The 56,837-nt window shown below is 71.8% G+C and carries 54 protein-coding genes (2 of these 54 only partly in view); 22 read left to right on the top strand and 32 right to left on the bottom strand.

The features are described 5' to 3' along the window. Positions 1 to 339, top strand: the 3' portion of a protein-coding gene (locus tag EDF63_RS11740) for a class I SAM-dependent methyltransferase (protein WP_123313250.1). It extends 258 nt beyond the left edge of the window; 339 of the gene's 597 nt are visible here — the last part of the coding sequence; the start codon falls outside the window, past its left edge; its stop codon occupies positions 337 to 339. Positions 340 to 345: 6 nt separating this feature from the next. Here the strand turns inward: EDF63_RS11740 and EDF63_RS11735 are convergent, their stop codons facing one another. Beyond that, positions 346 to 885, bottom strand: a complete 540-nt coding sequence (locus EDF63_RS11735) for a gluconokinase (protein WP_123313249.1) — start codon at positions 883 to 885, stop codon at positions 346 to 348. A 109-nt stretch (positions 886 to 994) separates the two neighbouring features. Between EDF63_RS11735 and gndA the strand changes: the two genes are divergently transcribed. Continuing rightward, positions 995 to 2,452 carry an NADP-dependent phosphogluconate dehydrogenase gene (gene gndA, locus EDF63_RS11730; RefSeq protein WP_123313248.1) on the top strand — a complete coding sequence of 486 codons (1,458 nt, stop codon included), beginning with the start codon at positions 995 to 997 and terminating at the stop codon, positions 2,450 to 2,452. A gap of 78 nt (positions 2,453 to 2,530) precedes the next feature. Here gndA and EDF63_RS11725 read toward each other — a convergent pair whose 3' ends face one another. After that, positions 2,531 to 3,238 (bottom strand): hypothetical protein, encoded by a 708-nt coding sequence (locus EDF63_RS11725; protein ID WP_148061771.1) that lies wholly within the window; start codon positions 3,236 to 3,238, stop codon positions 2,531 to 2,533. A gap of 107 nt (positions 3,239 to 3,345) precedes the next feature. Between EDF63_RS11725 and EDF63_RS11720 the strand changes: the two genes are divergently transcribed. Continuing rightward, complete coding sequence (locus EDF63_RS11720) at positions 3,346 to 4,971, top strand: molybdopterin-dependent oxidoreductase (protein WP_123313246.1); 1,626 nt, start codon at positions 3,346 to 3,348, stop codon at positions 4,969 to 4,971. Positions 4,972 to 5,132: 161 nt separating this feature from the next. Here EDF63_RS11720 and EDF63_RS11715 read toward each other — a convergent pair whose 3' ends face one another. From EDF63_RS11715 to EDF63_RS11670, 10 genes are all read right to left on the bottom strand, one after another. Continuing rightward, positions 5,133 to 5,912: a putative protein N(5)-glutamine methyltransferase gene (locus tag EDF63_RS11715; protein ID WP_123313245.1), complete on the bottom strand. Its 780-nt coding sequence runs from the start codon at positions 5,910 to 5,912 to the stop codon at positions 5,133 to 5,135. Beyond that, positions 5,909 to 6,886, bottom strand: coding sequence for a ribose-phosphate diphosphokinase (locus EDF63_RS11710; RefSeq protein ID WP_123313244.1), 978 nt, complete (start codon positions 6,884 to 6,886; stop codon positions 5,909 to 5,911). The genes EDF63_RS11715 and EDF63_RS11710 overlap by 4 nt, the downstream gene beginning before the upstream one ends. A 61-nt stretch (positions 6,887 to 6,947) precedes the next feature. Then, positions 6,948 to 8,375, bottom strand: coding sequence for a bifunctional UDP-N-acetylglucosamine diphosphorylase/glucosamine-1-phosphate N-acetyltransferase GlmU (gene glmU, locus EDF63_RS11705; RefSeq protein WP_123313243.1), 1,428 nt, complete (start codon positions 8,373 to 8,375; stop codon positions 6,948 to 6,950). A gap of 298 nt (positions 8,376 to 8,673) precedes the next feature. Then, positions 8,674 to 10,056, bottom strand: a complete 1,383-nt coding sequence (locus EDF63_RS11700; RefSeq protein WP_123313242.1) for an MFS transporter — start codon at positions 10,054 to 10,056, stop codon at positions 8,674 to 8,676. A gap of 234 nt (positions 10,057 to 10,290) precedes the next feature. Next, positions 10,291 to 11,328: an NAD(P)-dependent alcohol dehydrogenase gene (locus EDF63_RS11695; RefSeq protein WP_123313241.1), complete on the bottom strand. Its 1,038-nt coding sequence runs from the start codon at positions 11,326 to 11,328 to the stop codon at positions 10,291 to 10,293. Next, positions 11,325 to 12,629 (bottom strand): ROK family transcriptional regulator, encoded by a 1,305-nt coding sequence (locus tag EDF63_RS11690; protein ID WP_123313240.1) that lies wholly within the window; start codon positions 12,627 to 12,629, stop codon positions 11,325 to 11,327. The genes EDF63_RS11695 and EDF63_RS11690 overlap by 4 nt, the downstream gene beginning before the upstream one ends. 124 nt (positions 12,630 to 12,753) lie before the next feature. Further along, positions 12,754 to 13,806: a sugar phosphate isomerase/epimerase gene (locus EDF63_RS11685; RefSeq protein ID WP_123313239.1), complete on the bottom strand. Its 1,053-nt coding sequence runs from the start codon at positions 13,804 to 13,806 to the stop codon at positions 12,754 to 12,756. A 34-nt stretch (positions 13,807 to 13,840) separates the two neighbouring features. Continuing rightward, a complete protein-coding gene (locus EDF63_RS11680; RefSeq protein ID WP_123313610.1) occupies positions 13,841 to 14,941 on the bottom strand; it encodes a Gfo/Idh/MocA family protein in 1,101 nt (366 codons plus the stop codon). Next, positions 14,938 to 15,645 (bottom strand): ThuA domain-containing protein, encoded by a 708-nt coding sequence (locus EDF63_RS11675; RefSeq protein ID WP_123313238.1) that lies wholly within the window; start codon positions 15,643 to 15,645, stop codon positions 14,938 to 14,940. Before EDF63_RS11675 ends, EDF63_RS11680 begins: the two co-directional genes overlap by 4 nt. Next, a complete protein-coding gene (locus tag EDF63_RS11670) occupies positions 15,642 to 16,823 on the bottom strand; it encodes a Gfo/Idh/MocA family protein (protein ID WP_123313237.1) in 1,182 nt (393 codons plus the stop codon). Before EDF63_RS11670 ends, EDF63_RS11675 begins: the two co-directional genes overlap by 4 nt. A 97-nt stretch (positions 16,824 to 16,920) precedes the next feature. On the opposite strand from EDF63_RS11670, the gene xylA reads away from it, so the two are divergent. From xylA to EDF63_RS11655, 3 genes are read left to right on the top strand one after another with little or no spacing between them, the layout of a single operon-like run. Next, complete coding sequence (gene xylA, locus EDF63_RS11665; RefSeq protein WP_123313236.1) at positions 16,921 to 18,111, top strand: xylose isomerase; 1,191 nt, start codon at positions 16,921 to 16,923, stop codon at positions 18,109 to 18,111. A gap of 12 nt (positions 18,112 to 18,123) precedes the next feature. Then, on the top strand, positions 18,124 to 19,593 hold the full coding sequence (locus EDF63_RS11660) for a xylulokinase (RefSeq protein WP_123313235.1): 1,470 nt from the start codon (positions 18,124 to 18,126) through the stop codon (positions 19,591 to 19,593). A gap of 12 nt (positions 19,594 to 19,605) precedes the next feature. Then, positions 19,606 to 20,610 carry an acetylxylan esterase gene (locus EDF63_RS11655; RefSeq protein WP_123313234.1) on the top strand — a complete coding sequence of 335 codons (1,005 nt, stop codon included), beginning with the start codon at positions 19,606 to 19,608 and terminating at the stop codon, positions 20,608 to 20,610. Between the two features lie 78 nt (positions 20,611 to 20,688). On the opposite strand, the gene EDF63_RS11650 is transcribed toward EDF63_RS11655, so the two are convergent. Both EDF63_RS11650 and EDF63_RS11645 read right to left on the bottom strand, forming a co-directional pair. Continuing rightward, on the bottom strand, positions 20,689 to 21,603 hold the full coding sequence (locus tag EDF63_RS11650; protein ID WP_123313233.1) for a phosphotransferase: 915 nt from the start codon (positions 21,601 to 21,603) through the stop codon (positions 20,689 to 20,691). 24 nt (positions 21,604 to 21,627) lie between these two features. Continuing rightward, positions 21,628 to 22,578, bottom strand: a complete 951-nt coding sequence (locus EDF63_RS11645) for an AraC family transcriptional regulator (protein WP_148061770.1) — start codon at positions 22,576 to 22,578, stop codon at positions 21,628 to 21,630. 254 nt (positions 22,579 to 22,832) lie between these two features. Here EDF63_RS11645 and EDF63_RS11640 point away from each other — a divergent pair, with 254 nt between their 5' ends. The 8 genes from EDF63_RS11640 (at position 22,833) to EDF63_RS11605 (ending at position 30,320) form a co-directional block, all read left to right on the top strand. Then, complete coding sequence (locus EDF63_RS11640; protein ID WP_123313231.1) at positions 22,833 to 23,054, top strand: hypothetical protein; 222 nt, start codon at positions 22,833 to 22,835, stop codon at positions 23,052 to 23,054. Between the two features lie 85 nt (positions 23,055 to 23,139). Further along, positions 23,140 to 23,736 (top strand): TetR/AcrR family transcriptional regulator, encoded by a 597-nt coding sequence (locus tag EDF63_RS11635; protein ID WP_123313230.1) that lies wholly within the window; start codon positions 23,140 to 23,142, stop codon positions 23,734 to 23,736. Positions 23,737 to 23,785: 49 nt separating this feature from the next. Then, positions 23,786 to 25,408, top strand: coding sequence for a long-chain fatty acid--CoA ligase (locus EDF63_RS11630; protein ID WP_123313229.1), 1,623 nt, complete (start codon positions 23,786 to 23,788; stop codon positions 25,406 to 25,408). A gap of 12 nt (positions 25,409 to 25,420) precedes the next feature. After that, entirely contained in the window at positions 25,421 to 26,434 is a 1,014-nt protein-coding gene (locus EDF63_RS11625) for a glycosyl hydrolase family 18 protein (RefSeq protein ID WP_123313228.1), read from the top strand. 44 nt (positions 26,435 to 26,478) lie between these two features. Continuing rightward, complete coding sequence (locus EDF63_RS11620) at positions 26,479 to 27,342, top strand: alpha/beta fold hydrolase (protein WP_260233082.1); 864 nt, start codon at positions 26,479 to 26,481, stop codon at positions 27,340 to 27,342. Beyond that, entirely contained in the window at positions 27,335 to 27,940 is a 606-nt protein-coding gene (locus EDF63_RS11615; RefSeq protein WP_123313609.1) for a TetR/AcrR family transcriptional regulator, read from the top strand. The genes EDF63_RS11620 and EDF63_RS11615 overlap by 8 nt, the downstream gene beginning before the upstream one ends. Positions 27,941 to 28,033: 93 nt before the next feature. Then, a complete protein-coding gene (locus EDF63_RS11610; protein ID WP_123313226.1) occupies positions 28,034 to 29,701 on the top strand; it encodes a putative Ig domain-containing protein in 1,668 nt (555 codons plus the stop codon). 127 nt (positions 29,702 to 29,828) lie between these two features. Further along, positions 29,829 to 30,320: a VanZ family protein gene (locus EDF63_RS11605; RefSeq protein WP_123313225.1), complete on the top strand. Its 492-nt coding sequence runs from the start codon at positions 29,829 to 29,831 to the stop codon at positions 30,318 to 30,320. A gap of 13 nt (positions 30,321 to 30,333) precedes the next feature. Here the strand turns inward: EDF63_RS11605 and EDF63_RS11600 are convergent, their stop codons facing one another. Further along, positions 30,334 to 31,137: an SGNH/GDSL hydrolase family protein gene (locus tag EDF63_RS11600; RefSeq protein WP_123313224.1), complete on the bottom strand. Its 804-nt coding sequence runs from the start codon at positions 31,135 to 31,137 to the stop codon at positions 30,334 to 30,336. A gap of 141 nt (positions 31,138 to 31,278) precedes the next feature. On the opposite strand from EDF63_RS11600, the gene EDF63_RS11595 reads away from it, so the two are divergent. Beyond that, positions 31,279 to 32,202 (top strand): PD40 domain-containing protein, encoded by a 924-nt coding sequence (locus EDF63_RS11595; protein ID WP_123313223.1) that lies wholly within the window; start codon positions 31,279 to 31,281, stop codon positions 32,200 to 32,202. Positions 32,203 to 32,413: 211 nt separating this feature from the next. Here the strand turns inward: EDF63_RS11595 and EDF63_RS11590 are convergent, their stop codons facing one another. The 3 genes from EDF63_RS11590 to EDF63_RS11580 all read right to left on the bottom strand — a co-directional run bounded on the left by EDF63_RS11590 (position 32,414) and on the right by EDF63_RS11580 (position 35,054). Then, the gene (locus EDF63_RS11590; RefSeq protein WP_123313222.1) at positions 32,414 to 32,878 is read right to left on the bottom strand and encodes a heme-degrading domain-containing protein; all 465 of its coding nucleotides are present in this window, start codon (positions 32,876 to 32,878) and stop codon (positions 32,414 to 32,416) included. A gap of 13 nt (positions 32,879 to 32,891) precedes the next feature. After that, positions 32,892 to 33,923 (bottom strand): Gfo/Idh/MocA family protein, encoded by a 1,032-nt coding sequence (locus EDF63_RS11585; protein ID WP_123313221.1) that lies wholly within the window; start codon positions 33,921 to 33,923, stop codon positions 32,892 to 32,894. Positions 33,924 to 34,013: 90 nt separating this feature from the next. Beyond that, positions 34,014 to 35,054: a LacI family DNA-binding transcriptional regulator gene (locus EDF63_RS11580; protein ID WP_221180560.1), complete on the bottom strand. Its 1,041-nt coding sequence runs from the start codon at positions 35,052 to 35,054 to the stop codon at positions 34,014 to 34,016. Between the two features lie 52 nt (positions 35,055 to 35,106). Between EDF63_RS11580 and EDF63_RS11575 the strand changes: the two genes are divergently transcribed. Beyond that, positions 35,107 to 35,493, top strand: coding sequence for a VOC family protein (locus EDF63_RS11575; RefSeq protein ID WP_123313220.1), 387 nt, complete (start codon positions 35,107 to 35,109; stop codon positions 35,491 to 35,493). Positions 35,494 to 35,520: 27 nt separating this feature from the next. Here EDF63_RS11575 and EDF63_RS11570 read toward each other — a convergent pair whose 3' ends face one another. After that, a complete protein-coding gene (locus EDF63_RS11570) occupies positions 35,521 to 36,012 on the bottom strand; it encodes a MarR family winged helix-turn-helix transcriptional regulator (RefSeq protein ID WP_123313219.1) in 492 nt (163 codons plus the stop codon). 38 nt (positions 36,013 to 36,050) lie between these two features. On the opposite strand from EDF63_RS11570, the gene EDF63_RS11565 reads away from it, so the two are divergent. Continuing rightward, on the top strand, positions 36,051 to 37,265 hold the full coding sequence (locus EDF63_RS11565) for an FAD-dependent monooxygenase (protein ID WP_123313218.1): 1,215 nt from the start codon (positions 36,051 to 36,053) through the stop codon (positions 37,263 to 37,265). A gap of 73 nt (positions 37,266 to 37,338) precedes the next feature. Here the strand turns inward: EDF63_RS11565 and EDF63_RS11560 are convergent, their stop codons facing one another. Genes EDF63_RS11560 through EDF63_RS11545 form a run of 4 tightly spaced genes read right to left on the bottom strand, consistent with a single transcriptional unit; the run spans position 37,339 to position 43,053 of the window. Beyond that, entirely contained in the window at positions 37,339 to 39,852 is a 2,514-nt protein-coding gene (locus EDF63_RS11560; protein WP_395871890.1) for a glycoside hydrolase family 3 N-terminal domain-containing protein, read from the bottom strand. After that, on the bottom strand, positions 39,849 to 40,730 hold the full coding sequence (locus EDF63_RS11555; protein ID WP_123313217.1) for a carbohydrate ABC transporter permease: 882 nt from the start codon (positions 40,728 to 40,730) through the stop codon (positions 39,849 to 39,851). Before EDF63_RS11555 ends, EDF63_RS11560 begins: the two co-directional genes overlap by 4 nt. After that, positions 40,730 to 41,752, bottom strand: coding sequence for a carbohydrate ABC transporter permease (locus EDF63_RS11550; protein ID WP_123313216.1), 1,023 nt, complete (start codon positions 41,750 to 41,752; stop codon positions 40,730 to 40,732). Before EDF63_RS11550 ends, EDF63_RS11555 begins: the two co-directional genes overlap by 1 nt. A 2-nt stretch (positions 41,753 to 41,754) precedes the next feature. Then, positions 41,755 to 43,053, bottom strand: a complete 1,299-nt coding sequence (locus tag EDF63_RS11545; RefSeq protein ID WP_123313215.1) for an ABC transporter substrate-binding protein — start codon at positions 43,051 to 43,053, stop codon at positions 41,755 to 41,757. A gap of 145 nt (positions 43,054 to 43,198) precedes the next feature. On the opposite strand from EDF63_RS11545, the gene EDF63_RS11540 reads away from it, so the two are divergent. Beyond that, positions 43,199 to 44,230, top strand: coding sequence for a LacI family DNA-binding transcriptional regulator (locus EDF63_RS11540; RefSeq protein WP_123313214.1), 1,032 nt, complete (start codon positions 43,199 to 43,201; stop codon positions 44,228 to 44,230). A gap of 7 nt (positions 44,231 to 44,237) precedes the next feature. On the opposite strand, the gene EDF63_RS11535 is transcribed toward EDF63_RS11540, so the two are convergent. Next, entirely contained in the window at positions 44,238 to 45,221 is a 984-nt protein-coding gene (locus tag EDF63_RS11535; protein ID WP_123313213.1) for an AraC family transcriptional regulator, read from the bottom strand. A gap of 121 nt (positions 45,222 to 45,342) precedes the next feature. Here EDF63_RS11535 and EDF63_RS11530 point away from each other — a divergent pair, with 121 nt between their 5' ends. Continuing rightward, positions 45,343 to 45,789: a MarR family winged helix-turn-helix transcriptional regulator gene (locus EDF63_RS11530; protein WP_123313212.1), complete on the top strand. Its 447-nt coding sequence runs from the start codon at positions 45,343 to 45,345 to the stop codon at positions 45,787 to 45,789. 67 nt (positions 45,790 to 45,856) lie between these two features. Here EDF63_RS11530 and EDF63_RS11525 read toward each other — a convergent pair whose 3' ends face one another. From EDF63_RS11525 to EDF63_RS11490, 8 genes are all read right to left on the bottom strand, one after another. Then, a complete protein-coding gene (locus EDF63_RS11525) occupies positions 45,857 to 47,704 on the bottom strand; it encodes a choice-of-anchor G family protein (protein ID WP_123313211.1) in 1,848 nt (615 codons plus the stop codon). Beyond that, positions 47,701 to 48,420 (bottom strand): hypothetical protein, encoded by a 720-nt coding sequence (locus EDF63_RS11520; RefSeq protein WP_123313210.1) that lies wholly within the window; start codon positions 48,418 to 48,420, stop codon positions 47,701 to 47,703. The genes EDF63_RS11525 and EDF63_RS11520 overlap by 4 nt, the downstream gene beginning before the upstream one ends. After that, positions 48,417 to 48,968: a signal peptidase I gene (locus EDF63_RS11515; RefSeq protein WP_185021405.1), complete on the bottom strand. Its 552-nt coding sequence runs from the start codon at positions 48,966 to 48,968 to the stop codon at positions 48,417 to 48,419. The genes EDF63_RS11520 and EDF63_RS11515 overlap by 4 nt, the downstream gene beginning before the upstream one ends. Before the next feature lie 8 nt (positions 48,969 to 48,976). After that, positions 48,977 to 49,714, bottom strand: a complete 738-nt coding sequence (locus EDF63_RS11510; RefSeq protein WP_260233081.1) for an acyl-CoA dehydrogenase — start codon at positions 49,712 to 49,714, stop codon at positions 48,977 to 48,979. A gap of 123 nt (positions 49,715 to 49,837) precedes the next feature. Beyond that, a complete protein-coding gene (locus EDF63_RS11505; protein ID WP_260233080.1) occupies positions 49,838 to 50,686 on the bottom strand; it encodes a carbohydrate ABC transporter permease in 849 nt (282 codons plus the stop codon). Continuing rightward, positions 50,686 to 51,657, bottom strand: coding sequence for a carbohydrate ABC transporter permease (locus EDF63_RS11500; protein ID WP_185021404.1), 972 nt, complete (start codon positions 51,655 to 51,657; stop codon positions 50,686 to 50,688). Before EDF63_RS11500 ends, EDF63_RS11505 begins: the two co-directional genes overlap by 1 nt. Beyond that, on the bottom strand, positions 51,654 to 52,973 hold the full coding sequence (locus EDF63_RS11495) for an ABC transporter substrate-binding protein (protein ID WP_123313207.1): 1,320 nt from the start codon (positions 52,971 to 52,973) through the stop codon (positions 51,654 to 51,656). The genes EDF63_RS11500 and EDF63_RS11495 overlap by 4 nt, the downstream gene beginning before the upstream one ends. A 415-nt stretch (positions 52,974 to 53,388) precedes the next feature. Then, positions 53,389 to 54,405 carry a LacI family DNA-binding transcriptional regulator gene (locus EDF63_RS11490; protein WP_185021403.1) on the bottom strand — a complete coding sequence of 339 codons (1,017 nt, stop codon included), beginning with the start codon at positions 54,403 to 54,405 and terminating at the stop codon, positions 53,389 to 53,391. A 153-nt stretch (positions 54,406 to 54,558) separates the two neighbouring features. On the opposite strand from EDF63_RS11490, the gene EDF63_RS11485 reads away from it, so the two are divergent. From EDF63_RS11485 to EDF63_RS11475, 3 genes are all read left to right on the top strand, one after another. Then, positions 54,559 to 55,791 carry a sugar ABC transporter substrate-binding protein gene (locus EDF63_RS11485; protein WP_123313206.1) on the top strand — a complete coding sequence of 411 codons (1,233 nt, stop codon included), beginning with the start codon at positions 54,559 to 54,561 and terminating at the stop codon, positions 55,789 to 55,791. A 159-nt stretch (positions 55,792 to 55,950) separates the two neighbouring features. Then, the gene (locus tag EDF63_RS11480) at positions 55,951 to 56,811 is read left to right on the top strand and encodes a carbohydrate ABC transporter permease (RefSeq protein ID WP_185021402.1); all 861 of its coding nucleotides are present in this window, start codon (positions 55,951 to 55,953) and stop codon (positions 56,809 to 56,811) included. Next, positions 56,808 to 56,837 carry the 5' portion of a carbohydrate ABC transporter permease gene (locus tag EDF63_RS11475; RefSeq protein ID WP_123313204.1) on the top strand. 861 nt of this gene lie beyond the right edge of the window, so only the first 30 of its 891 coding nucleotides appear in the window; it begins with the start codon at positions 56,808 to 56,810; the stop codon falls past the right edge of the window. The genes EDF63_RS11480 and EDF63_RS11475 overlap by 4 nt, the downstream gene beginning before the upstream one ends.

Below are 56,837 nucleotides of genomic sequence, written 5' to 3'. Positions count from 1 at the left end.
GACTTCCGCCTGGGCGCGATCGAGTCCACCGGTCTCGACGACGGCAGCGTCGACGGGGTGCTCGCCTGGTACTCCGTGATCCACCACGATCCGTCCTGCGTCGGCGAGGTCTTCGCCGAGTTCCGCAGGGTGCTCCGGCCGGGCGGCGGACTGCTGGTCGGGTTCTTCGATGGGCCCGCGATCGAGTCCTTCGACCACGCGGTCGTCACGGCGTACCGGTGGCCGACGAGCGCGCTGGCGGAGGTCCTCGACGACCACGGATTCGACGTGGTGGACGTCCGGTTTCGGGTCGATCCGGGACAGCGGCCGCACGCTGCCATCCGCGCGACGCGGCGGTGAGGCGCCTCAGCCGGAAGTGACCAACAGCGCCGCAAGGATCGTCGTCACCGTGGCGTCGACCGAACCATCGATGGAGACGTCGACGGCGGCCTCGTCGGGCTGCGGCCGTTCGAGCGTCGCGAACTGGGAGTCGAGCAGCGACGACGGCATGTACTCGTGCTGCCGGTGCGCCTGCCGCTCGGCGATGAGGTCGTGCGAGCCGTCCAGGAACGCGATGACGAGGCCGGGCGCCGACTGCCGGAGCCGGTCGCGGTAGACGCGCTTGAGTGCCGAGTTGGCCATCACGCAGCGGCTCCTGGACGCCTCGACGGCCGCGATCTTCGCGGCGCAGGCGTCGAGCCAGGGCCAGCGGTCGTCGTCGGTCAACGGGATGCCCTGCCGCATCTTCTCCTTGTTCGCGGCCGGGTGCAGGTCGTCGGCGTCGACGAACACGGTCGGTTGGCCCTGCTCGGCGAGCGCGTCGGCGAGCGCCTGCCCGATCGTGGACTTGCCGGAACCGGAGACGCCCATGACGAGGACGGGTGGGAGGACAGCGGTGTCGGTCATCCCTCCACAGTATTGACGGGGTGAACAGTGGTCCCCAGTTGCCGTAACACCCGTGCGGTCCCAGGGCGCCGACCGTAGGTTGGTCTCACGTCCGGACGAAGGAGACGACGTGGCAGACAGCACTGGTCAGGCGAACATCGGGGTCATCGGCCTCGCCGTCATGGGGTCGAACCTCGCACGCAACCTCGCGTCGCGTGAGGGCAACACGGTCGCGGTGTACAACCGCACCTACGCCCGCACCGAAGAACTCATCAAGGAGCACGGCGATGCCGGCTTCATCGCGTCCGAGGACATCGACGGCTTCGTGGCCTCGCTCTCGAAGCCGCGCACGGCGATCATCATGGTGCAGGCCGGCAAGGGCACCGACGCGGTGATCTCGCAGCTCGCCGAGAAGTTCGAGGAAGGCGACATCATCGTCGACGGCGGCAACGCCAACTTCCACGACACGATCCGGCGTGAGCACGACCTGCGCGAGAAGGGTCTCAACTTCGTCGGCACGGGCATCTCCGGTGGTGAAGAGGGCGCGCTCAAGGGTCCGTCGATCATGCCCGGCGGCTCGAAGGAAGCCTGGGAGACCCTCGGGCCGATCCTGAAGTCGATCGCGGCGGTCGCCGAGGGCGAGCCCTGTGTGACCCACATCGGCACCGACGGCGCCGGGCACTTCGTGAAGATGGTGCACAACGGCATCGAGTACGCCGACATGCAGCTCATCGCCGAGTCCTACGACCTGCTCCGCCGCGTCGGGGGGCTCTCCGTCGAGGACCTGGTCAAGGTGTTCCAGGAGTGGAACGGCGGCGACCTCGAGTCCTACCTCATCGAGATCACCGTCGAGGTCCTGAAGCAGCGCGACGCCGACTCGGGCAAGCCGCTCGTCGACGTCATCCGCGACGAAGCGGGTTCCAAGGGCACCGGCGTGTGGACCGTGCAGAACGCGGTCGGTCTCGGCATCCCGGTCTCCGGCATCGGCGAAGCGGTGTTCGCCCGCGCGGTGTCGTCGAAGCCGTCGCAGCGTGCCGCCGTGCGGCAGGCGTTCCCGGACCGGCCCGACATCGCCGAGGTCCCCGACGGCTTCGAGGACGACGTCCGTGCGGCGCTCTACGCCTCCAAGGTCGTCGCCTACGCGCAGGGCTTCGACCTGATCATCGCCGGGGCCAAGGAGTACGGCTGGGACATCAACCTCGGCAACGTGGCGAAGATCTGGCGCGGTGGCTGCATCATCCGCGCGCAGTTCCTCAACCGCATCGTCGAGGCGTACGACAAGAACCCGGAGCTCGAGTCGCTGCTGGTGGACCCGTACTTCGCGAACGCCGTGCAGGAGGGCGAAGCCGCCTGGCGTCGCATCGTCGGGATCGCCGCCGCGTCGGGGATCCCCGCTCCGGGCTTCTCGTCAGCGCTGTCGTACTTCGACTCGCTCGCGTCCGAGCGGCTGCCCGCCTCGCTGATCCAGGGGCAGCGCGACTTCTTCGGGGCGCACACGTACCAGCGCATCGACAAGGACGGCACCTTCCACACGCTGTGGTCCGACGACGACCGCCGTGAGGTCGACCAGGAACCGTCCACCCACTAGACCGCGGCACGACCGCACCCTCGAAGGGCCCCGCCGATCGTCGGGGCCCTTCCCACGTCCGACCGCGATCGGCTCGGTTCAGGCGACGATGCGCTCGCGCGCGAGGTCGGCGACGAGCCGGTCCAACCGCGGTCCGCGGCCGAGCAGTCGACGGGCGCCGGGAGCGGTCCGCACGAAGAAGGTCGCGACCGCGGGGGTGTCGTCCGGCCGGACGTAGTGGATCGCGACCGCGCACGCCCGTCGACCGTCGGCGCGGTCGCCGTCTCCGTGGACGTCCTCGATCCCGACGTGCACGACCCGGCTCCACCGGATCACGAGCAACCGTGTGGCCTTGCGGTCCTCGAGTTCCCACAGCGACGCCTCGGTCGCCCCGAACGCCCAGGTCACCCTTGGTCCGAGGCTCGCCTCCGGCCGGACCTCGGCGATCGCGTCACGCAGTTCGGTCGTCGGAGCCGCCGGAACGAGCCAGACAGTGGGGTCGATGCGGCGGATTGCGAGAGCGAGGGCCTCGTCGGCGTGTCGGCGTCGCACCGCAGCGGCGCGGACGACCGCGACCACGATGACCGTGACGCCCAGCGCGATCGCGCCGAACTCGACGATCCCGAACCACGACAGATCGACCTCGGGCGCCGTGGAGACGACGACGACCCGTGCGGTGACGAGCGCCGCCCAGATGCCGACGATCACCCACCGCAACGTGGACAGCCGCTGCGCGGCCGACATCGGCGTGCGCTCGGGGCGGCGGGCGCGACCGGGGCGCGGAACGGGATCTGGACGCCTCGGCACACCCCGATCCTCGCACGGCCCGATCGGCAGGTGCTGGCCGGGGTCGGTGAACGCCCGGGGAACCGCACGCACAGGCCACGAGCGGGCGGGCGACCTACGCTCGGGCGGTGACCACCGAACGCACCACGGACGTCCCGACGCCGGGCGACCCATCGACGGACCAGCACACGGCCGGTGTCCCGCTGCGCCGGCCCGCGGTCCTCGCTGCGGCCGTCGGACTCGTGGCTGCCGCGGCCTTCCTCGGGATCGCCGAGTTCGGCGCGCTGCTCCTCGGTGGTGCCGGCAGCCCGCTGGTGGCCGTCGGTTCGGCCGTGATCGACCTCGCACCCGCGGGCGCCAAGAACCTGATGGTCGCCCTGTTCGGCACCGGCGACAAGGTCGCGCTCTTCGTGCTCATGACCGTCCTGGTCGCCGCGATCAGCGCCGGCGCCGGGGTCCTCGAGCGCGCTCGTCCGCCCTTCGGAGCACTCGTCTTCGCCGTCGGCGGGGTGCTCGCATTGATCGCGGTCAGCACCCGTTCCGGCAGCGGCACGTTCGACGGCGCCCCGACCGTCTTCGGCGTCGCCGCCGCCGTGATCACCCTGCGGCTGCTGCTGCGTCGGCTCCGGCGCTGGGAGGCCGCCGCAGCCGTCCCGTCGGCGTCACCGCGACCTGCCTCGGCCGAGCGCCGCGCGTTCCTGGTCTGGGGCGTCGCGACCGCAGCGGTGGCGGTCGTGGTGGGCACTGCCTCCAGGGTGGGGTCGTCCGCGATGCAGGCGGTCGCCGCTGCTCGACGAGCCGTCCGCTTGCCCGCGGCGGCGACGCCCGCACCGGCGGTGCCGGGCGGTGCCTCGCTCGACGTCGACGGGATCACGCCGTACGTCACGCCGAACGCCGACTTCTACCGGATCGACACCGCGCTGCGCGTCCCCTCGATCGACCCGGCCGACTGGAGCCTGCGCATCCACGGCGCCGTCGAGCACGAGGTGACGCTGACGTGGGACGAACTGCTGGCACTGCCGCTCGAAGAGCACATGGCCACCCTGAGCTGCGTGTCGAACGAGGTCGGTGGTGACCTGATCGGCAACGCGCTCTGGCTCGGGTACCCGATCCGGGAGCTCCTGGCCCGCGCGAAGCCGACCGGGGACGCTGACATGGTGCTGTCCCGCAGCATCGACGGGTTCACCGCCGGGACGCCGCTCGACGTGCTGCAGGACGAGGGCACGGATGCTCTGCTCGCCATCGGGATGAACGGGGAACCACTGCCGACCGAGCACGGGTTCCCCGCGCGGATGGTCGTGCCCGGGCTGTTCGGCTACGTGTCGGCGACGAAGTGGGTCACCGAGATGGAGGTCACGCGCTTCGCCGACGCGCAGGGCTACTGGACGCCGCGCGGCTGGTCGGAACGCGGGCCCGTGAAGCTCGAGTCCCGCATCGACACCCCGCGGAACGGGACGACCGTCACGGTCGGCGAGCAGGTCGCCATCGCGGGGGTCGCCTGGCAGCCGCACACCGGGGTGAAGGCCGTGCAGGTCCGCGTCGGTTCAGGAGCGTGGCAGCAGGCGGAGCTCGCCGAGTCGGTGTCGGCGGACACCTGGCGCCAGTGGGTGCTGCGGTGGACACCGACCGCCGGGTCGCACCGGATCGAGGTCCGCGCGGTGAGCGCCGACGGCGAGGTCCAGACGAGCGTCGAGCGGCCGCCAGCGCCGAACGGTGCGACGGGGTGGGCCACGGTGACGGTGGACGCGAAGTAGGTCGGGGCGGGGGGCGTGCGACCCGGCGTCTGCGTGTTGCCGAGGTTCCGAAATCTCGGCATGTCGAGCGTTCGAACGGCCATCTGTGCGACCTCGGCGAACCTGAGCGGCGTGTCGCGGCCCCTGAGCGAGCGAGCCGGCAGCGCGGATCGCTCGTCGGGTCAGGCGGGGAGCGTCGCGACGACGCAGGTGCCGTCGACCTGGTCGTCCCGCTCGACCACGGCCGTGAACCCTGCGGCCACGAACGCCGTGACCGACGCATCTGCCTGCGCCACGGACACCTCGATCACGACGGAGCCACCGGTGCGCAACCACTCCCCCGCTCCCGCGGCGATCCGCCGGTGCAGGTCCAGGCCGTCCGCCCCACCGTCGAGCGCGACACGGTGCTCGTGCTCCCGCGCTTCGACCGGCATCATCGCGATCGATGCCGTCGGGACGTAGGGGGCGTTCACCGCGACGACGTCGACCGCGCCACGGAACCGATCCGGCAGCGGCGCGAACAGGTCACCGGCGACGACGATCCCACGGTCGCCGATGTTCTCGGCCGCGACGTCGACGGCGTCCGGGTCGATGTCCGTGGCCACGAGGTCGAGTGCGCCGACCCGGCCGAACAACGCCACCGAGATCGCGCCGGCGCCGCAGCACAGATCGACCACGCGGTCGTAGCGCTGCAGCCGACGCGCGGCCTGCTCGACGACGACGGCCGTGCGGGCACGCGGCACGAAGACCCCGGGGGTCACCCGGATGCGGTGTCCGTCGAAGGCGGCCCACCCGAGCACGTACTCGAGCGGCTCACCGGCCAGGCGACGCTGGACGAGCGAGCGCAGCCGGACGGGTTCACCGGCTCCGGACTCGAGCAGCAGGTCGGCTTCGTCCTCGGCGAAGACGCTCCCCGCGGCCCGGAGTCGGGCCGCGAGGGCGTCACGCGCGGGATGGGTCAAGCGGCGCCGTCGAACATCGACGTGACGGAACCGTCGTCGAAGACCTCGTGGATGGCGCGGGCCAGGAGCGGGGCGATCGGCAGGATCTCGAGACGGTCCCAACGCTTCTCGACCGGCACCGGCAGGGTGTCGGTCACGACGACGCGGTCGATGAACTCGCTCTGCAGCAGCTCGGTGGCCGGGTCGGAGAACACGGCGTGCGTCGCGGCGACGACGACGCCGATCGCGCCGGCCTCCTTCAGCGCCTCGGCAGCCTTGGCGATCGTGCGCCCGGTGTCGATCAGGTCGTCGACGAGCAGGCACCAGCGGCCGGAGACGTCGCCGACGATCTCGTGCACCGTGACCTGGTTCGGGACCAGCGGGTCGCGGCGCTTGTGGATGATGGCGAGGGGCGCACCGAGCTTCTCGGACCAGATGTCGGCGACGCGGACGCGGCCCATGTCCGGGGACACGACCGTCAGGATCGACGGGTCGAGGATCTCCTTGAAGTGCTCGAGCAGCACCGGCATGGCGAAGAGGTGGTCCACCGGGCCGTCGAAGAAGCCCTGGATCTGAGCGGCGTGCAGGTCGACGCTCATGATCCGGTGCGCGCCGGCGGCCTTGAACAGGTCGGCGACGAGGCGGGCCGAGATCGGCTCGCGACCGCGGCCCTTCTTGTCCTGACGGGCGTACGGGTAGAAGGGCGCGACGACGGTGATGCGCTTGGCCGAGGCCCGCTTCAGCGCGTCGACGATGATGAGCTGCTCCATGAGCCACTCGTTGATCGGTGCCGTGTGCGACTGGATGACGAACGCGTCGCATCCGCGGACCGACTCGTCGAACCGGACGTACAACTCACCGTTCGCGAAGGTCCGGGCGTCGGTGGGGACCAGGTCGACGCCGAGTTCCTCTGCGATCTCGGCGGAGAGCGCCGGGTGTGCTCGCCCCGAGACGAGGACGAGTCGTTTCTGGCCGGTTGTCTTGATTCCGGACAAGTGCGGTGCTCACTCCCTGACCCGTGTGGGGTCGATGTCGACGACCGGTGGTCGCCAGGATCTATTCGCCGTTCGCGTGCCGAGCAGCCTCGGCCGCCGGTGTGCCGGGTCGGTGTTCCTCGACCCATCCGTCGGTGTTGCGCTGTGGGGCGTAGCTGATCGCGAGCGATCCGGCCGGGACGTCCTTGCGGACCGTCGTTCCGGCACCCGTGTACGCGCCGTCACCAATCCTAACCGGGGCGACGAAGACGTTGTGCGAGCCGGTGCGGACGTTCGAGCCGACCTCGGTGCGGTGCTTGTGCACGCCGTCGTAGTTCGCGGTGATCGTGTTCGCGCCGATGTTCGAGTCCTCGCCCACCTCGGCGTCGCCGATGTAGGACAGGTGCGGGACCTTGCTGCCACGGCCGATCTTCGCGTTCTTCGTCTCCACGAAGGTGCCGATCTTGCCCTGATCGCCGAGGATCGTGCCCGGACGCAGGTACGCGAACGGCCCCACCGAGGCGCCGTCGCCGATGACCGCGAGGGTGGCGTCGACCCGGTTCACCGTCGCCCCGGCACCGACCTCGGTGTCGCGCAGCGTGGTGTCCGGCCCGACCACGGCACCGGTAGCGATCGCGGTCGCACCGAGGAGCTGGGTGCCGGGCAGGATCTCGGCGTCCGCCTCGATCGAGACGTCGAGGTCGATCCAGGTGGTCGCCGGGTCCTGCACGGTGACGCCGGCGAGCTGGTGCCGGCGGACGATGCGGGCGTTGAGCTCGCGTGCGGCATCGGAGAGCTGCGCGCGGTCGTTGATGCCGGCGACGAGCCACGAGTCCGTCAGGGTGACCACGTCGATGCGCCCACCTCGGTCGCTGATCAGCGCGGGAGCGTCGGTGATGTACTTCTCGCCCTGCGCGTTCGCCGTGGTGAGCGACGGCAGGACCGCGCGGAGGTGCGTCACGTCGAACGCGTAGATGCCCGCGTTCGCCTCGGCGATGGCCAGCTGTTCGGCCGTCGCGTCCTTGTGCTCGACGACCCCGATGAACGCGCCGTCGGCGTCACGCACGATCCGTCCGAGGCCGGTCGGGTCCGGGGCGATCGCACTGACGAAGGTCGCCCCGTTGCCGCCGCGGGCGTGCGCGTCGGCGAGCAGGCGGAGCGACGCCGCGTCGAGCAACGGGACGTCGCCGGAGAGCACCACGACGGCACCGTCGAAGTCGGCTGGGAGCGCCTGGACCGCGACCTCGACCGCGCGACCGGTACCGGGGACGTCGTCCTGGTCGACGACGATGGCGTCGGGCGCGCGCTCGGTGATCTCCGCCGCGACGAGGTCACGCTCGTGCCGGACGACCACCGCGACGTGTTCCGGCCCGAGGGACGACGCCGTCCGCAGGACGTGGGCGATGAGCGGCAGCCCGGCGAGCCGGTGCAGCACCTTGGGGGTGGACGACTTCATGCGCGTGCCCTGCCCGGCGGCGAGGACGACGACGGCGATGCGCTGGTCGGTCATGGGTCCATCCTGGCGCACCCGCGCTGTGGAGTCCGGTGGAACCTCGGCGCTGTGCACAACGATGCGCACAACCGCAGCGGTGCAGGGAGAGGCACCGAGCCTCCTGGCCGCACCGGTGCAGGGAGAGGCACCGAGCCTCCTGGCCGCCCCGAACGCGAGCCGACCCGAGCCGAGCCGACGTTCCTTCCCAGAACGGCCGCGATGGAAAACGGAAACGGGCGTACCGGGTCGAAAGAACTGACCAGGTACGCCCGAATACACCAGCGACGCCCGAAACGCCCAGCCCAGCCCAACCCACCTACGCGCGCAGCGTCCGGGGCTCGGGCTTCACGAACGCCATGAGCACCAGCCCCGCGACGAGCACCACCACGATCCCGAGGATGCCGAAGCGCGTCGAGCCGCCGATCGTCACGGCGACGCCGAACAGCGCCGGCGCCAGGAACGACGCCGCCCGGCCGGTGGTGGCGTAGAGGCCGAAGAGCTCGCCTTCGCGGCCGGGGGTCGCCAGCCGCGCCAGGTACGCCCGCGACGACGACTGCACGGGTCCGACGAAGAGCGCCAGGGTGAGCCCGAGCACCCAGAACCACTCGGTTCGCGTGCCCGCGGCGAGCACGCCGAGTCCGCAGGCGGCGAGGCCGATCAGCGACACCATGATGAGCGCACGCGAGCCGAACCGGTCGTCGAGCCGTCCGGACACGAAGGTGGCGACGCCCGCGACGACGTTCGCGGCGATGGCGAACACGATGACCTGCGATGCGCTGAAGCCGAACACCTGCGCGGCGATGATGCCGCCGAACGTGAAGACCGCGCCGACACCGTCGCGGAAGACCGCGCTGGCGAGCAGGAACGCCAGCACGTTGCGCCGTTCGCGCCAGAGCCGGGCGATGTCACGCCCCAGGTCGCGGTAGGCGCCGAGCACGCCACCGGTCCCGCGCGGATCGGGCGCGGCCTCTGGCACCACGATGAAGAGCGGGATCGAGCTGACCGCGAGCCACACGGCGGCGATGCCGATCGCGACGCGGACGTCCCACTGCCCGGTCGCGACGGTTGCGGGCAGCTGCAGGAGCCCGCCGACGACACCGTCGCCCCGGAAGTCCTGGATGCAGAGGACGAGCAGCACCACGAGCAGCACGATGCCGCCGAAGTAGCCGGCGGCCCACCCGATCGCGGAGACCCGTCCGGTCCGTTCCCCCGACGCGATCTGCCCGATCATGGCGTTGTAGCCGACGCTCGCGATCTCGTACGCGACCGTGCCGATGCCGAGCAACGCGGCGCCGAGCACCAGGTACGGCTGGCTCGGCGCGACGAACACCATGCCGCCGATGGACAGGACGATGCCGATCGTGGCGATGAGGACGGACCGGCGCCGGTGCCCGGACGAGTCCGCCAGACGCCCGATCGCCGGGGCGACGAGCGCGACGACGATGCCGGCGATCGTCAGCGCCGTGGAGACCACGGCGGCGTTGTGGGCGAGCTCGCGCTCCACGAAGGCCTTGCCGGTGGCGGAGGTGTCGGCCACCCGCGCCGGGTCGACGAACGCCCGGCTCGCCAGGTACGTGCTGAACACGAAGGTGGTGACGACCGCGTTGAACGCGGCGGAACCCCAGTCCCAGAGCGCCCAGGAGACGAGCGCGCGCCGGTCGGTGCGCTGCGGCACGACGGCGGCCGGTGAAGCGGTCATGCGCGAACCGTAGCGCGTCCCGGTGACGCGGCGGTGGCCCCGTTCCGGGTCACGTGCCGGACGGGAGGCGCGGGGCGGCCTGGCCACGCGCCTCCCGGCGGCACCGTGCCCGCGTCCGCACCCCGCGTGCACCTCCGCGGGGTCGCTCGCTCTGGTGCGAGGTTCCGCGCTCCGTGCGAGGTCTGCGCGCCGTCACGGAGTACGGAACCTCGCACCGGACGACGCGCAGCCTGCTCAGGCGGGCACGCCGCCGGGGTAGACGACGGACTTGAGGGACTCCGGGTCGGTGTCGCTCTCGAGGGCTTCGCGGACCTCGTCGAGCCCGAACCGACCGGTGACGAGCGAGTCCAGGTCGACCTGCCCGGACGCGACCAGGCCGATCGCGACCGGCCACGTGCCGGTGTAGCGGAAGATCCCGGTGACGGTGACTTCGAGGTTCTGGATGTGCTCGACCGGCAGCGTCATCTCGGAGTTGCCGAGCCCCACGAGCACCGCAGCGCCGGCCGGCCCGACGGCCTTGATGCCGTCGGACACGGCGCGGGGCGCACCGCTGGCGTCGATGAAGGCGTCGACCGGAGCGATGTCGGACGCGACGGACACCGTGGTCGGGTCGACGACCTCGGTGGCGCCGTACTGCAGCGCACGCTCCCGGCGCTCGGGGACGAGGTCGCTGACGACGATCCGGGTCGCACCGAACGCCCGCGCTGCCTGTGCGCAGATGATGCCGATCGGACCGGCACCCGCGATCAGCACCGAGGAGCCGGGGACGATGCCGGCCTTCCGGACCGCGGCGATGCCGACCGACAGGGGTTCGAGCAGGGCGCCGGCCTCGAACGAGACGGAGTCGGGCAGGACGTGCGCGAACTCGGCCTCGATGGTGACGAACTCGGCGAAGGCCCCGTCGACCGGGGGCGTCGCGTAGAAGCGCATGTGCGGGCAGAGGTTGTAGCAGCCGGCGAGGCACTGCGCGCACCGGTGGCACGGACGCTGGGGTTCGACGGCGACGCGCTCACCGACGCGAGCGGGGTCCACGCCCTCGCCGACGGCGGTGATCGTGCCGGACAGCTCGTGACCGAGGACGAGGGGCTCCTCGACGACGAAGTCCCCGATGCGGCCGTGCCGGTAGTAGTGCACGTCGGAGCCGCACACCCCGACCGCGGCGACCCGGACGAGGACGTCGCCGGGCTCGACCGCGGGGACGGGGCGGTCCTCGACGGTCAGGTCCTGGGTGCCGAGCAGCACGCTGGTGCGCTGGCGCTGGATGGAGGTCATGGGGTTCTCGCTTCCTCGGCCGCGTCGTCGCGGTCGGACGTGGGGGTGGTGGTGGCAACCGCGGTGGTCACGGTGCCCGGGTCGTGGAGCAGGTCGCGGAAGCCGATCTCGGCGGCTCCGTGCACGAGGACGTCCCTGCCCAGTGCAGCCGGGACGATGCGCAGCCGATCGGCCGTGCCCGCCATCGACTGCGCACGGACGGCGGTGACGATCCGGTCGCCGACGTGGTCGAGCAGTACTCCGAGGAACCCGCCGAGCACGACGACCTCGGGGTTGACGGTGTGGATCGCGTTGCGGAGCGCGGTGGCGAGGGCACCGACCTGCCGGTCCACGACGCGTTCGGTCGCGGGGTCGTCGGCGGCGAGCGCTCCGGCCAACGCGGCGAGGTCGTCGGGGGCCGTCCCGGCGACGGTGGTGAGGGCGTCACGCGAGGCCTCCGTCTCGAGGCACCCGACGGCTCCGCAGTGGCAGCGGATGCCGTTCGCCGCGACGAACGTGTGGCCGAGCTCGCCGGCGTACCCGTCGGCGCCGCTGAGCGGCCGTCCGCCGGAGATGACCCCGCCACCGATGCCGCTCGCGCCGCCGTTGAGGTACACGAGGTCGTCGACGCCCCGTCCGCTGCCGGCGAGGCGTTCGGCCCAGGCCCCGAGGTTCGCGTCGTTGGCGGCACGGACCGGCAGTCCCGTGCGGTCGGCGAGCGGAGCTGCGAATGGTTCGTCGTGCCAGCCGAGGTGCGGCGCGTACTGGACGCTGCCGTCCTCGGCGCGGACCGTCCCGGGGACGGCGACGCCCACCCCGACGAGCCGCAGCCGCCCCGGGGCGGGCGCGGGCCCGGTGCCTGTGCCGGTGGTCTCGGCGCCGGTGGTCTCGGCGCCGGTCACTCGGACCTGATCGAGGAGCCGGGCGACGACGTCGACGGCCTCGGCAGCGGAGGGTGGGCGGACCTGCGCCTCGACCTGCCGCCGCCGGACGGTGCCGTCGAGCCCGACGAGGGCCACCTCGACGGCGTCGATCTCGACCGTGACGGCAGCGGCCACCACGTCTGCCGAAGCCCGCACGATCGGGCTCGGGCGACCGACCCCGGATCCAGCCGACCCGGCGGGCGGTGGGCCTTCGTGCACCAGCCCGAGCTCGACCAGCTCACCGACGAGTGCGAGGGTCGTGGACCGGTTCAACCCGGTGCGGCGGGTGATCTCGGCGCGTGCGATCGGGCCGTCCTCGTGCACCAGGCGGAGGATGCGCGCGGCGTTGCTCGGCGCCGGGGTGTGTGCCGGGCCCGTCGTGCGGTCGTGTTCCGTCACGGAGTTTCCCAGGACGTCCGCGATGGGAAGCGGGATCGGGCATACCTGGTCGGAACAAACGACCAGGTATGCCCGAGATCACCAGGTACGCCCGGAACGACCCCGCCGCCGCGCTCGCGCACGCTCACGCGCGCGACCGCGAGAACGCGGCGTCGAACGCGGCCGACGGCGGCGCGATCGTGCCGAGCTGCCGGACGACCGCCAGCGCCTCCGGGCCGCCGACGAGCCGGTCCATGCCGGCGTCCTCCCACTCGACGCTGGTCGGTCCGGTGTAGCCGATGTGGTTCAGCACGCGGAACACCCGCTCCCACGGCACGTCACCGTGTCCGGCGGTGACGAAGTCCCACCCGCGTCGGGGGTCGCCCCACGGCAGGTGCGACCCGAGCCGGCCGTTGCGTCCGTCGAGCTGCTTCACCGACTCCTTGCAGTGCACGTGGTAGACGCGGTCGGCGAAGTCGAGCAGGAACGCGGCGGGATCGAGGTCCTGCCAGACGAAGTGGGACGGGTCGAAGTTGAAGCCGAACGCCGGCCGGTCCGCGAAGAGCTCCAGCGTGCGACGAGCGGTCCAGTAGTCGTAGGCGATCTCGGACGGGTGCACCTCGAGCGCGAAGCGGACGCCCACCTCTTCGAAGACGTCGATGATCGGCGACCAGCGGTCGTGGAAGTCCTGGTACCCGGCGTCGATCATGGACGGGGGCACGGGTGGGAACCCGGCGACGGTCTTCCAGATCGACGAGCCGGAGAACCCGGTGACGGTGTCCACCCCGAGTGCCGCGGCGGCACGGGCGGTCCACTGCAGTTCCTCGGCCGCGCGCTGCCGCACGCCCTCGGGGTCGCCGTCGCCCCAGACGTGCGGCGGCAGGATGTCCTCGTGCCGCTGGTCGATGGGGTCGTCGCACACGGCCTGGCCGACCAGGTGGTTCGCGATGGTCCACACCTGCAGTCCGTTGCGTTCCAGGATCGCCCTGCGGTCCGCGACGTACGAGGGGTCCGTCGCGGCGCGCCGGACGTCCAGGTGGTCGCCCCAGCAGGCGATCTCGAGTCCGTCGTACCCCCAGTCGCCGGCGAGCCGGGCGACCTCCTCGAAGGGCAGGTCGGCCCACTGTCCGGTGAACAGCGTGACCGGCCGGGAGGCCCGGGTCGGCTCCGTCTGGTCGCTCGCGTCCGTCGTCGTCATCGTCGTCGTCCTTCCGTGCGGTGGTCGGGGTCCGTCACCAGGATCCGGGGGTGGACCCGGCGGGGACGGTGGCGGGTCGGTCGACGCGCGAGTGCACGTCGACGACCGTGTGGTCGCGGGCGGCGGCCGAGACGGCCTCCATGACCTCGAGCACGTGGAACGCGAGGTCGCCGGAGGCTCGGTGCGGCCGGTCCGTCGCGATCGCGTGGGCCATGTCGGCGAGGCCGTAGCCGCGACCGGCGTCGGCGTACCCGGCGGCGACGGGCAGCTCGCGCCACGCGCGGTCGTCCGCGGTGGCGATCGACACCGGGTCCGAGAACCGGTTGGGATCCGGGACGCCGAGGGTGCCGGCCGTGCCGTACACCTCGAAGAGCGGCGCGCGGGTGGCCCAGACCTCGAACGAGACGGTGACGGTCGAGACCACACCGTTCTCGTGTTCGAGGATCGCGACCACGTGTGTGTCGATGTCGACCGGGATCGACGTGCCGGCGTTCGGGCCGGTCGCGATCGTCCGCTCGCGAGTGGAACGCGTGGCGCTGCCGCTCACCCGGACGACCGGCCCGAAGAACGTGACGAGGCTGGTCAGGTAGTAGGGGCCCATGTCGAGCAGCGGTCCGCCACCGGGCTGGTAGTAGAACGCGGGTGCCGGGTGCCAGAGCTCGTGGCCGGGGGCGCTCCAGGCGACGGCCGCGCCGACCGGGGTGCCGATCAGCCCGTCGTCGAGGGCGGCCCGAGCGGTCTGGATGCCGGTGCCGAGCACGGTGTCCGGGGCACTGCCGACCCGGAGGCCCGCGGCCCGGGCGGCATCGAGCACCGGTTCGGCCTCGGCCGTGGACATCGCCAGGGGCTTCTCGCCGTAGACGTGCTTGCCGGCGGCGAGCGCCCGGGTCGCGACGTCGGCGTGGGCGGCGGGGATCGTGAGGTTGAGCACGACGTCGACGTCGTCGGCTGCGAGCAGCTCGTCGACGCTCGTGCCGCGCACGCCCTGTGCGGCGCCGACCGTCTGCGCCCGGTCGACGTCGAGGTCGGCGACCGCCACGAGCGACAGCCCGGGCAGCGCCGGGAAGTGCTCGAAGTACTGCTGGCTGATCACGCCGACCCCGACGACGCCGACCCGCAGTGCTCGTTCGTTCATCGTGCTGCCCACAGGAGTCCCCGTTCGATGATGGTGCGGAGTGGCTGCGACTCGACGACCTCGAGGCGGTGTCCGGGCGCCGAGACGAACACGCGGCCCTCGCCCCACTGCCGTGTCCAGATCGCCGGTGCGGTGACCGGTCGGTTCCAGGCGTCGAAGTCGCGCGCGTCCTGGGTGGTGGTCGCGAGGACGTCGTTGTACTCGTCGGACAGCACCCAGTACTGCTCGGTGACGAGGTCGAAGTCCTCGATGCCCTGCGTGATCGGGTGCGACCGGCCGAGGTCGGTGAGGTGCACCGTGTACGGGATGTAGTTGTCGGACTGTTCACCGACGCGCTCGTCGGGGTGCTTGCCGGCGTGGTGGGCGAACTGTCCGCCGACCATGTGCAGGTAGTCGGCGGTGTTCCGGAACGCGTCCGCGATGCCGCCGTGCCAGCCGGCCAGTCCGGCGCCGCCCAGGACCGCGCGCTGCAGCCCGGCGAACTCTTCGTCGGCGATGGTCGACATGGTGACGACCTGCACGATCAGGTCGACCTCGTCCATGACGGCGGCGTCTGCGTAGACGGCCGTCGAGTCCGACACCCGGACCGCGAACCCGTTCTCGCGCAGGAACGGGACGAACAGGTCGGTCGTCTCGACGGGCTGGTGGCCGTCCCATCCCCCGCGGACGACCAGGGCCAGGCGGGAGCCGTCGGCGGCGGTCACGAGGTCGCCGTCCAGCTGCTGCCGTCGGCGGCGCTGCGTTCGACGGCGTCGAGCACGCGCTGCACGTGCAGGCCGTCCTCGAACGAGGGCGACGGGTCGGTGCCGGACACGATCGCCTCGATGAAGTCCTTCACCTGGTGGCTGAAGGTGTGCTCGTAGCCGATGAGGTGTCCGGTGGGCCACCACGCCGCCATGTAGGGGTGCTCGGGTTCGGTGACCAGGATCCGGCGGAAGCCCTGCTCCCCCGCGGGGGCCGACGACTCGTACAACCGCAGTTCGTTCATGGACTCCAGGTCGAACTGGATCGCGCCCTCGGACCCGCTGATCTCGAGCGTCAGGCCGTTCTTCCGGCCGGTGGCGTAGCGCGTGGCCTCGAACGTGCCGATGGCTCCGTCGGCCGCGCCACCGCCGAGTCGGGCGGTGAAGAACGCGGCGTCGTCGACGGTGACCTGTCCGCGCTCGCTCGACGCGGTGCCGGAGAGCCCGACCCCCTCGGCCATCAGCGGACGTTCGGTCACGAAGGTCTCGAGGGTGCCGGACACGGTGGCGAGCGACGCACCGGTGACGTGCTCGACGAGGTCGATCGCGTGCGCGCCGATGTCGCCGAGCGCACCGGAGCCGGCCTGCTCCTTGTCGAGCCGCCAGGTCATCGGGCCGTCCTCGTCGGCGAGCCAGTCCTGCAGGTAGAGCGCGCGGACCTGGCGCACGGTGCCGATCCGGCCGTCCTGCACGAGCTGCCGGGCGAACGCGATGGCCGGCACGCGGCGGTAGCTGAACCCGACCATGGCACGGACCCCGTGCGACCGGGCGGCAGCGGCTGCGGCGGTCATCGCCTCGGCCTGTTCGACGGTGTTGGCGAGCGGCTTCTCGCACAGGACGTGCTTGCCGGCCTCGAGCGCGGCGATCGCGATCTCGACGTGCGACGAACCGGGCGACACGATGTCGACGACGTCGATGTCGGGGTCGGCCACGACGGCACGCCAGTCGGTCGACGCCGACTGCCAGCCGTACTGCGCACGGGCGGTCTCGGTGCGTTCCGGGTCGCGCCCGACGATCACCGCCATCTCGGGTTCGACCCCGAGGTCGAAGAACCTGGGGGCGGTCCGCCATGCCTGTGAGTGCGCGGCCCCCATGAAGCCGTGTCCCACCATGGCGATCCGCAGTCGTTCCTGTGCCATCCGCTCGCTCCTTTGCGATCACGTCCTTGCCACAGCCAACACTACCGCTTATGTTGGGCGCGGCAACATTTTGTTTCGACGACGAACGGTGACCACCATGGCAACGACGCCCACCCGTGCAGACAAGTTCTCCTTCGGTCTCTGGACCATCGGCTACAACGGCTCCGACCCCTTCGGCGGGCCCACCCGTCCGGCCCTCGACGTGGTCGAGGCGGTCGAGAAGCTCGACGAGCTCGGCGCCTACGGCCTGACCTTCCACGACGACGACCTGTTCGCGTTCGGTTCGACCGACGCCGAGCGGCAGACGCAGATCGACCGCCTCAAGGGTGCGCTCGACGCCACCGGCCTCATCGTGCCGATGGTGACGACGAACCTGTTCTCCGCCCCCGTGTTCAAGGACGGCGGCTTCACCTCGAACGACCGGCAGGTCCGCCGGTTCGCACTCCGCAAGGTCCTGCGCAACATCGACCTCGCCGCCGAGCTCGGTGCGTCGACCTTCGTGATGTGGGGCGGCCGCGAAGGCTCCGAGTACGACAGCGCGAAGGACGTGCAGGCCGCGCTCGAGCGGTACCGCGAGGCCGTCAACCTGCTCGCCGACTACGTCACCGACAAGGGCTACGGCATCCGCTTCGCCATCGAGCCGAAGCCGAACGAGCCCCGCGGCGACATCCTGCTGCCGACCCTCGGCCACGCGATCGCGTTCACCGAGACCCTCGAGCGCCCGGAGCTGTTCGGCATCAACCCCGAGGTCGGTCACGAGCAGATGGCGGGCCTGAACTTCACGGCCGGCATCGCCCAGGCGCTCTACCAGGGCAAGCTCTTCCACATCGACCTGAACGGCCAGCGCGGCATCAAGTACGACCAGGACCTGGTGTTCGGACACGGCGACCTGCAGAACGCGTTCTCGCTCGTCGACCTGCTCGAGCACGGTTCGCCGCAGGGCGGCCAGGCGTACGACGGCCCGCGCCACTTCGACTACAAGCCGAGCCGCACCGAGGACATCTCGGGCGTCTGGGACTCGGCCGCCGCGAACATGCGCATGTACCTGCTCCTCAAGGAGCGCGCACAGGCCTTCCGCGCCGACCCCGAGGTGCAGGCCGCGCTCGAGGCGTCGAAGGTCGGCGAGCTCAGCACGCCGACCCTGAACGACGGCGAGTCCTACGACGCCTTCCTGTCCGACCGCTCGGCGTACGAGGACTTCGACGCCGACGCGTACTTCGGCGGCAAGGGCTTCGGCTTCGTCCGGCTGCAGCAGCTCGCCATCGAGCACCTGCTCGGCGCGCGCTGACGGGCCGCGGGGATGACACAGCTCGTCGCCGGCGTCGACTCGTCGACCCAGTCCTGCAAGGTCACCGTCCGCGACGCCGCGACGGGCGCCGTCGTCCGTGAGGGGCGTGCGTCCCACCCGGACGGTACGTCCGTCGACCCCCGCCACTGGTGGGACGCCCTCGGCGCGGCGGTCGCCGACGCCGGCGGCCTCGACGACGTCGGTGCCGTCGCGATCGCCGGACAGCAGCACGGCATGGTCGCGCTCGACGCCGACGGCCGCGTGGTGCGCGACGCCCTGCTCTGGAACGACGTGCGCAGTGCGGACGCGGCCGCGCAGATGGTCGACGAGCTCGGACGGGAGTCCTGGGTCGCCCGGACGGGCCTGGTGCCGGTCGCGTCGTTCACCGGCACCAAGCTGCGGTGGCTCCGCGACGCCGAGCCGGACAACGCCGGTCGCGTCGCGGCCGTCGCGCTCCCCCACGACTGGTTGTCGTGGCGGCTGCGCGGGTACGGCCCGGCCGACGACAGTGCGCTCGGCCCCGACCTCGACGCCCTGGCGACGGACGCGTCCGACGCCAGCGGCACGGCGTACTGGGACCCGGTGCGCCGGGAGTACGACCCGGAGCTGTTCGAACTGGCGCTCGGCCGCCCGATGCGCGTCGCCGGGTCGGAGCCGGCCGCGGACACCGTCGTCGTGCCGCGCGTCGTGGCGCACGACGAGGCGATGGGGACGCTCACCGTCGACGTGACTCTTCCGAGCGGCCGGGCCGCACCGGCCGGCCTGCTCGTCGGCGCAGGACTCGGCGACAACGCCGGGGCGGCACTCGGCCTCGGGCTCGGCCCGGGCGACGTCGCGGTGTCCCTGGGGACCAGCGGAACGGTCTTCGGTGTCACCGGTACCGACGTCCTGGACCCGAGCGGGACCGTGGCGGGCTTCGCCGACGGAACCGGGTCGCGCCTCCCGATCGTCACGACGCTCAACGCGGCCCGCGTGCTCGAGGTGATCGGCGGCTTGCTCGGCGTCGACCACGACGCGCTCGGCGAGCTGGCGCTGCAGGCGCCCGCCGGGGCCGACGGCCTGGTCCTGGTGCCGTACTTCGTCGGCGAGCGCACGCCCAACCGGCCGGACGCGACCGCCTCGCTGCTCGGGATGACCCCGGGCACGACGGACCGACCGCACCTGGCGCGTGCCGCGGTGGAGGGCATGCTGTGCGCCCTGGCCGACGGGCTCGCCGCGGTCGAGGGCACCGGCGTGACCGTTTCGCGACTGCTGCTCATCGGCGGCGCGGCACGGAACGAAGCCGTCCGGACCGTCGCCGCGCAGGTGTTCGGGCGGGACGTGCTGATCCCGGAACCCGGCGAGTACGTGGCGTCCGGGGCCGCGCGGCAGGCAGCATGGGTGCTGACCGGCACACTGCCGTCGTGGGACACCGCGACGACGACCGTGCCGGCGGACCCGCACCCCGAGGTGCTCGAGCAGTACCGCGCCGCGACGCGCTGACCGAGGAGACCCATGGCACGCACCGACCTCCCGCTCGACGAACTCCGTCGGTACCGCCCCGCGGTCCGGCGACCGGCCGACTTCGACGCGTTCTGGGCGGACACGATCACCGCGGCCCGGGCGGCCGGAGCAGGGACGGCTCCCGTCCTCGCTCCGGCCGACACCCCGGTGACCGGACTCGTCGTCGAGGACCTGACGTTCCCGGGCTTCGCCGGCGACCCGGTGCGCGCCTGGGTCTCCCGTCCGCTCGCCGGTCGTGACACCGCGCTGCCCGTCGTCGTCGAGTTCCTCGGCTACGGCGGCGGCCGCGGGCGCCCCGGCGAACGGGTGCACTGGGCCCTCGCCGGGTACGTGCACGTCGTCATGGACACCCGTGGCCAGGGCAGCGGGTGGGCCGGCGGCGACACCCCCGACCCGCACGGCTCCGGACCGCACGCGAGCGGGTGGATGACGAGCGGCATCGGCTCCCCCGCCGACCACTACTACCGCCGCGTGTACACCGACGCCGTCCGCCTGGTCGACGCCGTGCGGACGCTGCCCGGTGTCGACCCGGCACGCATCGCCCTGACCGGCGGCAGCCAGGGCGGCGGCATCGCCATCGCCGCCGCCGCACTGGTCGAGGCCCACGTCGGACCGATCACCGCGGTGCTGCCCGACGTCGCGTTCCTGTGCGACTGGGAGGGCGGCACGGACGTCGCCGTCGGCGGCCCGTACCGGGAACTCGCGACCTACCTGTCCGTGCACCGCGACGCAGCCGAGACCGTGTGGGACACCGCGGCGTACTTCGACGGGGTGAACCACGCCGCCGGCATCACCGCACCGGCGCTGTTCTCCGTGGCCCTGATGGACGACGTCGTCCCACCGCGCACCACCTTCGCCGCCTTCAACGCGCTCGGGTCGGCTGACGCGCTCGGACCGGCCGACCGCTGGATCGAGGTGTACCCGTACAACGGGCACGAGGGCGGCGGCTTCCGGCAGTGGGAGCGGCAGGTGGCGTTCCTGCGCGCGCGGGCGTGACGGCAGCTCCGTGCTTCCGGTGCGGACACGCCTCCCGCGACCGTTCGCCGCTCCCGGGCCGCCGCGCTCGCCTGCCGCTCACTCGCTCGACACGCGCTCGATGCGCTCGAGACCGACCCGGCACCGGCCGACGTACTCGGCGTACAGGTCCGGCCGTCGGTCTCTCGCCCACCGGGTCACGTCGACGAGGTGCAGCGCCGTGAGCGACGCCAGCGTCGCGTGGCCAGCCGGGGTGGCCAGCCCGGCGGCAGCGGTGAACTCGTCGTACTCGGCCCGCGAGATCGTCCCGTCGACGAACGCCCACTCGAACACCCGACGAGCGTCGGTCCACGGTGACGGGCCGGTCTCGGCAGCACCCCAGTCGATGAGCACGGGCGCACGATCCGGTCCCCGTGCGATCAGGTTCCGCGGAGCCAGGTCGCCGTGCGCGAGTCCGAACGCGAAGCGCTCGGCGGCCAGCCGTTCGACGTGCCTCCGGAGCGCGCCGGCCGAGGCGTAGGCGCCGTCGTGGCGGAGTGGATCGTCCGCCACGAGCGCCGCGCTGTTGTAGACCAGGTGCGCCGACCACGCCTGGGCCAGGTCGGTGCCGAACCGGGTGTACAGCGACGACGGCGCCTCCCCCAGGTCGATCGAGGCGACGGTCCGCGCGGACGACCCGAGCCACGTCCAGGGGCGATCGATCGGCCGCGGGTCGGGTGCGACGTACTCGGACACGATGAAGGGGACGCCGTCCTGGACGCCGTGGTCGAGGGGACGAGCGACCGAGATGCCCGCTGCCGCAGCTGCCCGCGCGGCCCACGCCTCGACGGGGAACTCGTCCGAGCGCAGTGGATCGACGGGGAACCGCACGACGACGTCGGCACCGACCGCTCGGCGCACGCGGTACGTGTGGTTCACGGATCCGCCCGGCAGCCGTTCGGTCTGGCCGGCCGAGCTCCCGACGGCGCGCAGGACCGCGTCCAGTCGGTGGCGGTGGGTGTCGTCGTCGAGCACGCACCCATCATGGTCGTCGGGGTGTCACGCCCGCCGCATCGTGTCCCGGGGGTACTCGCCGTGCCGGTCGAGGTACGCGGCCGAGAACCGGCCGGCGTGGGCGAACCCCCACTGCCGGGCCACCTCGGCGATGCTCGTCGCCGCCGGGTCGGCGTGCAGGAGCTCGTCGCGCACCCGGTCGAGACGGACCCCGCGCAGGTAGCCGTTCGGGCTGACGCCGAGCTGCCGCTGGAACGCCTGCTGCAGTGCACGCAGACTCAGGGAGGCGACCTCGGCCAGGTCGGTGCTCGTGATCGGCAGGTGCGCGTGCTCGTGCACGTACTCCACGGCCCGGCGGATGTGCGCGTTGCGCGGGAGCAGGAGCTCGTCCGGCAGGGGGGCCGAGACGACCGGGTAGAGCTCGAGCAGGGCCAGCGCTCCCAGCCGGCCCATCTCCGCCTGCAGGAGCGGCGAGACCTGCCGGTCGAGCACGGTGTGCGAGATGAGCTTGACCGTGTTCCGCCACATCGTCACCGCGCGGTCGTCGGGCTGCACGGTGTGGTCGAGTTGCACCGCGCCCGAGGCCGCGCCGCGTTCGCCGGCGACCTCCTCGAGCGAAGCCCGGTTGATCTGGACGAGCCGCTGGTCGTAGTCCTGGTAGGTGAACGCGGCGCCGTCCTGCGGCCACAGCTGTGGTCGGCCGGGGGCGCTGACGAGGCGGTCGTCACCCTCGCCGATGAAGCCGGTGCCGCGGGTGATCCACTGCACCACGAAGTCGTCCGACGGGGTCATCACGCCGTCGAGGTGCCCGTCGAACCGGATCGCGCGCAACGTCATCGTGGTGTCGCCGACCGCCGAGTACCGGAACGTGAAGGGCTGCGCGGTGGTCTCGGCGCGCCACTCGGAGGCGTCGTACGCCCCGACCAGGAAGTCGCGTGCTTCGTCGACGTCAGCGGACCGGACGTCGTCCTGCACGCGCGCTCGTTCATCTGTCATCGGTTCACCGAGTGCAGTGTGACGGACCGGGGGCCAGCCGTCCGCGCCGCTGTCCGAGAAGCGCTCCCGACGGCCTCCTGCGCGTGGAACGGATGCTGGATCCGGTGCGGCGATGTCCGGATTCCGACCGACGGGCTGCGTCCGACATCCGCGATCCGCCGACTCCTCGGTCCTGGCGCACACGGCCGGTCCCGCTGCTCCTACGGTCGATTCATCCGGTGGCAACGGGCCGCGCAGGAGAACACGAGGACGACATGACCGCCCTGACCGCAATCCCGGTCCACCCCATCAGCGCACCGAGGCAGGCCTTCGAGTCGGTCTCGATGACGAGCCGACAGGACCGCCACCGCGGGACCTTCACGGAGCTCCGGGACCTCCAGCGTCAGCGCATGCTGCAGATCGCCGCGGTCAGCACCGGCATCGTCTCCGTGAGCGCCCTCGCTTCCGCCGCCGCCGTGCTCGGGCTCTCCGCGTGATCCGCGACGGCTCCGCGGTCGAGGACGTCCGCACCCAGGCCATCGACATGACAGCGCTCCTCGCAGAACAGGAACGTCTCGAAGCATGACGCTCCTCACACTCACGCCCCCGGTCGCCGAGACGCCCGCACAGCGCACCGCTTCCAAGGCCGCCGACGACCTCTTCACGGCGCACGGCGTGATCCCGGTCCGCTTCGAGGACGTCGCCGCCCACGCGGGCATGAGCGTGGACGAGCTGGCGTCCGCCTACCCGAGCAAGCAGGCCCTCGTCGTCGCGGTGCTGCGACGCTGGCACGGCGCCTGGCGTCGAGCCCTGGACCACATCGCCACGACCTCGGCGGATCCCCGCGACGAGATCCTCGGCATCTTCAGCTACCTGGAGGAGTGCTTCGCCGACGAGGGCTGGCGGGGCTGCGCGTTCATCAACGGACACGCCGAACTCGGCCGGCAGGACCCGGAGATCGCCGCGCTCGCCGCCGAGCACTTCCGCGACGTCGAGAGCCACCTCACGCTGCTCTGCACGCGCGCGGACATGCCGGCGCACATCGCCGAGACCCTGTCGTTGCTGGTCGAGGGCGCTCGGGTCGAATCAGCCGTGCAGGGCTCGGCGAAGCCCGCCCGGAGTGCGCGGCTCGGTGCGGCCATGCTCATGTCGGTGTTCGAGGAGCGCACGGCCTTCTGACCGCACGTATGATCCGGGGAACCACTCGTCACCGAAGACGGAGACCGGAATGACGCGCACCACCCCCACCGCCGCCGCTCACCACGGCGCCACACGACCGACCCGGGCCACCGCATCGGTCGCCGCGATCCTGGCCGAGTCCGCCGCGCGGTACCCGGACGACGTCGCCGTGATCGTCGGCGACCACCGCACCACCTACGCCGAGCTCTGGTCGGAGACCCTCGCCTACGCCGGAGCGCTCCGCGCCCGCGGGGTCACCGAGGGATCACGCGTGGCGATGCTCGTGCCGAACGTCGCCGACTTCGCCCGCGTCTACTACGCCACGCTCGCACTCGGGGCCGTCGTGGTCCCCGTGCACGCGCTGCTCAAGCGGCGCGAGATCGAGTACCTGCTGCAGGACAGCGGCGCGATGCTGCTCGTCTGCGCCGCTCCGCTGCTCGCCGAAGGTGCGGCCGGGGCCGAGCTCGCCGGCGTCGACGTCGTCACCGTCCTCGCACCGGCCGACCACGACGACCACGACGGCCCGGACCGCCTCGAGGCCCTCGCCGCGGCGGCCGAGCCCCTCGACACCTACGTCCCCCGCGACCCCTTCGACACGGCGACGATCCTGTACACGAGCGGAACCACCGGCAAGCCGAAGGGTGCAGAGGGCTCGCACTTCGCCCTGCTCGAACAGGTCAACACGAACCTGATGAGCACCTTCGACATGCACCGCGGGGACGTCCTGCTCGGCGCGCTCCCGCTGTTCCACACCTTCGGTCAGACCTGCACGATGAACACCGGGTTCCGCACCGGCGCCACCATCGTGATGCTCCCGAAGTTCGACGGCGATGCCGCGTTGTCGGCGATGGTCGAGCACGGCTGCGAGATCTTCATGGGCGTGCCGACGATGTACATGGCGCTGCTCGACGCCGCGACCCGCAACGACGCCCGCCCGACCCTGCGCTACGCGATCTCGGGCGGCGCCTCGTTGCCGTTGGCCGTGCTCGAACGGTTCCAGTCCGTGTTCGACGCGCCGATCCACGAGGGCTACGGCCTCACCGAGACCTCACCCGTCGCGACCTTCAACCACGTCGGCACCGCGCCGCGTCCCGGCACGATCGGCACACCGGTCTGGGGTGTCGACGTCGAGATCGCCGACCCCGCCACGCCCGACGCGATCGTGCTGCTGCCGCACGGCGAGATCGGCGAGCTCGTCATCCGCGGGCACAACCTGATGAACGGGTACCTGGACCGTCCGGCGGACACCGACGCGGCGATCGTCGACGGCTGGTTCCGCACCGGCGACCTGGGCACGAAGGACGACGACGGGTACCTGACGATCGTCGACCGCACGAAGGACATGATCATCCGCAACGGCTACAACGTGTACCCGCGGCAGGTCGAAGAGGTACTGGCGACGCACCCGGACGTCACCATGGCGGCGGTCTTCGGCGTGCCGCACGAACTGCACGGCCAGGAGATCGAGGCCGCCGTGGTGCTCCGCGCCGGCGCGACCGTCAGCGCCGACGAGCTCGTCCACTTCGTGTCGGACGAGATCGCGGCGTACAAGTTCCCGCGCGTCGTGCACGTGGTCGATGCCCTGCCCCTCGGGCCGAGCGGCAAGGTCCTGAAGCGGACCCTGGTCGACCGGTTCAGCGCACCGGTGGACGCGGCGGCCGCTCCGGCCTGAGACACTCGGCACGTGATCACCAGCCCGCGTTCCGTCCTCCTCGCCACCGTCCTGACAGCGGGGCTCGTCCTGACCGGCTGCGCCGGCCCGGCGAACGCGCGGTCCAGTACGCCCGACTGGTTCGACGTGACCGGCTTCCAGCCGGAGGGTGCCGACCCCGCGCTGATCGACACGAACGCCTCGGCGATGGACGTCGTCGGCGTCGACGGCCTGCTGCTGAGCCGGACCGGCGCGCGTGTCACGACGCCGTCCCGCGAAGCCAGGACGCAGCGCAACCGCGCGCACGCCCACGGTCTCGAGGCGCAGCTGCTCGTCAGCAACTACGCCGACGGCGACTTCAGCGAACCGATCGCGCGCCGGATGCTCCGATTCCCCGCCAACCGGTCCCACGTCGTCCGCGCACTCGCCACCGACGTGCGTTCCGGTGGGTGGGACTCGATCATGATCGACCTCGAGGCGTTGACCGCGGCGGACCGGCCCGGGTTGACGGCGTTCGCGCGGGAGCTCCGCACGGCGGTCGGTGACGACGTGCGGCTCGACATCGCCCTGTCCGCGTCGACGACCGCGGCCGGCTACGCACGCATGGGGTACGACGTCCGGGCACTCAGCGCCCCGCTGGACCACCTCACCCTGATGGCCTACGACCAGCACGGTCCGTGGGAGCCGAACGCTCCGGGCCCGGTCGGGTCGCTGCGCTGGGCGTCGAAGTCGGCCAGGGCTCTCGCCGCCCTCGCGCCCGCCGACCAGATCGTGCTCGGCGTCGCCGGGTACGGCTACCACTGGAAGGGGCCGCGGCCGGCGGGGCAGCTGTCCGACGACCAGGCCCGTCGCCGTGTCCGGAAGGCCCACGTCACCCCGACGTGGAACACCACGGTCGGCGAGTGGACCGCCACCCTGCCCAGCGGCGAGGTGCTGTGGTGGTCGGACGCGCGGTCGCTGCGTGAGCGCGTGGCCCTCGCCGAGCGACTCGGTCTGACCGGGGTGGCCGTCTGGTCCCTGGACCTCTCCGACACCCTCGGAGGTTGACTCGGTCGGCTAATGGTCTTAGCTTATAGCTAACACACTTAGCCATGGAGGCAGTCATGCTCGAACACCTGCGCACCGACGAAGGCACCATCGCGTACGACGTCAGCGGCGACGGCCCGCTCGTCGTCCTCGCACACGGCATGGGCGACAGCCGGCACGCCTACCGGTTCATCGTCCCCGAGCTCGTCGCCGCCGGCTACCGGGTGGCGAACGTCGACATCCGCGCGTGCGGCGACTCCAGCGCCGACTGGACGTCGTACCAGCGCGCCGACATCGCTCGCGACCTGATCGCCGTCGTCCGGCACCTCGGCGGCCCCGCGGTCATCGTCGGGCAGTCGATCAGCGGCGGAGCGGCCACCATCGCTGCCGCCGACGCCCCCGACGTCGTCGCCGGCATCGTCGAGCTGGCGCCGTTCACCCGCAAGCAGGCCCTCGACCTCGGCGGCCTGCTGCGGAACCGCCGACACCGCACGGGCACGTTCCAGCTCGCCAAGGTGATGGCGACCGGCAGCCTCGCCGGCTGGCTCGCCTACCTGGACATCGCCGTGCCGACGAAGCCGGTCGACTGGACCGAGGAGCGCGCACGCATCGAGTCGACGTTGCGCCAGCCGGAGCGGATGGCGGTCCTCCGCGCGATGACGAAGACCTCACCCGCCGACGCGGGCGCCCGACTGCCGGACGTCCGCTGCCCCGTCCTGGTGATCGAGGGCAGTGCCGACCCGGACTGGGCCGTCCCCCGCGCCGAGGGCGAGCGGGTCCTGGCCGACCTGCCCGACGGACTCGGCGAGCTGGCCGTCATCGTCGGCGCGGGCCACTACCCGCACACGGAGACCCCGACCGAGGTCCTCGCGCTCGTGATCCCGTTCCTCGGCCGCACCCTCGCGCCCGTCGGTGGCCACCGTGGCTAGGGCCGGGCTCGACCCCGCCGCCGTCACCACCGCGGCCGCCGAACTCGCCGACGAGATCGGACTCGCGCGGCTGAGCATGAGCGTCGTCGCCGAACGACTCGGCGTGAAGTCGCCGTCGCTGTACAAGCACGTCGACGGGCTCACCGACGTGACCCGCCGGATCGCCGTCCTCGCTGCGAACGAACTCGGCGACGACCTGCGCGACGCCATGCAGGGGCTCGCCGGCCGTGACGCCGTCGAGGCCGCGGCGCAGACCGTCCGCCGGTACGTGCAGCGGCACCCCGGCCGGTACGAGGCGACGGTCGGGATCCGTCCCACCGGTCCGGACGACCCGTTGGCCGTTGCCCTGGAGCGCACCCTCGCCTCCTTCGGAGCGGCGCTGCGCGGCTACGGACTCGACCCCGCCGACGAGGTGCACGCGCTCCGGTTGCTGCGCAGTGTCCTGCACGGCTTCGCGACCATCGAGACATCCGGTGGGTTCCAGATGCGCACTGACGTCGACGCGAGCTTCGGGTGGATCATCGCGTTCCTCGACCGGGGGTTCCGCGCGACGACCGCCCCCAGTCATGGTCACGATTCGGACTCTCCGTCGGTCTGAAGCGGTCACTGGCCCTACGATCCGAAGACGCCTGAGCTTTCTCGGCTGATCCACACGATCCGGCACCCGACCGGACACGATCCAGGGGGACCCGTGCGCCACAGCGCCTCCACCGTCCGACGCGCCTGCGCCGTCGGCACCACCGCAGCCCTCGTCGCGCTGACGACCGGCCTCGGCCTCGTCACCGCGACGGCCGCCCACGCCGAGCCGGCGACCGATCCGACGGCGTCGACCGCGACGTCCGCTCCCGCCGCGACCGACACCCCGGCTCCGACCGCGGACGAAGCGGCCGGACCGACGACCGACGCCCCGGCACCGAGTTCGGCCGAGACCGCACCGGCCGCCGAGACCGAAGCAACTCCCGAGCCGACCGCACCAGCGGTCGACGAGGCGCTCCCGGCCGCTCCGACCCCCACCGTCCCGACGCCCACCCCGACGGACGCACCGACCGCGCAGCAGGCCGTCGCCCCCGCCGTCACCATCACCGGTGACACGGAGGTCGGTGCCGTGGTCACCGCCGTCCCCACCGGTTTCGACGAGGACGGCGCGTTCCGGTACGTCTGGACCGAGGTCGGTTCCACCGCCGTGCTGGCGACGAGCGGCTCGTACACGATCGACGCCGCGCAGGCCGGGGAGCAGCTGACGGTCCAGGTCACCGGCGCCCTGTCGGACGGATCGACGGCGACCGTGTCCGCGACCTCGACCGCCGTCACCCAGGACCCGGTGTTCGTCGACGCCGCGGGCGAGCCGGTCACCGAAGGCACGGAGCAGGACGACGCCCTCCCCCTGCAGGCCACCGCCGGCGAGCCGTTCTCGTACACCTTCCGGGCGCAGGGCTCCCCCGCCCCGACGTACGAGCTCGCCTGGTACTCCGGCGACGATGACGGCGACGTCGTCATGACGAAGTCGCAGGCAGCGGCACTCGACGCGGGCAGCTCCAGCGGCCCCGGCTGGACGATCGGGTTCGGCTTCCAACCGGACGACACGGACGAGGAGTTCGGGCCGGAGATCCAGCTGCCCGACGGCATCACCTTCGACGCCGCCACCGGGGAGCTGAGCGGTACCGCGACGACGGCGTCCTGGTACGAGTTCGCGGTCACGGCCACGAGCGGCACCGAGTCGGTCACGCAGTACGTCGAGCTGACCGTCGACCCGGCCGCTGCGTTCGGCGTCCAGGTCTTCACCCTCGACGCGGAGTCGATCGACGCGCCGAAGAAGACGATGTGGATCATCGGCACGGACGGCACCGTCCTGACCGTGAAGCTCACCACCGACGAGGACGGCTCCTTCGGGGGTCTCGACGTCGTGGACGGTGGACGTCCGACGGTCGCACAAGGCGGAACACTCGTCGTCTCCGGCAACCTGGTCGACCGTTTCGGGAACCCGATCGACTTCGCCGACGAGGACGGCAACCCCGTCTGGACGCCGATCGTCACCTCGGACGTCGCCAGTGACGTGATCGCGCCCTACACCGAGTTCGACGCCGAGAGCGCTGTCGGCGTCACCTTCCCGCACGCCTCGACGCACACCCTGACCGTCGGCGGCGAGGGGCTGCAGAGCACCTCGTTCCCGGTCGACGTGCGCCCCACCGCACCGACGGTGCCGACCGTCGCGGTCGCGGGAGCGACCCCGACCACGGGGCAGCTCGCCTACACCGGCTCGGACGCCGTCGGCGCCCTGCCGTGGGCGGCCGGCCTCGTCCTGGTCGGCGCCGGCCTGCTCGGCGCACGCGCAGTGCGCCGTCGTCGCGCCGCGCTCTGATCCGACACCCCTGAGTGGCTGGAGCGCGGCCCGCTCCACGGTGACGCGCCAGCGTCACGCGGGCCGCGCCGACCGAGCCCGCGAGGGAGGAGTGCCAGCTGGCACCGCGCCTCCCGCCCGGAGATCCATGCTCTCGACCCTGCTCATCGACGTCCCGTGGCTCGCGTTCGGCGTGCTGATCGCGGTCATCGTCGTCGCGCCCGTCGTGGGCGTCTGGCTGGCGCGCTTGCCGCGGCTCACCGCCGTGCTGTTCGGCCTCGCCGTGGTCGTGACGCTCGCGCTCACCCTGTCGCCCGACGGCGCTCCCCGGACCGCCGTCACCTGCGCCGCCGGGCTGCCGTACCTGGCACCGACCGCGGTCGAGTCGACGGCCAACGTGCTGTTGTTCGTGCCGGTCGCGTTCCTGGCCGGGGTGCGGTGGCGGCGCCCGGTCCTCGCGGCGGTCGGCGCCAGCGCGTTCTCCGCCCTCATCGAGGTCGTCCAGGCGGTCGTCTCCGTGATCGGTCGGGCGTGCGACACGAGTGACTGGATCACGAACACCATCGGCGCCGTGGTCGGCGGAGTACTCGCTGCCGTCTCCGTGCAGTGGGCACGTCGGCGGGTGGCGCGGGCCGGCTGAACCGACCCTCGACTCAGCCCTTCGCGCCCTCCACGGCGATGTGGATGGCCTGCTGCATCCGGACCGAGACCTTCTTCGACATCGCGACGGTCGGGTGGGTGCCGTCGATCGTGCGGTTCGACGGCCATCCGCCGTTCAGCTGCCGGTCCGCCGCCCACGGATCGACGAACAGGTAGCCGTTGGTGAGCGCGTAGTTCTGCAGGTCACGGTTCAGGATCTCGCCCTGCTTGCGACGGTCGATGTGCTTCTTGCCGTACTTCGTGACGTTCGACGGAGCGATCGCCGCGATGACGACGTGCCGGGCCCCGACCTTGTGGACCACCTTGCCGATGTTCTGCGTGATCGTCGTGCTGCTGCGGGCGTAGCGGATGTCGTTCGTGCCGGCCATGACGACGAGCACGTCGGCGTCCCGTGCCGAGACGTTCGTCAGGATCCGTGGGACGGTGGCGCCACCGATCGCGGTTCCGCCGATGTTCGTGAGCGTCTTGTCGTTCAGCTGCCGCATCCACGAGCCGTCCATCGCGGTCAGCGAGTCTCCGGCGTACGTGACCGAGATCGTCGACGGCGTCGGCTTCGGCGTCGCCGTGGGCTTCGGCGTCGCGGTCGGCACCGTGGGCGCGGGCGTCGCGGTCGGCACCGCGGGCGCGGGCGTCTCGACCGGAGCCGATGTCGTCGGCGTGGCCGTCGGGGCCGCGATCGGCGACTCCACGGCGGTCGCGGTGTTCGGGATCGCGGCGAGCAGGACACCGGCGACGACGACGACCGAGGCGGTGGCGGCGATGAACGGCAGGCGGGAGGGGCGCTGGGGGTGCGGCAACGTGAGCTTTCGTCTCGGGTACGAACCCGATCAGCCTACGGGTCCCGAAGACGCGTCATCATCCCCAACGCGGGGGGCGGACGACGACCGCCACCCGGTCGCGCCGTCGCGAGCCGACGCCCCCTGTGGAACAGTGTGCCCATGCCCTTCGACGACGAAGCCCCGGGTCGCGTGCTCGCACCGGGCCAGACCTGCCGGATCCGGATCTGGCGCCGAGCCGATCGCAGCGTGACCACCGTGCACGAGTCCGCCGAGCGACTGTACGAGGCGCCGAACTGGACCGCCGACGGCCGGCTCGTCCTCAACGCCGACGGTGTCCTCTGGACGATGCCGGCCGACGGCGCCGCAGCTCCGGAGCGCGTCGCGATCGAGGGCGTCCCGCCCCTGAACAACGACCACGTGCTCGACCCCGACGGCGTCACCGTGTACGTCAGCGCGAACGACTTCCACATCTGGAGCGCCCCGCTCGCCGGGGGCCCTGCGACGCGGGTCACCGCGGACGACGGCGGCCTGCACTTCCTGCACGGTGTCAGCCCCGACGGCTCCGAACTCGCGTACGTCCGGCTCGATCCCTCCGGCGAGGATGTGTGGTCCTCGGGCACGATCCGGGTGATGGGCGTCGACGGCACCGCGGACCGGGCCGTGACGACCGAGCCCGCCGCCGCCGACGGCCCGGAGTGGACTCCGGACGGTGCGTGGATCCTGTTCAACACCGAGCAGTTCGAAGCGACGCCGGGACACGCGCAGATCGCTCGGGTCCGACCGGACGGCACCGGGATCGAGCAGCTCACCGTCGACGAGCACGTCAACTGGTTCCCGCACCCCGCCCCGACCGACGACGCCGCCGTCTACCTGTCGTTCCCGCCCGGCACCGAGGGGCACCCGGCCGACAAGCGCGTGCGGCTGCGCCTCGTCACCGGTGACGGATCCGTCAGCACCTGGGGACCCGAGGCCTGGCAGGCCGCCGAGACCATCGTCGAGCTCGACGGCGGGCAGGGCACGCTCAACGTCAACGGGTGGGCTCCCGACGGGTCTGCCTTCGCCTTCGTCGACTACCCCGCCTGATCACGCGGGGACGATTCCGCCGTCACGTCCGTCCACCGGCGTCCCCGGGTTCCGAAATCGTCGCATCTCGGGGCGCGCTGGGGCCGTCCGCGGAACCTCGGGGAACGTGAGCGGCGAGTCCTGGAACCTCGCGGATCGCGGACGGGACCGGATGACGGACGGGAGGCCCGGTGCCAGCTGGCACCGTGCCTCCCGTCCGCATCCGGTCGCGTCAGGGACGCGAGGCGAGGAACGCACGCAGGCCAGCGACGACCAGGTCGTGGTCCTCCATCGAGGACAGGCCGGAGGCCGTCATGGCCGCGACCACCCCGGCGCCGCGAACCCGGATCGGGAACGACCCTCCCGTCACGGCGTACTCCGCGCCGAGCCACCCGATCGCGGCGGGATCGACCCCGGCGGCGGACAACCGGGCATCGACGAGAGCACTCGACTGCTCCATCCGGAGCACGACCGCGGCCTTGCGGTCGATCCAGACGTGCTGGTCCGGGGTGATGCCCGGGGTCGCCGCGCGGAACAGCCCGAGGCCAGGACGCCGGATGTCGATGCCGACGGCGTGGCCGGCCTCGTGGGCGATGCCGCGGATCAGGGAGCCCAGCTCCCAGGCGTCGTCGTGGGTGAAGCCATCGAGCACGAAGTCGCGCTCCTGCTGTTCGAGGGTGGTGATGAGGTCGGACATCGTCGTCTCCTGCTCAGCCCGCGGCGATCTGCGCGCGGGCGGTGTCGACGGTCTCGAGGATCGAGATCGTCTCGTCGAGGGTGTGCAGCGGGGACTCCGTCCGCCCCTCGCCGACGAAGCGTGCCAGGGCGGTGGCCTCCCAGGCCAGGGCAGCGAAGCCCCGCAGCGGTGTCGGGTCCTGCCAGTGCAGGACGGGCGAACCGTGCGCTGCTGCCGAGATCGTGAAGGTCGTCGGGTTGTAGAACGGTCCGGCGAAGTCGATCGTGCCCTCGGTGCCGGCGATCGACGCGGTCGTGGGCGTCCGCGCGGCGATGGTCGTGTGCAGGACGGCCTGGGCGGCGCCGTGTTCGAGGACGAGCGAGCCGGAGGCGTCGACGCCGGACTCGGTCATCCAGCCCCGTGCCGTGACGCGGTCCGGGGACCCCAGCACCATCGAGGCGAACTGCACGGCGTAGATGCCGAGGTCGAGCAGCGCTCCCCCGCCGAGCTCCGGACGGAACAGCCGGTGGTCCGGGCCGAACGCGATCGCCTGGCCGTGGTCGGCGAGCACGCTGCGCACCTCGCCGAGCGCTCCGTCCGCCAGCAGGGTCCGGAGCACCGAGGCCTGCGGCAGGTAGCGGCTCCACATCGCCTCCATGGCGAACACGCCGGCTGCGCGGGCGGCATCGGCGACCGCACGCGCTTCGGCAGCGGTCACCGTGAAGGGCTTCTCGACCAGGACGTGCTTGCCGGCGGCGATCGCGGCGAGGGCGGTCGGCGCGTGGTCGCTCTGCGGCGTCGCGATGTACACGACGTCGACCTCGGATCGCGCCAGCAGTGCGTCGACGCTGCCGAGCGCCGTCTCGATCCCCCGCTCCGCGGCGAACCGTTCGGCCCGGTCGAGCGAACGTGAGGCCACCGCGACGACGCGTTGGGCGGTGTGGGCACCGAGGGCGTCGGCGAACTCACCGGCGATCCAGCCGGGACCGACGATGCCCCAACGCAGGGCGGGCTCGCCGGAGTCGGCGGTGAAGACGTCGGGCTCAGGCAGGGCGCTCGGGATCATGGTGGCGAGGTTAGCACGAGCCAAATCGACCTGTGATCGATGAGGAACGACATGGTCGACGTCGTGCGACGACCACGATGTCGTTCCGCGTCAGCGCGCGACGGACCCCGTCGACTCGCGCACCACGAGGCCGGTCGGTGTCGCGACCCGACGTCGCTCCCCACCGTTTCCCGAGGTGCGGTCGAGGACCGCAGCGAGCGCCGCATCGACCGTCGCCTCGACGTCCTGGTGCACCGACGTCAGGCGGTGGTAGCTGAGCGACGCGAGGTAACTGTCGTCGAAGCCGACCACCGACACCCGCCCCGGCACGTCGACCCCGTGCTGCGCGAAGACGGCGAGCAGGCCGGTGGCGCACTGGTCACCGCAACAGACCACGGCGGTGGGCAGGTCGTCGCGGGCGACGAGCATGCGAGCAGCCGCGGCGCCATCCTCTTCGCTGAAGCCGCTGGGGACGACGTCGGTCTCGGCTGCGAGTCCGGCGCCCTGCATCGCGTCGCGGTAGGCCGTCGCACGATCGAGGCCGACCAGCCCGTCCTCGCCACCGACGTAGGCGATGCGGCGGTGACCGAGACCGACCAGATGCTCGACCGCGGCGCGGAGTCCACCGGCCTCGTCCACGTGCACGTTGTCGGCGTACGGGGCGTCCGTCCACTCGCCGAGGAGCACGACCGGCACGAGGCGGCTCGCCTCCTCGAGCGCGGTCGCGTCGGGGTCGGGGTTGAACACGACGAGGGCCTCGACGCGTTCGCCGAGCAGGTCGGCCACCACCTGGTCCGTGGAGCGTTCTGCGCCGGCGGGCCCGAGGGCGACACCGAAGCCCTGCTCGGCGGCACGGGCGAAGAGCCGTTCGACGAACCGGACCTGGAACGGGTTGCGCATGCTGAAGACCGCACCGAGGAGCCGCGTGCGGCCTTCGCGGAGCAGCCGGGCCGAGGTGTGCGGGCGGTAGCCGAGCTCGGCCGCCGCCGCGAGGATCCGGTCGCGGGACTCCGCGCTCGGACCGGGCGCACCGCGGAGCACGAGCGAGACGAGCTGCCGGGACATCCCGACGTGCTCGGCGACGTCACGCATGGTCGGCAAGCGGCCGCCGGTGGGGCGCCGCTCCGGCAGGTCGTCGGTCCCCGTGGTCACCCGGCCAGTCTGGCACGGGCGAACGGCTCGACCGGGCGGCTAGGTTCGAGCCGTGCCGAGCCGTCGCCTCATCCACCACCTCGGGGTCTTCGCCAGCGACTTCGCCGCGAGCGAGGCGTTCTACACGGCGGCACTCGCGCCACTGGGGGTCGAGGCGGGCTACCGCACCGAGTCCGTCGCGGAGTACTGGACCACCGGCCAGGACACCCCGAGCGTCTCGCTCGAGACCGCACCCACGACGGCGGCGGTGACCCGTGGTCTGCACCTGGCGTTCGAGGCGGCGAGCCGCACCGAGGTCGATGCGTTCCACCGGGCGGCCGTCGCGTCCGGCGGACTCTCGCGCCACGAGCCTCGGTACTGGCCCGAGTACCGCGCCTACACGGCGTTCGTGAGCGACCCCGACGGCAACAACGTCGAGGCGCTCGTCAAGGAGCACTGACCGCGGCGACGCCGCCCGTCGGTTCCCTCAGCGTGTCTGCAGGCGACCGTTCGCCGACGCGGCGGCGTCGGTCATGCGTCGCAGGAACGCCAGGACGACCCGCGTCTCCTCAGGATCGGTGTCCCGCACCGTGGCGGCGATCTCGGCACCGGAGAACGCGAGGAACCGCCCGCTCTCGGCGCGCGCGGACTCGGTCGGCCGCAGGGTGACCCGCCGTCGGTCGGCGCTCTCGCGGTGCCGGGTGACGTGCCCGGCCCCTTCGAGGCGGTCGAGCAGTACCGACGTGGCGCCCGACGTCATGCCGATCCGCCGGGCCAACTGCGCCGGGGAGAGTGGCTCGCCGGCCTGGTCCGCCCACACGATCTGCCCGAGGGCGTTCGCGTCGGAACCGGGCAGACCGATCCACGACGACAGGTGGCGCTGGAGTTCGTCGAAGGTGACGGCCCAGTCGCGCAGCGCGTGCATGACGGCCACCTCGTCGTCGGACCACACCGTGGTGAGGGGGTCGATGTCGGGCATCCAGGTTCCTTTACTGTGCAGTTGCTTTACTGTAAAGCGTGACCTCACAGCACGCAGTGATCTCCGGAGCCAGCATCGCAGGCCTGTCCGCCGCCTGGTGGTTGCGCCACGTCGGGTGGCAGGTGACGGTGATCGAACGTGCGCCGTCCTTCCGCGACGGCGGGCAGAACGTCGACGTCCGCGGGGTCGCTCGCGAGGTGCTCGAGCGCATGGGCCTGGTCGACGCCGTCCGCGCACGCAACACGACCGAGACCGGGACGGTGATCGTCGATCGTGACGGCAACGTCCGGTCCGAGCTGCCCTCCGACGGCCCGGACGGTGCCACCGCCGAACTCGAGGTCCTGCGCGGCGACTTCGCCCAGGTGATCCTCGACGACCTGCCCGACGGCGTCAGCATCGTCTACGGCGAGACGATCCAGGACGTCGACGACCAGGCCGGCGGACGCCGGGCGACCGTGACCACCGGCGCCGGACGGGTGCTCGACGCCGACCTCGTGGTCATCGCCGAGGGCGTCCGCTCCCGGACCCGCGACCGGCTCTTCGCCGCGGAGGGCGAGGTCGACGAGCGGGACCTCGGGGTGACCATGGTCTTCGGGACGATCCCGCGCACGCCGTCCGACGACGACCGCTGGCGCTGGTACAACGCCGTCGGCGGGCGTCAGGTCCACCTGCGCCCGGACCCGTACGGCACGACGCGGGCGATCCTGGCCTACGCCGGCGGCGACGACCTGGTCGGCCGCTCGCGGTCGGAGGCCCTGGCGACACTGCGGACCCGCTACACCGACGCCGGCTGGCAGACCGAGCGCGTGCTCGACGGGTTCGACGGCTCGGACGACGTCTACCTGGACGAGCTGACCCAGATCCGGATGCCGCGCTGGCACCGCGGCCGCGTGTGCGTGATCGGCGATGCGGCCTGGTGCGTGACGCCGATGGGTGGCGGTGGCGCTTCGCTCGCCCTGACGAGCGGGTACGTGCTGGCGGCATCGGTCACGGCGGACGAGGACCTCGACCGCGCGCTCGACGCCTTCGACACGTGGATGCGCCCCCTGGTCGACAAGATCCAGGGCATCCCGAAGGGCATCGTGCACTTCGCGTACCCGCAGACCCGGCTCGGGCTCGCCGCCCGGGGTGTGGCGGACAAGGTGCTGCTGTCGGCGCTCTTCCGACCACTGGCAGCACGGCTGACCCGGGTCGCCGACAGCGATCGCCCCCTGCCGCCACTGCCCGAGACCCTGCAGCACGGTTCGCGGTAGCGCTGCCGGGGCGGGCGGGCCGTGCGACCTGATCCGTCTGCACGGTCCGCCGGCCCGCCAGCACGGCGTCAGATCATCCGACCTCCCACTCGACGACCCGCGGGTCGTCCATCGTCACCTCGTGCACCGGCCCCGTCACGTCGACCGTGGCGCGCTCCGTCGCGGAGCCGGGGACGGGGTGTCGGACCGGCCCGTCGCCGGACGAGACGATCCCGCCTGCCGGCACCGGGCCTCCCGGTCGTGACGCCGCCGCGTGGGACGCGACCCAGACCTGCACGGCACCGGGTTCGACGACCCGGCGCATGCGACGGTCGGTGAACGCGAACCGCTGGACGGGGACGCGGAAGCGGACCCGCGTGGACTCCCCCGCGGCGAGCGCGACGCGCGCGTAGCCGAGCAGCTGGACTTCGGGTCGGGTGACGCTGCCGTGCACGTCGTGGCCGTAGAGCTGGACGACGTCCTCGCCGTCGCGGGAACCGGTGTTGTGGACGGTCACGGACGCCTCGAACACGGCGTCGGAACGGACGGATGCGTCGACGACCAGGTCGTCGTACGCGAACGACGTGTAGCCGAGGCCGAAGCCGAACGGACGGACCGGGGTCGAGTCGGCGGCGGTGACGTCGGACGGGCCGCCGAGCCGCGGGTGCAGGTACGTGTACGGCTGCGCACCGGCGGCCCGCGGGAGCGAGACGGGCAGGCGGCCGGACGGCGAGGCGGCGCCGGTGAGCAGGTCGGCGATGGCGGTGCCGCCCTCCTCGCCGGGGAAGAAGGCCTGCACGACGGCGGCGGGACGGAGCGAGCCGTCGGCACCGTGGTCGGCCCCGGCGAGGCCGTCGCCGGCATCGGCCCCGGACCCGGCGACGCCGTCGCCGTCGAGCGCCCACCCGATCGCGTACGGCCGCCCGGTCAGCAGCACCATCACGGTGGGGGTGCCGGTGGCGACGACCGCCTCGACGAGCTCGCGCTGCACGCCGGGCAGGTCGAGCGACTCGGTGTCGTTCCCCTCGCCGACCGTGCCGCGGCCGAACAGTCCGGCCTGGTCGCCGACGACGACGACCGCGACGTCGGACGCGGCGGCCACGGCGACGGCGTCCTCGAACCCGGCACGGTCGGACCCGGTGACGGCGCAACCCGCGGCGAAGCGCACGGCGTCTTCGCCGAGAGCGTCGACCATCGCCTCGCGCACGGTCGGGATGGCGAAGCCGAGCGGCAGGTCGGGGTGCGAGGCGAGCACGTGGTTCGCGAAGGAGTAGCAGCCCTGCAGTGCCTCGGCGCGGTCGGCGTTCGGGCCGATGACGGCGACGGACGCACCGGCGCGCAGCGGCAGGACCGGCGCGGCGGTGCCGCGCGCGTCGTTCGACAACAGCACCAGCGACCGCGCCGCCAGCTGCTTCGCCAGCGACCGGTGCAGCGGGGTGTCCAGGTCGATCCCGGTCGGCGGTTCGTCCTCGAACGCCTGCGGGTCGAGCAGGCCCAGGCGCTCCTTCTGCCGCAGCACCCGCAGGACGGCGCGGTCGACCAGCGCCTCGTCGAGCAGTCCGGACCGGACCCGCTCGACGAGCGGCGCCAGGTACGCGTCACCCGTCGGCAGCTCGACGTCGATGCCGGCCTCGAGTGCCAGCGCCGCAGCCTCGCCACGATCGGCGGCGATGCCGTGCATGACCTCGAGGAACGCGACCGAGAAGTAGTCCGCGACGACGGTGCCGTCGAACCCGAGCTCGTCACGCAGCAGGCCGGTCAGCAGCTCGCCGTTCGCCGCGACGGGGACGCCGTCGATCTCGGCGTAGGAGTTCATGACGCTCCGGGCGCCACCGTCGCGCAGCGCCATCACGAACGGCGGCAGGTACACGTCGGCGACCTCGCGGGGTCCGGCGTGCACGGGCGCGTGGTTCCGCCCCGCCTGTGACCCCGAGTACCCGAGGAAGTGCTTGAGCGTCGCGTCGACGCCGGCCGACTGCAGGCCCCGCACGTAGGCGGTGCCGACGGTGCCGACCAGGTACGGGTCCTCGCCGATGCACTCGTCGACCCGACCCCAGCGGGGGTCGCGGACCACGTCGAGGACCGGCGCGAGTCCCTGGTGGACGCCGAGCTGCCGCATCGACGCGCCGATGGCGGCGCCGACCCGCTCGACCAGGTCCGGGTCGAAGGCCGCACCCCAGGCCAGCGGGGTGGGGAACGTCGCGGCCTTCCAGGCGGCGAGTCCGGTCAGGCACTCCTCGTGCACGAGCGCGGGGATCCCGAGTCGGGTCTCGCGCGTGAGTCGCCGCTGTTCCGCCCACAGCCACGCCGCGCGGTCGTCGGGTTCGACCGGTCGGGTGCCGTAGACGCGGGTGAACTGGCCGATGCCGTCGTGGGTGATGTCCGCCAGCGTGCGGACGTCGGCGGCCGCCGCCATCTCACCCTGCATGGGTGCGACGACGCCGTCCTGGTCGAGCCAGTAGCCGACGAGCTGCGCCGCCTTCTCGTCGAGGGTCATGGCGGCCAGCAGGATGGTCACGCGGTCGGGTCCGGCAGCGTCGGTCGCCCCGTGGTCGTCCTGGAGGCGCGGCTGGCTTCCGGTGGGCCGGGTCGCGTCCGTCGTCGTCACCCCTTCACCGCCCCGGTCAGCCCGCCGACGATGCGGCGTTGGAAGATGGTGAAGAACACCAGTGCCGGGATCATCGACATCGACGTGAACGCCAGCACCTTGGCCGTGTCGACCGAGTACTGCGACGAGAACGCCTGCACGCCGAGCGGCAGCGTGTAGCTCCCCTCGTTGTTCAGGATGAACAGCGGCAGGATGTAGCTGTTCCAGCTCGCGATGAACGCCAGGATGCCGACCGTGACGACGCCCGGCAGCGACAGCGGCACGACCATGCGGAAGAAGAACCCGAGGCGGCTGGCGCCGTCGATCGACGCCGCCTCTTCGAGCTCGTCCGGGATCGCCCGCAGGAACGGCACCAGGATGATGACCGTCGTCGGCAGGGCGAAGGCGATCTGCGGCAGGATCACGCCGGCCAGGCTGTTCGTCAGACCGAGGTCCTTCACGAGCAGGTACAGCGGCGTGATCGCGACGGTGATCGGGAACATCAGGCCGGCGGCGAACAGCGCGTACAGCGCACCGCGTCCGGCGAACCGGTAGCGGGCGAGCACGAAGCTCACCATGAGGCCGAGCACGACGACGCCCGCGGTGGTCGTCACGGCGCTGATCGTCGAGTTGGCGAGCTGCTGCCAGAAGATGCCGCTCGACAGCACCGAGCCGTAGTTGCCCAGCTCGAACGGTGCCGGCAGCCCGGCCGGGCTCGTGGTGATCTGCGAGTTCGTCCGGAAGCCGCCCAGCACGATGTACAGCACCGGGGCGAGGTTCGCGGCGACGAACAGGATCGCCACCAGGTAGGTGAGCGGGTTCGCACGGCCGATGGCGGCACTGGACCGTCGCTCCCGCGTGGCCCGCCGCCCGGGGGCGACGATGCTCGTGGTGGCCATCAGTTCTTCCTCTCGGTGAGTGCACCCGCGGTGTCGCGGCGGAGCACGAAGCGCTGGTAGATCAGGGCGACGGCGAGCGAGATCACGAACATGACCACGGCCACGGCGCTGCCGAAGCCGAAGTTGCCCGACGTGCGGCCGTTGGCGACCATGTACGTCGCCATCGTCGAGGTGCCGGCGGTCGACGAGATGTACTGCCCCCAGATGATGTAGACGAGGTCGAACAGCTGCAGTGAGCCGATGATCGACAGGAACGCCCAGATCCGGATGGTCGGGCCGAGCAGCGGCAGGGTGATCCGCCGCTGGATCTGCCAGTAGCCGGCGCCGTCGATGGCCGCCGCCTCGAAGAGTTCCTCGGGGATGCTCTGCAGGCCGGCCAGGAACAGGATCACCGCGAAGCCGATGTACTTCCACGAGATGATCACGAGCAGCGTCCAGATGGCGATGTCCGGGTTGGACAGCCAGTCCGCCCGCAGCCCGCCGAGCCCCATGCCCTGCAGCAGGTCGTTCACCGCACCGTTCGACTGCAGCATCAGGCTCCAGCCGGTGCCGACGATCACCTCGGAGATGACGTACGGCACGAACACGAGCACGCGGACGAGCCCGCGACCGTGCATCTTCTGGTTGAGCAGCAGCGCGAGCACGATGGCGATCGGCCCTTGCAGCACCAGCGACAGCACGACGATGAAGCCGTTGTGCATCAGGACCGCGTGGAACGCCTTGTCCTGGAAGATGATCAGGTAGTTCTGCAGCCCCACGAAGTCGGTGGGCGGGCCGTAGCCCTGCCACTTGAAGAACCCGTAGTAGGCGGCCAGCACCACGGGCAGGATCACGAAGGTGACGAAGACGATGACCGCGGGGCCGGCGAGCACCGCGATCTCGACGCGCTTCCGCCAGTCCGCGATGCGGCGCGTGGACCGCCGTCCGGCGGGGAGCGGCGTACCGCTCCCCGCCGGGGACGTCCCCGCGGCCGTGTCCGACCCGGTGGTCGGGGTCGTGCCGAGCGAGGTGTCGAGGGTCATGGTCAGCCCTTGGCCGCAGCCTGGTTGGTGGTCTCCACGATGTCCTTCGCGCTCCCCTTGCCGGCGAGCAGGTCGACGACGCTGGTGTTCAGCGCGTTGCCGACGTTCTGGCCGTACAGGGTGTCCAGGTACTGCGACACGAACGGGGCTTCCTGGTAGGCGGCGAGGGCCGACTTGAGGTAGTCCGCGTCGACGACCGACTGGGCCTCCTGGTTGACCGGGATGGCCTGGAACGCCGTGTAGTAGGCCTCCTGGTTGTCCTTCTGCACGATGAAGTTCAGGAAGTCCGTGCAGGCCTTCTTCGGGGCCTTCGCCGAGCAGGAGTTGCCGTCGACGCCACCCATCATCGACTTCGGGTCGCCCTTGCCACCGTCGATGGTCGGGAACGGGAACCAGCCGAGGTCGGCCAGCGGCTTGCCGTCCGGGGTGAGCGAGCTGATCACGCCCGGGTCCCATGCGCCCATGAGCTCCATGGCGGCCTTGTGGTTGGCCAGCAGACCGGCGGAGCTGCCGGCGCCCTGCTGCGCGGCGGTCGTCAGGAAGCCGTCGTTGAACGGCTTGGTCGCGGTGAAGTCCTCGAGCTGCTCGCCGGCCTTCGTCCAGCAGGCGTTGTCGAACTTCAGCGACTTCGCCGCGCCCTCGAGCGTCTTCTGGCTGCACTCGCGCAGCGCGAAGTTGTAGTACCAGTGCGCGGCGGGCCAGGCGTCCTTCGCGCCGACGGCGACCGGGTCGATGTCCTTGGCCTTGAGCTTCGTGATCGCGTCGTTCAGTTCGTCCATGGTCGTGGGCGTGCCCTCGATGCCGGCTTCCTTGAACAGGTCCTTCGAGTACCAGATGCCCTCGGGGAGCACGGCGCCCGGCATGGCGTAGGTGGCGCCGTTTTTCTCGTAGCCGGCGAAGGTCCCGGCGCTGATCGACTTCTTCGCGTCGGCGCTGATGGAGTCGGAGATGTCCATGAGCTGCCCGGCGGCGATCATCGCGTCCATCTTGCCGCCACCGCGCTGCAGGAAGACGTCCGGCCCGTCGCCCGAGTTGAGCGCGGTCTGCAGCTTGCCGTCCAGGTCCTCGTTCTGGATCGCCTGCGTCTTGATGGTGACGTTCGGGTACTTGTCCTCGAACGCCTTGACCGTCGAGGCCCAGTAGGCCTTGCCCGGTCCGGTGGTGGAGTTGTGCCAGAAGGTCATCGTGACCTTGCCGGTGCCGTCGTCGGCCGCGTTGCCGCCTGCCGAGCAGCCGGTGGCCACCAGTGCTGTCGCCCCGATCAGCGCGATGGCTGCCGCGGCACGGATCTTCCTCGTCATCGTGGAACTCCTCGTGTCGTCGTTGACATGCAGCGACATCCACTGCCGCTGCGGAGAGCGTGCCAGGTGCTCCTGCCGCTGTCAATCGATATCGATAACGTTTTCTAAGCCGTTTCGAGACCCACTTCAGCGGTACGGTGAGCACATGGACTCGGCTCTCGGCGCGCGTCCCGGTGCCGGCCGGGTGACGATCGGCGACGTCGCACGGGTCGCGGGGGTCTCGATCCCCACCGTGTCGAAGGTCATCAACCAACGTGACGGGGTCGCCGCGGCCACCATGATCCGCGTGCAGCAGGTCGTCGCGGACCTCGGCTACGAGACGTCCCTGGTCGCCCGGAGTCTCCGGAGCTCCCGCACCGGGGTCGTCGGGATCCTGGTGCCCGAGTTCGAGCCGTTCTCGACCGAGCTCCTGCGCGGCATCTCGAGTGCGACGACCGGCACCGGCTACGAGCTGCTCGCCTACGCCGGCCTGATGACGGGCGCCGACCGCCCCGGGTGGGAACGCCGGTCCTTGTCCCGCCTGTCCGGCACCCTCATCGACGGAGCCATCGTCGTCACCCCGACCACGGCACTGTCGAGCTCGTCGATCCCGGTCGTCGCGATCGACCCGCACACCGGCCCCGAGGGCCATGCGACGGTCGACGCCGACAACGAGGGTGGGGCGGTGCAGGCCGTCGAGCACCTGCTCGCGCTCGGGCACACCCGGATCGCGCACCTGCGGGGTCGCGCCGACCTGGCCTCCGCCCAGCTGCGCGAGGCCGGGTACCGCTCCGCCCTGACCGCCGCCGGGCTGACGATCGACGAGCGACTCGTCCGCGACGGCGACTACCAGGAGGAGCAGTCAGCCGCCGTCGCACGCGACCTGCTCGCGATGGACGACCGCCCGACCGCGGTGTTCGCCGCGAACGACTCGTCGGCGTTCGGCGTGCTGCGGGCCGCGGCGGAGCTCGACCTGCGGGTCCCCGAGGACCTGTCCGTGGTCGGGTTCGACGACGTCCCCCAGGCCTCGATCACGACCCCACCGCTCACGACCGTGTCGCAACCGTTGGCCGAGCTCGGGTCCCGCGCGGTCGACATGCTGCTCACGATGCTCCGTGGCGAGGCCGCGTCGGACCACGTCCGCCTGTCGACCACGCTGCGGGTGCGCTCCAGTACCGGTCCGGCACCGCGGGGCTGACCCCGGGTCAGCGGCGCAGGGTCTGCTTCGGGTACTCGCCGAAGCGTGCCGCGTAGGACGCCGAGAACCGGCCGAGGTGGGCGAACCCCCAGCGTCGGGCCACGTCGCCGATGACCCCGGCCTGCGGGTCGAGCTCGAGGAGCTCGCTGCGCACGCGGTCGAGGCGGACGTCCCGCAGGTACGTCAGCGGCGACACGTCGAACACCCGACGGAACGACTCCTGCACGGACCGCACGCTCAGGCCGGCCACCGCGGCGAGGTCGGCGATGGTCACCGTCTCGGACGCGTGCGCGTGCACGTACTCGACGGCGGCGCGCAGTCGGGCGTTCCGGGGCAGGGCCAGCTCCGTCGGCAGGTCGTCGAGCTGCGGCGGGAAGGTCTCGAGGAACGCGGCGATCGCGAGCGCCTTCGCTTCGGACCAGGTGTCCGAGTCCGGCCCGGCCACCCGGAGCGCGCGGGACAGCGACACGAGGGCACCCTGCCACCGACCGAACGCGGCACTGTCCGGTTCGCGCGTGTGGTCGAACCGCAACGGTCGGTCTCCCAGCCCGAGCCGTTCGCCGGCGAACCGGTGCACGAGCTCCCGGTCGAGGTGCACCAGGCGCTGGTCGTGGTCCTCGGCGGCGAAGACGAACGCGGTGTCGCAGGGCAGCAGCGTCGGCACGTTCCGGCGCAGGTCGACCCGCTGCCCGCCGACGTCGAGGTGAGCGCTGCCGCTGGTCATCCAGGCGACGATGTAGTCGGTGCTGATCGGCATCGCACCGCGCAGGACCCCGCGCATCCGGGACCGGCGGATGCTGACCTCGGTGTCGCCGACCGCGGTGTAGCGGTAGAGGAACTCGTCGCCGGTTCGTTGGGCGGACCACTGCGCGGCGCCGTGCACCGTGGCCAGGTCGCGCGCCGCGGACTCCGGCTCCGTTCCGGACACCTCGAAGCGGACCGACTCGCTCGCACGCCCGCTGGTGTGCGGCGCCTCGAACAGGTCAGCCACGGCGCACCGTCGCCGGAGTCGCCACCCGGACCTGGCAGCGGGACTCGTTATGTGGATACGCTGATCCGGTGAGTGCGGCGTATGGTGCTGCGGACCCGATCCGTGCGAAGGGGGCGCTCCCGTGAGCGATCTCGACCTCGTCGCGGCACTGACCCGCCTCGAAGCAGCGGTGTCCGCACTGCGCACGCGACTGCGCGACCAGCTCGGCGTCTCGGGCAGCGACCTGACCGTGCTGCAGTTCGTGTCCCGCGCCGAAGAGGCCGACCGGACCGTCCGCGTCAAGGACCTCGCGAAGCACCTCGGCCTGACCGGGCCGGCGGTGACCGGCATGGTGGACCGACTCGAGCAGAGCGGGCACCTCAGTCGCGTGCCGAACCCGGCCGACGGACGGAGTCGCCACATCGAGCTGACCGAGACCGCCAGGCGCGACTACTCGGTCGCCATGGACGGCACGAACAAGCACCTGCACGAGCTGTTGGCCTCCTTCTCGGAACGGGACAGGGTCCGGTTCGTCCGGATCGTCGACCGCATCATCGCGGCCGTCGACCTCGGCGCCCCGAGCCCCTGAGGGCAGGGTACGGGCGGTCAGCATCCGGTCCGGGCGATTGTCCACCATGCGCAGTTAGGTAACGATGCTACCTATCTCGGGCGCGGACGGGCCCGAGGAGCGACACCGAGTTCGGCCCCACGACGGCACTGGCCAGGTCGATACGGGCCAGCCCGCCCGGCACCACGGCATCCGCGATCGACAGGCGGAGCGCGGTCTGCGTGTACCGCCCGGTCGTCGCGCGGCCGGCCGGGGGCGCGGCCGCGTCGAGGTCCTGCTGCACGTTGACACGGAGGGCGAGCACCCCGGGCAGGCGTGCGAGGACCGTCCCGAGTGCCCGGACGACCGGACCGCCGATCGTCGTCGTGAGCGTCGTGCCGAGCGTCCCCACGAGCGCGAACAACCGGGTCGTGAGCGTCCCCACCACCGCCTGGGTCAACGGGTTCACGAGCGAGGTGGCGAGGCCGGTGACCACGCCGAGCAGTCCGCCCAGGTCGAGTCCGAGCAGCGCGACCCCGACCGAGAGCTTCGTCTGCCCCGACATGAGCGCCGCGATGCCGGTGTCGACGCCGATCGACAGCGTCGCGATCTTCACACGGATGCCGAGCGCGAGCGGTGCGCTGAGGTCGGCCGCGAGGGCGATCCGGACGTGCAGGGACCCGAGTGCGGTCGTCAGCGCGGTCGTGATCTTCGCCGCCCAGGCATCCACCACCTGCCCGAGCCGGTCCGCCAGCGCGCCGAGGGTGACCGCGTCGAGCACCACCTCGTGGTTGGGCGGCAGGTCGTTGAGACCGTGCGCGTCGTCACCGAGCAGGTGCGCGAGGTCCACCCGCACGGACCCCTTCGACAGGTCGAGCGACAGCGTGCCGCCGGCGTCCTGCACGGGTTCGGCGAGCAGCGGCGCGACCGCGTCCGCCAGGTCCGGCCCGGTGATCTCGACCGTGCCGCCGATGGTGCCGAGCCCGAGGCTGCCGGTCAGCCCGCCGAGGACGCCGAGCACGCTCTGGTTGATCGTCCGGGCGAGGACCCCGTCCTTCCCACCGAGCGCGTCGACGGCGGCGTCGAGCTGCACCACGGTGTCGTCCACCGCCGTGACCAGCGCGCCGACGAGCGGGCTGTCCACACGGAGGTCCAGGCTCGCGATCCCGTAGTCCCGCTCGAGTCCGGCGGGACCGCTGTCGGCGGCGGCCCGCTCGACCGCGGTCCGCAGGTTCGTCGCGAGCGTGCGCTGGACGACCCCGCCCCACACCTCGTCGCTGATGGCGTCGCACCCGGCGAGCTGTGCGCTCGCACCGACCGCGCCGACGTCGAGCCCGACGTCGGTGACGTCCGCGATGCCCGGCAGCGCGCGGCTGAGCGTGATGGACGCCGGATCGGGGAGGTCGCCGGACGGGGTCGACGGCGTGACGAGCACGCCGCCGGAGTCCGCGACCAGGCCCGACGCCGCCACGGCCACACCCGTTCCCGACGCCGTCGCGACCTGGTTCACCGCGCCGGCCGAACCCGCTGGCAGCCCGAGGCCGAGGCCGGTGAGGTCGATGCCCGCCACGTCCCCGAGCAGGCCGACGTCGAGCGGGTTGCCGAACGCCTGTGTGAAGGGGCGGCCGCCGGTGCCGAGCTCGGGCGCGGTGGCGGGCTCGACGGACGCCGGCGCCGCCCCGGTCTTCGCGACGTCGACCCCGCGCACCGTCGCGACGTCGTCGAGGTCGACGCCGGCGATGCTCCCGCCCAGGAACCGGCTCGAGGCCGTCGACGTGTAGTCCGCGTCGGTTCCGCAGTCGAACGACGAGGTCCCGACGGCCCCGTTCGCCCACGCACGGTCCGTCCACGACGCGGTGCTCGGGACGGCTGTGGGCGTGACGAGTGCGGCCGCGACGACGATGCCCGTGACGACCGCGAGCCGGCCGCGACGCAGGTGCAGGGGGCGCCGGGTCACGACCGGCTCCGGGGACGTCGGAGTCGGAGCGCGACGCCGGCGAGGACGGCCGCGACCGCGACGAGCACCGGTCCCGCGAACCCGCCGCCCGTCATCGCGAGGACGACCGGACCGACACCACCGGCTTCGTCGCCGTCGCCGCGAGCGGGGCGCCCCGACACGGCCGGGTCGTCGCCGCGGGCGGTCACACCGACGCCCAGCTCGGCGGTCCAGGGTGCCGTGGTGGCGGCGTCGCCGAGCGTCAGCCGGACGAGCAGGTACGCCTCGCCGTCGCCGTCCGGGTCGGGCACACGGACGGACGGTGCGGTCGCCGCCCAGTCGGAGGCGGGGACGGCGTCGACGAGCGCTGCCTCCTGTCCGCCGCACGCGGGGTCACCGGACGGGTCGCGCCACGGCTGGTCGCACGTCTCCACCGACACGAGGACCCCGTCCGTACCGCCCGGCAGGCCGCCTCGTCCCAGGAGCCGCAGGTCGAGGGTGACCGGACCGGGTTCGTCGACGCGGGTCCGCACCTGCCACGTGACGTCCCCGCGGTCCCCCGCCCCGGGCAGCACGAGGGGCTCCGGACCGGTGTGCAGCACCAACCGGCCCGGCGTGCCGGTCTCGGCCACGGGCCTCCAGTCCGTCGACGCGACCGCCACCGCGGTCGTGCCGATGCCCGCCGCACCGACGAGCACGGCGGCGACGGCCGCGACGAGGGCGCGGGCGCGGTTCACGAGTCCTCCCGACGGGCCGGCCAGAACGCCCACACGACGAGCACGCCGACGACCGCGACCGCCAGCCCGCGTGCCGGGGCGCTCGTGACCACGACGAGCGCCGATCCCAGGCCGGGAGCGTGCGCCAGCACGAGGCCGACGTGCCGGACGACGTACGGGTCACGGTCGTCGGACGCGTTGTCGTCGCCCCGCAGGGTCAACGAGCGTGCGGCCGAGTCGCCCGGGACCCGGTCCACCGCCACGACCCGGTGCGTGACCGGCAGGCTCGACCCCGCGCGCGGCACCGTGACGACGTCCCCGTCGGCGACCGCGGCCGCGGGCACGCGGTGCGTGATGGCGAGCCCGCCGGCGGGGATCGTCGGGGCCATCGACCCGGTGGTGACGACGACGAACGACAGCCCGGTGATCGCGACGGCCGCCCAGGCGAGCACGCACGTGAGCCCGACCGCGCCGGCGACCGTCAGGACGACGGTGCGGACGCGGTCGGCGGGACGACGGGGCGGCGCCGTGCCCTCGTCGGAGGACGTCGGCGCGGTGGATCCGCGCACGGCCGCGCTCAGTCGGACTCGGCGGCGAACTGCCACGCGGGCGCGACCGTCCGCCCCTGGAGCGCGTCGACCGTGGTGCCCGCGGGCAGCGTCGGTGACTCCGGCAGCGAGACCTCGAAGCAGTACACCTGCGTCGACCCGCCGGCTGCGGCGAGGGGCCGCGCGACCGTCGCGGCAGCCGTGCCGAGCGGCCCGGACGCGACGCTCGTCCAGGGCACGTCGAACGCGGTGGCGTCGCACACGGCGGTGGTGTCCGTGATCGCGGCGACCCGGACCTGCAGGGCGTTCCACAGGACGTCGTCGGCGTCGGTGACCGCGACGCCCGCCGCGGGGACCGCTGCCCGGAGCACGAGGTCCCCGGCGATCGAGTCGGCGGTGGTGCGCAGGGCGACGGGTGCGTAGGTCGCCGTGCCCGGTGAGAGGGCCAGCGCATCGACCGTGAACCGGAGGGCCTGCCCCGGGTTCGTCTCGTCCGAGGTGAACCCCGCCGCGGTGAACGGTGCCGTCACGTTCTGCTCGACCTCGAACCCGGACGTGCCGACGCCGGGTCCGCCCGACCCGTCGCCGCCGAACACCCACTCGGTGTCCGTCCACGACGCGAGCGTGTACCCGGCTCCGCCGATGACGAGGACGCCACCGGCCGCGAGCGCGAGGACCCGGTTGCGACGCCGGGAGCGGCGAGCGGTGTCGTCCGCGGCGCGACGGCCGTGGTTCCGGGCGCGTGGGGGCGCGGTGCTGTCAGCCATGACGTGTCTCCTGATCCGTGACGCCGATCGGTGGCGGCCACGGTCGGGGTGGTTGGTCCCGGCCGTCGCCCTCGACGTCTGCTCCGATCCTGACGGACTATCCCTCAGGAATCAATGGCCGCGTCACCCCTTGACGGCGCCGGAGGTGAGCCCCGACACGATCGAGCGGCGGAACACCAGCACCAGGATCACGATCGGCACCGTGGCCGCGACGCTCGCCGCGAAGATCTGCGCGAAGGGCACCGTGAACTGCGTGCCGAACAACGCGATGCCGACCGGGATCGTCCGGAACGAGTTCTCGCTGTTGAACGTCAGCGCCATCAGGAACTCGCTCCACGACGCCGTGAACGTGAAGACACCGACCGTGAACAGGCCCGGCTTCGCCATCGGCAGGATCACGCTGAGCACGGTTCGCCAGGCTCCCGCTCCGTCGATCTCGGACGCCTCCTCGATCGTCGAGGGGATCCCGACCAGGTAGTTCCGCATGATCCAGATGGCGAACGGCAGGTTGAACGCGACGTACGGCACGATCAGCCCCGGGTACGAGTTGAGCAGTCCGAGGTTGCGCTCGAGCAGGTACAGCGGCGTCAGCACGGCGATCGCCGGGAACACCGAGAGCATGAGCAGCGACGTCATGATCGCCGTGCGCCCCCGGATGAACCGGCCGGCCAGCGCGTAGCCCGCCAGGAACGCCAGCGCGAGCACGATCACCGTGGTCGACACCGAGACGATGACGCTGTTGACCATGTACTGCCCGAGCGCGTTGTCGCGGAAGGCCACGACGAAGTTGTCGAACGTGATCGACCGCGGGAACGCGGTGGGCGGCGACTGCCCGATCTCCGACGCCGGCTTGAGCGACGTCGACACGAGCCAGTACAGCGGCAGCGCCGTGAGCACCGCGATGACGACACCGCTGACGTTGACGGTGTTGACCCACTTCCGCCAGCCCTTGCGCACACGTTGACGGGGCATCAGGCATCCCCTCCCTTCGCCTGGTTCCGGAACGCCCGGAGGAACAGCAGACACCCGGCCGCGACGATGATCGCGGTGGACGTCGCGATCGCCGCGCCCGGGCCGATGTTGATGTCCTGGAACAGGACCTTGTAGCCCATGATCGCGAGCGACTGGGTGGCGGTGCCCGGCCCGCCGTTCGTCAGCACGAACGGCAGGTCGAACACCCCGAAGGCCTGCAGGATGCGGAACAGCACCGCGATCGTCAGCGTCGGGGTGAGCTGCGGCAGCACCACCCGCCAGAACGTCTGCCAGGTGCTGGCGCCGTCGAGCTCGGCGGCCTCGTAGTGGTCCTCCGAGATCTGCACGAGCCCGGCGAGCAGGATGATCGCCACGAAGGGCGTCGTCTTCCAGATGTCCGCGACCATCAGGCCCGTGATCGCCGGGACGGGTTCGCCGAGGATCACCGGGGCGTCCCCGAACAAGCCGAAGAACCATGTCGCGACGCCGTAGGTGCTGTCGTAGACGTACTTCCACAGCTGCGCGTTCACGATGGTGACGAGCGACCACGGGATCAGCATCAGCGCGAGCATCCACCCGCGGGTGGCCCCGAGCCGCTCGAGCACCAGGGCGACGAGCATGCCGAGCACGAGCTCCACCGAGACGGTCACGACCGTGTAGAGCACCGTGAACCCGAGGGCCCGGTACCAGTCGGCGCTCTGCAGCAGGGCCGCGTAGTTGCCCAGTCCGAACGACTGGATCGTGAACCCCTCGTAGCCGACCTCCACGTCCGCGAAGCTCAGGACGATCGAGTAGACCACCGGGAAGATCGTCACCGCCGCGACGACCAGGAGCGCCGGGGCAGCGAATCCCCACGCACCGCGCGCGCGGATGCGGTCGAGCCGCGACCGTCCGCTCAGGCGGGGCGGCGGGTCGAGGCGAGCCGTGCCTCCCGGCCGCTCGTCCGACCGCGTGGCCGTGCCGGCGCTCACAGCGCCTCACCCTGCAGGGCGAGCGCGATGGCGGAGGCCATCGTGCTCGTACCGCCGTCGACGGACGCCTGGCCGCCGAGGATGCTGTTGCCGTTCTGGTACACGCCCTGCGAGACCTTCGGGTAGTACGCCGTCGACGTCGGACGGGGCACGAGCGTGATGCCGGCGGCGGTGTCGTAGGTGGGACGGTCCTGGCGCTTCGCGTCCTCGCTGACGAGCGATGCGCTGCGGGCCGGCAGGACGCCGCCCTCACGCGTCAGGAACTGCTGCGCCGTCTCGCTCGACATCCAGCGCGCGAAGGTCAGTGCCGCCGCGGGCTCCTGGGTGTGCGGGTTGATGTAGTTCCCCCACCCGCCGATCGTCGAGTGGTGCTCGTCCTGCCCGTCGAAGGTGGGACGGGCGGCGAGCCCGACCTTGCCCGCGACCTGGCTGTCCGGCCCGTTCGCGATCCCCCACGCGTACGACCAGTTGCGCAGGAACGCCGCGCGGCCGCCCGAGAAGGCGTCGTTCGTGTCCTGCTCCTGGTACGTCAGCGTGGCCCGGGGTGACGCACCCGACGTCACGAGGGAGCGCATGAACTCGAACGCGCGCTTGGTCTCGGAGCTCGTGGTCTCGGGTTTGGTCAGGTCGTCGTTGAGCAGCGAGCCCCCGGCGTCCGCGACGAACTCGGTGACGTTGCAGGTCAGCCCCTCGTAGACGTCGCCCTGGAACGCGAACCCGTAGCTGACGTCGCCGGTGTCGACGAGCTTCGCGGCGGTCTCGCGGACCTCCTCCCACGACCCCGGGACCTGCAGGGAGTGCTTGGCGAGCAGGTCCTTGCGGTACAGGAAGAACGACTCGTCGATGTAGAGCGGGAACATGTAGTACGTCCCGTCGACGCTCGCCGCCTGCCGCAGCCCCTCGGGGAACTGGTCGAAGAAGTCCGCCCCCACGAGCTCGTTCACCGGGGTGGCGAGCTTGTTCTTCGCGAACTGCCCGGGCCACGCGACGTCGCCGAGGTAGACGTCCGGCGTGCTGCTGCCCGCCGCGATCTGGGTCGTCAGGCTCGTCCGGTTGGTGTCGGTGTCGCTCGGGGCACTGACGATCCGGACGCGGATGTTCGGGTGCTCCTTCTGGAACTCGGCGATGAGCCGCCGGCGCAGGTCACCGCCGTCCTTCGAGGCGACCTGGCCGGCCCACCAGCTGATCGTCGCCGCACCCTCGGGCGGGTCGGTCGGCCAGTCCTGGACCAGCGTGCGCTCGGGGCGCGTGGAGCAACCCGCGAGGAGCAGCACCCCCGCTCCCCCGAGCAGGAACATCCTGCGGTCGATGGCCATCCGTCCTCCTCGACGTGTGGTGCTGCGAACCTGTGCAACCACACAACCAACGGACCCTGAGCGCCCGGTGGGTGGGGGCGCGCGGGGCGGGGCCGCTGCCGCTGCCGCTGTCGCTGTCGCTGACGCTGTCGCTGTCGCTGACGCTGCCGCTGCCGCGAAAGCGACACCCTGCCGCGGAACGTCCGCAGGGATCTGTCGCTTTCGCGGGTGGCGATGTGGGGCCGCGGGGCGGCGGCCTGGAGGCCCGTGGCGGGGTCGACCCGCGCCTCCAGTCCGGCAGGTGGTCGCGAAAGCGACAGAAAGCGCGCAGGTGCCCCATCGGTGCTGCGAGAGCGACAGTGTGCCGCGAACCGTTCGCGGAGATCTGTCGCTTTCGCGGATGGGGCCGGCGGGCGCCGGCGGGCGCCGGGAGGGGTCAGGCGGGGGCGGGAGCCGTGGACTCCGCGGACCGGAGCGTGCACGGCAGCAGGAAGTGCGGCAGGTCGTCGGACGTGCCGTCGAGCTGCTCGATCAGGGCGTCGGCGGCTCGGATCCCGAGCTCCTGACCGGGGGCGACCATCGTGGACAACCGCGGGTAGTGCTGGTCGGCGTTCGCCTCGGACGACGCGATGCTCAGGACGGAGACGTCCTCGGGGACCCGCCGTCCGGCGGTGTACAGCCCGACCAGCACACCGGCCGTGGAGTCGTCCTTCATCACGAGGACCGCGGTGACGTCGGGGTCGGCCGCGAGCAGGTCGCTCGTGGCCTGCCGCCCGCCGTCGCTGCCCGGCCCCGCGGTGACGACCGCTCCGGCCAGGCCGCGCTCGACGACGGCGCGCCGGAACGTCGACTCGACGCGCAGGTGCGGTGCGTAGCCGGCCATCGGGGTGCCGTCGAGGTCCTCGAGCACGAGTCCGAACCGCCGGTGTCCGAGTGCCTCGAGGTGGTCGAGGCTGTCCTCGATGGTCGTCTCGAAGTCGATGTCGACGAAGGGCAGCCCGCTGCTGTCGCGGGTCCGGCCGATCAGGGTGAACGGCACGCCGAGGTCGGTGAGGACCGCGACGCGGGGGTCGTCCATCCGCACCTCCATCAGGATGACGCCGTCCACGAGGCCGCCGGAGACGAGGTCGTCGAGGTCGTCGCCGGCGGGGTCCACCGGCCAGAGCACGAGGTGGTAGCCCCGCTCGGACGCACGCTCCGCCGCACTCATGAAGAACTGCGAGGTGGTCGGGCTGAAGCGGTTGCCGGTGGTCGGGAACAGCAGCGCGATGATCCGGGTCCGACGGCTCGCGAGCGCACGGGCGACGACGTTGCCGCGGAACTTCAGCTCGCGCATCGCGGTCTTCACCCGCGCGGTCGTGCCGGGGGTCACGTACTTCGTCCCGTTCACCACGAAGGACACGGTGGCGATCGAGACCCCCGCCCGATCGGCGACCTGCTGCATCGTGGCCATGCCGCCGATCCTAGCGCGCGGGAAGTCAGAAAAGCGCTTTACAGGTGAAGCGCTTATCTGTTAGCTTCTCGCCCCAGGAGCACAGCGACGATGACGTCAGCGGCCTCGTCGATGCGTGCCTGCCCCAGCATCCGTCAAGAGAAGAGCTCTGCAATGAAGCACAAGTTCACTTCCCCGTCGCGCCGGACGCGCGCCCTCGTCGGCGCGGTCGCCGTCGTCGCCACGATCCCCCTGGTCCTCACCGGCTGCTCCGGTTCCGGATCGGCCTCGTCGGGCGGCAGCAAGGCCCTGACGATCGAGGACTACTACGACGCGAACTACAACCCGGTCTACAAGCAGTGCGCGAAGGAGGTCGGCGCGACCGTCACGATCAACCACGTCGCCGGCGCCGGACTGATCTCGAAGGTGCTGCAGCAGGCATCCTCGAAGACGCTGCCCGACGTCCTCATGCTCGACAACCCCGACGTGCAGCAGATCGCGTCCTCGGGTGCCCTCTCCGACCTCAGCGACTACGGCCTGAGCGCCGAGGGCGACGTCCCCGGCGTCAAGGCGGCGAGCACCTACAAGGGCAAGCTCTACGGCCTGCAGTCGAACACGAACTCCATCGCGCTCTACTACAACAAGAAGCTGCTGGCGGACGCCGGCGTCGAGCCGCCCAAGACGTGGGACGAGCTCAAGGCCGCCGCGAAGAAGCTCACGAGCGGGTCCACCTACGGCTTCGCGATGAGCAACATCAACACGTACGAGGGCACCTGGCAGTTCCTGCCGTTCTTCTGGTCGAACGGCGGCGACGAGAAGGACATCGCCACACCGGAGGCCACCCAGGCCCTGCAGCTCGTCGAGGACCTGCAGGACGACGGCTCGATGTCCAAGAGCTCGATCAACTGGGCGCAGGCGGACGTCAACAACCAGTTCCTGGCCGGCAAGGCCGCGATGATGATCAACGGCCCCTGGCAGCTGCCGGCGCTCAACGAGAAGAAGGGCCTCGAGTTCGACAGCGTGCCGATCCCGACGCGCACGGGCGAGGCCACGGTCGCACCGCTCGGCGGCGAGGCGTTCACCGTCCCGCAGACCGGCGACAAGGACAAGATGCAGCTCGCCGGCAAGTTCGTCGGCTGCCTCCACACGCAGAAGATGCAGAAGACCCTGTCCGAGGTGAGCGGCAACGTGCCGACGAACCTCGAGGCCGGCGCCGCCTGGGCGAAGGACCACCCGCAGGTCGCGTCCTTCGTGACCACGGTGCAGACCGCCCGCGCCCGCACCGGTGAGCTCGGACCCGACTGGCCCAAGGCCGCCACGAAGATCTACACCGCCGTCCAGCTCGCCCTCACCGGCAAGGCCAGCCCCGAGGCAGCGCTCAAGCAGGCGCAGTCGCAGGAGCAGTAGTCAGTCGCACGAGCAGTGGGGAGCCGGCCGACCCGGTCGGCTCCCGCCGCGTGAGGAAAGGACCCCGGCGTGAGCGCCTCGACACAGACACGACCACGGACGATCCCGTCCGTGACGACACCCCGACCCGGGCAGCGACGAGCCCGGTTCCGATCCGGCGTGACCCGATGGCTCTTCGTGGTGCCAGCGGCGGTCTTCGTGGCCGTCTTCTTCGGCTACCCGGTGGTGAAGAACGTCGTCATGTCCTTCCAGGACTACACGACGGCGACCTTCTTCACCGGCGAGGCGCCGTGGGTGGGACTCGCCAACTACATCTCGGTGTTCCAGAGCTCGGTCTTCACGACGAGCCTCGTGAACACCGCCCTGTTCACGGCGGGCTCGATCGTCCTGCAGTTCGTCATCGGGCTGAGCCTCGCGCTGTTCTTCCGCCGGCACTTCCCGCTGTCCGGCTTCCTGCGGGGACTTCTGCTCCTGCCGTGGCTCCTGCCGCTCATCGCGTCGAGCGCGGTGTGGAAGTGGCTGCTCGACCAGGACAGCGGCGCGCTCAACCAGCTCCTCGGTGTGGTGGGCATCGCCCCGGTGCCGTGGCTGGTCAGCCCGAGCCTCGCGCTCATCGCCGTGATCGGCGTCAACGTCTGGCTCGGCATCCCGTTCAACACGACGATCCTGTACAGCGGTCTGCAGTCCGTGCCGCCGGAGCTGTACGAAGCCGGCTCGCTCGACGGTGCCACCGGGTTCAAGGCGTTCTGGTACATCACCTGGCCGAGCATCCGGTCGGTGGTCAGCGTCGTCGTCGTGCTCGGGGTCGTCTACACGTTGAAGGTCGTGGACATCATCCTCGGCCTGACCGGCGGCGGGCCGGCGAACTCGACCCAGACCCTCGCCACGAACGCGTACCACCAGTCGTTCATCAACTTCCAGTTCGGCATCGGAGCCGCGGTCAGCAACGTGCTCATCGTCGTCTCGTTCGTCTTCGCGATGGTCTACATCGCGATCTCCCGGAAGGCGGTCGACGAATGAGCGTCGGACTCGCGAACCAGACCGTC

The sequence above is a fragment of the Curtobacterium sp. JUb34 genome (assembly GCF_003755065.1).
GTDB lineage: Bacteria > Actinomycetota > Actinomycetes > Actinomycetales > Microbacteriaceae > Curtobacterium.
The sequence above is the reverse complement of the archived record's forward strand: the minus strand, read 5'-3'. Positions and strand labels throughout refer to the sequence as shown.

What these genes read in the sequence shown, in the direction of transcription:
- EDF63_RS11735 (WP_123313249.1), bottom strand. Translation starts at nt 885, where the DNA reads ATGACCGACACCGCTGTCCTCCCACCCGTCCTCGTCATGGGCGTCTCC.
- glmU (WP_123313243.1), bottom strand. Translation starts at nt 8,375, where the DNA reads ATGACCGACCAGCGCATCGCCGTCGTCGTCCTCGCCGCCGGGCAGGGC.
- EDF63_RS11700 (WP_123313242.1), bottom strand. Translation starts at nt 10,056, where the DNA reads ATGACCGCTTCACCGGCCGCCGTCGTGCCGCAGCGCACCGACCGGCGC.
- EDF63_RS11695 (WP_123313241.1), bottom strand. Translation starts at nt 11,328, where the DNA reads ATGACCTCCATCCAGCGCCAGCGCACCAGCGTGCTGCTCGGCACCCAG.
- EDF63_RS11685 (WP_123313239.1), bottom strand. Translation starts at nt 13,806, where the DNA reads ATGACGACGACGGACGCGAGCGACCAGACGGAGCCGACCCGGGCCTCC.
- EDF63_RS11680 (WP_123313610.1), bottom strand. Translation starts at nt 14,941, where the DNA reads ATGAACGAACGAGCACTGCGGGTCGGCGTCGTCGGGGTCGGCGTGATC.
- EDF63_RS11670 (WP_123313237.1), bottom strand. Translation starts at nt 16,823, where the DNA reads ATGGCACAGGAACGACTGCGGATCGCCATGGTGGGACACGGCTTCATG.
- xylA (WP_123313236.1), top strand. Translation starts at nt 16,921, where the DNA reads ATGGCAACGACGCCCACCCGTGCAGACAAGTTCTCCTTCGGTCTCTGG.
- EDF63_RS11660 (WP_123313235.1), top strand. Translation starts at nt 18,124, where the DNA reads ATGACACAGCTCGTCGCCGGCGTCGACTCGTCGACCCAGTCCTGCAAG.
- EDF63_RS11655 (WP_123313234.1), top strand. Translation starts at nt 19,606, where the DNA reads ATGGCACGCACCGACCTCCCGCTCGACGAACTCCGTCGGTACCGCCCC.
- EDF63_RS11645 (WP_148061770.1), bottom strand. Translation starts at nt 22,578, where the DNA reads ATGACAGATGAACGAGCGCGCGTGCAGGACGACGTCCGGTCCGCTGAC.
- EDF63_RS11640 (WP_123313231.1), top strand. Translation starts at nt 22,833, where the DNA reads ATGACCGCCCTGACCGCAATCCCGGTCCACCCCATCAGCGCACCGAGG.
- EDF63_RS11635 (WP_123313230.1), top strand. Translation starts at nt 23,140, where the DNA reads ATGACGCTCCTCACACTCACGCCCCCGGTCGCCGAGACGCCCGCACAG.
- EDF63_RS11630 (WP_123313229.1), top strand. Translation starts at nt 23,786, where the DNA reads ATGACGCGCACCACCCCCACCGCCGCCGCTCACCACGGCGCCACACGA.
- EDF63_RS11620 (WP_260233082.1), top strand. Translation starts at nt 26,479, where the DNA reads ATGGAGGCAGTCATGCTCGAACACCTGCGCACCGACGAAGGCACCATC.
- EDF63_RS11605 (WP_123313225.1), top strand. Translation starts at nt 29,829, where the DNA reads ATGCTCTCGACCCTGCTCATCGACGTCCCGTGGCTCGCGTTCGGCGTG.
- EDF63_RS11595 (WP_123313223.1), top strand. Translation starts at nt 31,279, where the DNA reads ATGCCCTTCGACGACGAAGCCCCGGGTCGCGTGCTCGCACCGGGCCAG.
- EDF63_RS11590 (WP_123313222.1), bottom strand. Translation starts at nt 32,878, where the DNA reads ATGTCCGACCTCATCACCACCCTCGAACAGCAGGAGCGCGACTTCGTG.
- EDF63_RS11585 (WP_123313221.1), bottom strand. Translation starts at nt 33,923, where the DNA reads ATGATCCCGAGCGCCCTGCCTGAGCCCGACGTCTTCACCGCCGACTCC.
- EDF63_RS11570 (WP_123313219.1), bottom strand. Translation starts at nt 36,012, where the DNA reads ATGCCCGACATCGACCCCCTCACCACGGTGTGGTCCGACGACGAGGTG.
- EDF63_RS11555 (WP_123313217.1), bottom strand. Translation starts at nt 40,730, where the DNA reads ATGGCCACCACGAGCATCGTCGCCCCCGGGCGGCGGGCCACGCGGGAG.
- EDF63_RS11550 (WP_123313216.1), bottom strand. Translation starts at nt 41,752, where the DNA reads ATGACCCTCGACACCTCGCTCGGCACGACCCCGACCACCGGGTCGGAC.
- EDF63_RS11545 (WP_123313215.1), bottom strand. Translation starts at nt 43,053, where the DNA reads ATGACGAGGAAGATCCGTGCCGCGGCAGCCATCGCGCTGATCGGGGCG.
- EDF63_RS11540 (WP_123313214.1), top strand. Translation starts at nt 43,199, where the DNA reads ATGGACTCGGCTCTCGGCGCGCGTCCCGGTGCCGGCCGGGTGACGATC.
- EDF63_RS11510 (WP_260233081.1), bottom strand. Translation starts at nt 49,714, where the DNA reads ATGGCTGACAGCACCGCGCCCCCACGCGCCCGGAACCACGGCCGTCGC.
- EDF63_RS11505 (WP_260233080.1), bottom strand. Translation starts at nt 50,686, where the DNA reads ATGCCCCGTCAACGTGTGCGCAAGGGCTGGCGGAAGTGGGTCAACACC.
- EDF63_RS11495 (WP_123313207.1), bottom strand. Translation starts at nt 52,973, where the DNA reads ATGGCCATCGACCGCAGGATGTTCCTGCTCGGGGGAGCGGGGGTGCTG.
- EDF63_RS11490 (WP_185021403.1), bottom strand. Translation starts at nt 54,405, where the DNA reads ATGGCCACGATGCAGCAGGTCGCCGATCGGGCGGGGGTCTCGATCGCC.
- EDF63_RS11485 (WP_123313206.1), top strand. Translation starts at nt 54,559, where the DNA reads ATGAAGCACAAGTTCACTTCCCCGTCGCGCCGGACGCGCGCCCTCGTC.